This is a genomic window from Streptomyces sp. NBC_00316 (genome assembly GCF_036158715.1).
Classification (GTDB): domain Bacteria; phylum Actinomycetota; class Actinomycetes; order Streptomycetales; family Streptomycetaceae; genus Streptomyces.
In genome coordinates, this window is sequence record NZ_CP108023.1 from 5,618,636 (window position 1) to 5,676,031 (window position 57,396).

At 69.5% G+C, this 57,396-nt stretch carries 49 protein-coding genes and 1 tRNA gene (2 of these 50 only partly in view); 32 read left to right on the top strand and 18 right to left on the bottom strand.

Translation table 11 applies throughout. The features are described 5' to 3' along the window. Nucleotides 1–685 carry the 5' portion of a GDSL-type esterase/lipase family protein gene (locus tag OG878_RS25025; RefSeq protein WP_328888841.1) on the bottom strand. It extends 608 nt beyond the left edge of the window, so only the first 685 of its 1,293 coding nucleotides appear in the window; the start codon lies at nt 683–685; the stop codon falls past the left edge of the window. A 151-nt stretch (nt 686–836) separates the two neighbouring features. Here OG878_RS25025 and OG878_RS25030 point away from each other — a divergent pair, with 151 nt between their 5' ends. Further along, nucleotides 837–2,315 (top strand): DUF445 domain-containing protein, encoded by a 1,479-nt coding sequence (locus OG878_RS25030; RefSeq protein WP_328888842.1) that lies wholly within the window; start codon nt 837–839, stop codon nt 2,313–2,315. A 253-nt stretch (nt 2,316–2,568) separates the two neighbouring features. Continuing rightward, nucleotides 2,569–3,003 carry a hypothetical protein gene (locus tag OG878_RS25035; RefSeq protein WP_328888843.1) on the top strand — a complete coding sequence of 145 codons (435 nt, stop codon included), beginning with the start codon at nt 2,569–2,571 and terminating at the stop codon, nt 3,001–3,003. Between the two features lie 349 nt (nt 3,004–3,352). On the opposite strand, the gene OG878_RS25040 is transcribed toward OG878_RS25035, so the two are convergent. Then, nucleotides 3,353–3,655, bottom strand: a complete 303-nt coding sequence (locus tag OG878_RS25040) for a hypothetical protein (RefSeq protein WP_328888844.1) — start codon at nt 3,653–3,655, stop codon at nt 3,353–3,355. 184 nt (nt 3,656–3,839) lie between these two features. Here OG878_RS25040 and OG878_RS25045 point away from each other — a divergent pair, with 184 nt between their 5' ends. From OG878_RS25045 to OG878_RS25070, 6 genes are all read left to right on the top strand, one after another. Beyond that, entirely contained in the window at nt 3,840–5,342 is a 1,503-nt protein-coding gene (locus OG878_RS25045) for an MFS transporter (protein WP_328888845.1), read from the top strand. Next, nucleotides 5,339–5,917 carry a TetR/AcrR family transcriptional regulator gene (locus OG878_RS25050; protein WP_328888846.1) on the top strand — a complete coding sequence of 193 codons (579 nt, stop codon included), beginning with the start codon at nt 5,339–5,341 and terminating at the stop codon, nt 5,915–5,917. Before OG878_RS25045 ends, OG878_RS25050 begins: the two co-directional genes overlap by 4 nt. Before the next feature lie 282 nt (nt 5,918–6,199). After that, nucleotides 6,200–6,385 (top strand): hypothetical protein, encoded by a 186-nt coding sequence (locus tag OG878_RS25055; RefSeq protein WP_328888847.1) that lies wholly within the window; start codon nt 6,200–6,202, stop codon nt 6,383–6,385. A gap of 593 nt (nt 6,386–6,978) precedes the next feature. Further along, nucleotides 6,979–7,722 (top strand): ferric reductase-like transmembrane domain-containing protein, encoded by a 744-nt coding sequence (locus OG878_RS25060; RefSeq protein ID WP_328888848.1) that lies wholly within the window; start codon nt 6,979–6,981, stop codon nt 7,720–7,722. Beyond that, entirely contained in the window at nt 7,719–9,467 is a 1,749-nt protein-coding gene (locus OG878_RS25065; protein WP_328888849.1) for an FAD-dependent oxidoreductase, read from the top strand. Before OG878_RS25060 ends, OG878_RS25065 begins: the two co-directional genes overlap by 4 nt. Next, complete coding sequence (locus OG878_RS25070) at nt 9,464–9,709, top strand: hypothetical protein (protein WP_328888850.1); 246 nt, start codon at nt 9,464–9,466, stop codon at nt 9,707–9,709. The genes OG878_RS25065 and OG878_RS25070 overlap by 4 nt, the downstream gene beginning before the upstream one ends. A gap of 48 nt (nt 9,710–9,757) precedes the next feature. Here OG878_RS25070 and OG878_RS25075 read toward each other — a convergent pair whose 3' ends face one another. Further along, a complete protein-coding gene (locus OG878_RS25075; protein WP_328888851.1) occupies nt 9,758–10,489 on the bottom strand; it encodes an SDR family oxidoreductase in 732 nt (243 codons plus the stop codon). 156 nt (nt 10,490–10,645) lie between these two features. Next, a complete protein-coding gene (locus OG878_RS25080) occupies nt 10,646–11,083 on the bottom strand; it encodes a cupin domain-containing protein (RefSeq protein ID WP_328888852.1) in 438 nt (145 codons plus the stop codon). 1,306 nt (nt 11,084–12,389) lie between these two features. Here OG878_RS25080 and OG878_RS25085 point away from each other — a divergent pair. Both OG878_RS25085 and OG878_RS25090 read left to right on the top strand, forming a co-directional pair. Beyond that, nucleotides 12,390–12,857: a transglycosylase SLT domain-containing protein gene (locus OG878_RS25085; protein WP_443049164.1), complete on the top strand. Its 468-nt coding sequence runs from the start codon at nt 12,390–12,392 to the stop codon at nt 12,855–12,857. Nucleotides 12,858–13,754: 897 nt separating this feature from the next. Further along, a complete protein-coding gene (locus OG878_RS25090) occupies nt 13,755–14,246 on the top strand; it encodes a cupin domain-containing protein (protein WP_328888853.1) in 492 nt (163 codons plus the stop codon). A gap of 78 nt (nt 14,247–14,324) precedes the next feature. Here the strand turns inward: OG878_RS25090 and OG878_RS25095 are convergent, their stop codons facing one another. Further along, the gene (locus OG878_RS25095) at nt 14,325–15,722 is read right to left on the bottom strand and encodes an amidase (RefSeq protein ID WP_328888854.1); all 1,398 of its coding nucleotides are present in this window, start codon (nt 15,720–15,722) and stop codon (nt 14,325–14,327) included. A gap of 227 nt (nt 15,723–15,949) precedes the next feature. Here OG878_RS25095 and OG878_RS25100 point away from each other — a divergent pair, with 227 nt between their 5' ends. Next, complete coding sequence (locus tag OG878_RS25100; protein WP_328888855.1) at nt 15,950–16,240, top strand: hypothetical protein; 291 nt, start codon at nt 15,950–15,952, stop codon at nt 16,238–16,240. A 234-nt stretch (nt 16,241–16,474) separates the two neighbouring features. Here the strand turns inward: OG878_RS25100 and OG878_RS25105 are convergent, their stop codons facing one another. Beyond that, nucleotides 16,475–17,482 (bottom strand): helix-turn-helix domain-containing protein, encoded by a 1,008-nt coding sequence (locus OG878_RS25105; protein WP_328888856.1) that lies wholly within the window; start codon nt 17,480–17,482, stop codon nt 16,475–16,477. Between the two features lie 191 nt (nt 17,483–17,673). Here OG878_RS25105 and OG878_RS25110 point away from each other — a divergent pair, with 191 nt between their 5' ends. Continuing rightward, nucleotides 17,674–20,454: a M4 family metallopeptidase gene (locus tag OG878_RS25110; RefSeq protein ID WP_328888857.1), complete on the top strand. Its 2,781-nt coding sequence runs from the start codon at nt 17,674–17,676 to the stop codon at nt 20,452–20,454. Between the two features lie 34 nt (nt 20,455–20,488). On the opposite strand, the gene OG878_RS25115 is transcribed toward OG878_RS25110, so the two are convergent. Further along, nucleotides 20,489–21,823 carry a hypothetical protein gene (locus OG878_RS25115; protein WP_328888858.1) on the bottom strand — a complete coding sequence of 445 codons (1,335 nt, stop codon included), beginning with the start codon at nt 21,821–21,823 and terminating at the stop codon, nt 20,489–20,491. Between the two features lie 242 nt (nt 21,824–22,065). On the opposite strand from OG878_RS25115, the gene OG878_RS25120 reads away from it, so the two are divergent. Beyond that, nucleotides 22,066–23,736, top strand: a complete 1,671-nt coding sequence (locus tag OG878_RS25120; RefSeq protein ID WP_328888859.1) for a cellulase family glycosylhydrolase — start codon at nt 22,066–22,068, stop codon at nt 23,734–23,736. Between the two features lie 216 nt (nt 23,737–23,952). Further along, on the top strand, nt 23,953–24,450 hold the full coding sequence (locus tag OG878_RS25125; protein WP_328888860.1) for a hypothetical protein: 498 nt from the start codon (nt 23,953–23,955) through the stop codon (nt 24,448–24,450). Between the two features lie 78 nt (nt 24,451–24,528). On the opposite strand, the gene OG878_RS25130 is transcribed toward OG878_RS25125, so the two are convergent. Beyond that, nucleotides 24,529–24,720: a DUF397 domain-containing protein gene (locus OG878_RS25130; RefSeq protein ID WP_328888861.1), complete on the bottom strand. Its 192-nt coding sequence runs from the start codon at nt 24,718–24,720 to the stop codon at nt 24,529–24,531. Further along, on the bottom strand, nt 24,717–25,565 hold the full coding sequence (locus OG878_RS25135) for a helix-turn-helix domain-containing protein (protein ID WP_328888862.1): 849 nt from the start codon (nt 25,563–25,565) through the stop codon (nt 24,717–24,719). Before OG878_RS25135 ends, OG878_RS25130 begins: the two co-directional genes overlap by 4 nt. A gap of 200 nt (nt 25,566–25,765) precedes the next feature. On the opposite strand from OG878_RS25135, the gene OG878_RS25140 reads away from it, so the two are divergent. Further along, a complete protein-coding gene (locus OG878_RS25140; RefSeq protein WP_328888863.1) occupies nt 25,766–26,419 on the top strand; it encodes an ATP-binding protein in 654 nt (217 codons plus the stop codon). A gap of 100 nt (nt 26,420–26,519) precedes the next feature. Continuing rightward, nucleotides 26,520–27,503, top strand: coding sequence for a YDG/SRA domain-containing protein (locus OG878_RS42335; RefSeq protein ID WP_443049165.1), 984 nt, complete (start codon nt 26,520–26,522; stop codon nt 27,501–27,503). Here the strand turns inward: OG878_RS42335 and OG878_RS25150 are convergent. After that, nucleotides 27,500–30,640: a DUF3427 domain-containing protein gene (locus OG878_RS25150; RefSeq protein WP_328888865.1), complete on the bottom strand. Its 3,141-nt coding sequence runs from the start codon at nt 30,638–30,640 to the stop codon at nt 27,500–27,502. The two genes, OG878_RS42335 and OG878_RS25150, sit on opposite strands and share 4 nt — an antisense overlap. Between OG878_RS25150 and OG878_RS25155 the strand changes: the two genes are divergently transcribed. Continuing rightward, a complete protein-coding gene (locus OG878_RS25155; RefSeq protein WP_328888866.1) occupies nt 30,639–30,833 on the top strand; it encodes a hypothetical protein in 195 nt (64 codons plus the stop codon). The genes OG878_RS25150 and OG878_RS25155 overlap by 2 nt on opposite strands. 63 nt (nt 30,834–30,896) lie before the next feature. Here OG878_RS25155 and OG878_RS25160 read toward each other — a convergent pair whose 3' ends face one another. Both OG878_RS25160 and OG878_RS25170 read right to left on the bottom strand, forming a co-directional pair. Next, nucleotides 30,897–32,327, bottom strand: a complete 1,431-nt coding sequence (locus OG878_RS25160; protein ID WP_328888867.1) for a selenium-binding protein SBP56-related protein — start codon at nt 32,325–32,327, stop codon at nt 30,897–30,899. A gap of 917 nt (nt 32,328–33,244) precedes the next feature. After that, the gene (locus OG878_RS25170; protein WP_328888868.1) at nt 33,245–34,243 is read right to left on the bottom strand and encodes an SEC-C domain-containing protein; all 999 of its coding nucleotides are present in this window, start codon (nt 34,241–34,243) and stop codon (nt 33,245–33,247) included. Between the two features lie 108 nt (nt 34,244–34,351). Between OG878_RS25170 and OG878_RS25175 the strand changes: the two genes are divergently transcribed. From OG878_RS25175 to OG878_RS25200, 6 genes are all read left to right on the top strand, one after another. Next, nucleotides 34,352–35,116: a class E sortase gene (locus OG878_RS25175; protein WP_328891377.1), complete on the top strand. Its 765-nt coding sequence runs from the start codon at nt 34,352–34,354 to the stop codon at nt 35,114–35,116. A 55-nt stretch (nt 35,117–35,171) separates the two neighbouring features. Then, on the top strand, nt 35,172–35,330 hold the full coding sequence (locus OG878_RS25180) for a DUF3311 domain-containing protein (protein WP_078852680.1): 159 nt from the start codon (nt 35,172–35,174) through the stop codon (nt 35,328–35,330). After that, complete coding sequence (locus tag OG878_RS25185) at nt 35,327–36,907, top strand: sodium:solute symporter family protein (protein ID WP_328888869.1); 1,581 nt, start codon at nt 35,327–35,329, stop codon at nt 36,905–36,907. The genes OG878_RS25180 and OG878_RS25185 overlap by 4 nt, the downstream gene beginning before the upstream one ends. Nucleotides 36,908–37,383: 476 nt before the next feature. Beyond that, a complete protein-coding gene (locus OG878_RS25190) occupies nt 37,384–37,716 on the top strand; it encodes a DUF6412 domain-containing protein (RefSeq protein WP_328888870.1) in 333 nt (110 codons plus the stop codon). Between the two features lie 127 nt (nt 37,717–37,843). Beyond that, complete coding sequence (locus tag OG878_RS25195) at nt 37,844–38,614, top strand: YidC/Oxa1 family membrane protein insertase (protein WP_328888871.1); 771 nt, start codon at nt 37,844–37,846, stop codon at nt 38,612–38,614. A gap of 159 nt (nt 38,615–38,773) precedes the next feature. Beyond that, nucleotides 38,774–39,634 carry a fumarylacetoacetate hydrolase family protein gene (locus OG878_RS25200; protein ID WP_328888872.1) on the top strand — a complete coding sequence of 287 codons (861 nt, stop codon included), beginning with the start codon at nt 38,774–38,776 and terminating at the stop codon, nt 39,632–39,634. Nucleotides 39,635–39,712: 78 nt separating this feature from the next. Here OG878_RS25200 and OG878_RS25205 read toward each other — a convergent pair whose 3' ends face one another. Beyond that, complete coding sequence (locus tag OG878_RS25205) at nt 39,713–40,189, bottom strand: heme-degrading domain-containing protein (protein WP_328888873.1); 477 nt, start codon at nt 40,187–40,189, stop codon at nt 39,713–39,715. Beyond that, nucleotides 40,186–41,301 (bottom strand): Gfo/Idh/MocA family oxidoreductase, encoded by a 1,116-nt coding sequence (locus tag OG878_RS25210; protein ID WP_328888874.1) that lies wholly within the window; start codon nt 41,299–41,301, stop codon nt 40,186–40,188. The genes OG878_RS25205 and OG878_RS25210 overlap by 4 nt, the downstream gene beginning before the upstream one ends. A gap of 56 nt (nt 41,302–41,357) precedes the next feature. On the opposite strand from OG878_RS25210, the gene OG878_RS25215 reads away from it, so the two are divergent. The 6 genes from OG878_RS25215 (at nt 41,358) to OG878_RS25240 (ending at nt 47,798) form a co-directional block, all read left to right on the top strand. Then, entirely contained in the window at nt 41,358–42,473 is a 1,116-nt protein-coding gene (locus OG878_RS25215; RefSeq protein WP_328888875.1) for an ROK family transcriptional regulator, read from the top strand. Between the two features lie 273 nt (nt 42,474–42,746). Beyond that, the gene (locus OG878_RS25220; protein WP_328888876.1) at nt 42,747–43,910 is read left to right on the top strand and encodes an LPXTG cell wall anchor domain-containing protein; all 1,164 of its coding nucleotides are present in this window, start codon (nt 42,747–42,749) and stop codon (nt 43,908–43,910) included. A gap of 268 nt (nt 43,911–44,178) precedes the next feature. After that, complete coding sequence (locus OG878_RS25225) at nt 44,179–44,967, top strand: HAD-IIA family hydrolase (RefSeq protein WP_328888877.1); 789 nt, start codon at nt 44,179–44,181, stop codon at nt 44,965–44,967. 137 nt (nt 44,968–45,104) lie between these two features. Further along, complete coding sequence (locus tag OG878_RS25230) at nt 45,105–45,692, top strand: hypothetical protein (RefSeq protein WP_328888878.1); 588 nt, start codon at nt 45,105–45,107, stop codon at nt 45,690–45,692. A gap of 5 nt (nt 45,693–45,697) precedes the next feature. Further along, nucleotides 45,698–46,468: a class F sortase gene (locus OG878_RS25235; protein ID WP_328888879.1), complete on the top strand. Its 771-nt coding sequence runs from the start codon at nt 45,698–45,700 to the stop codon at nt 46,466–46,468. Between the two features lie 316 nt (nt 46,469–46,784). After that, entirely contained in the window at nt 46,785–47,798 is a 1,014-nt protein-coding gene (locus OG878_RS25240; protein ID WP_328888880.1) for a glycoside hydrolase family 6 protein, read from the top strand. Nucleotides 47,799–47,867: 69 nt separating this feature from the next. On the opposite strand, the gene OG878_RS25245 is transcribed toward OG878_RS25240, so the two are convergent. From OG878_RS25245 to OG878_RS25255, 3 genes are all read right to left on the bottom strand, one after another. Beyond that, the gene (locus OG878_RS25245) at nt 47,868–49,802 is read right to left on the bottom strand and encodes a kelch motif-containing protein (RefSeq protein ID WP_328888881.1); all 1,935 of its coding nucleotides are present in this window, start codon (nt 49,800–49,802) and stop codon (nt 47,868–47,870) included. Then, nucleotides 49,799–51,727, bottom strand: coding sequence for a glycosyltransferase family 2 protein (locus OG878_RS25250; RefSeq protein WP_328888882.1), 1,929 nt, complete (start codon nt 51,725–51,727; stop codon nt 49,799–49,801). Before OG878_RS25250 ends, OG878_RS25245 begins: the two co-directional genes overlap by 4 nt. A gap of 540 nt (nt 51,728–52,267) precedes the next feature. Continuing rightward, nucleotides 52,268–52,341 (bottom strand) — tRNA-Lys (locus OG878_RS25255). 184 nt (nt 52,342–52,525) lie between these two features. Here OG878_RS25255 and OG878_RS25260 point away from each other — a divergent pair. The 3 genes from OG878_RS25260 to OG878_RS25270 all read left to right on the top strand — a co-directional run bounded on the left by OG878_RS25260 (nt 52,526) and on the right by OG878_RS25270 (nt 56,381). After that, a complete protein-coding gene (locus OG878_RS25260) occupies nt 52,526–53,992 on the top strand; it encodes a peptidoglycan-binding protein (protein WP_328888883.1) in 1,467 nt (488 codons plus the stop codon). Then, nucleotides 53,901–55,631: an SPFH domain-containing protein gene (locus OG878_RS25265; protein WP_443049166.1), complete on the top strand. Its 1,731-nt coding sequence runs from the start codon at nt 53,901–53,903 to the stop codon at nt 55,629–55,631. The genes OG878_RS25260 and OG878_RS25265 overlap by 92 nt, the downstream gene beginning before the upstream one ends. Before the next feature lie 159 nt (nt 55,632–55,790). Continuing rightward, nucleotides 55,791–56,381 (top strand): lytic polysaccharide monooxygenase auxiliary activity family 9 protein, encoded by a 591-nt coding sequence (locus OG878_RS25270; RefSeq protein ID WP_328888885.1) that lies wholly within the window; start codon nt 55,791–55,793, stop codon nt 56,379–56,381. Between the two features lie 129 nt (nt 56,382–56,510). On the opposite strand, the gene OG878_RS25275 is transcribed toward OG878_RS25270, so the two are convergent. Further along, nucleotides 56,511–57,396: the 3' portion of an MFS transporter gene (locus OG878_RS25275; RefSeq protein WP_328888886.1), read on the bottom strand. It continues 626 nt past the right edge of the window; 886 of the gene's 1,512 nt are visible here — the last part of the coding sequence; the start codon falls outside the window, past its right edge; the stop codon is at nt 56,511–56,513.

Genomic DNA, 57,396 nt, shown 5'->3' on the forward strand with positions numbered 1-57,396 from the left:
TCAGTGAGTCGCCGATGACGGCGATCGCCCCGGCGGCGGTGTCGTTGCGGACGTCCACGGCGGTGAGATAGCGCCACAGGGTGCTGCGCCAGGTGCCGTGCTCGTCCTCCACGTACGACGTCTGGTGGGTGTTCGGGTGGATGGTGACGGGCCCGGACGTGGTGGGTGCGCGCAGGGTGACGACGAGGTCGGCGTCGGCCGCGACGGGAACGACGACGGGATCGCTGACGAACTGCCCGCCCGCCGGGATCGTGACGGTCGGCGCGCCGCGGAAGGTGACGGGCCGGGTGTTCACGGTGGCTTCGTCGATGAGCAGCGGGCGCGTACCGAAGAGGTTGGAGAGGGTGATGCGGGCGGCGTCACCGCCGATGCTGGTGTGCACGACGTTACGGATGGTGCGCCGCGTCGGGTCATGGCCGGCGGGCCAGTCCGTGCTCGTGCTGGCGTATGCGTTCGCGTGCGTGTCCACGTCCGTGTCCGCCACACCGAGGGCGGGTGCGCCGGCCCAGGTGCCGATCCAGACACCGCTGGAGTGGGCCGGCGCGACGGGCGAACGGGCGGCCGACGCCGTGCTGACCCCTTTCGGCGCGGAACCGTAGAACAGCACGGCCGTGGCGTATGCCACGAGCGCGGCGGTTCCCGCCACGAGGGCGACGAGCAGGGCGGTTCCCTGGCTCCTGGGCATGGGCGGCGTGTCTCCTCGTGCTGAAGGGGGCTGATCTCATGATGAGGCAGGGCGCGGGGAACTCAATATGCGGCCCGGGAGTAGGTCGGGTAAGGACAATGCGTACGGGCACCGGGGGCGATGCGTACGTGTACGCGGACGGGTGGAGCGGATGGAACGGATGGAACGGACCGGACCCGAGGAGCACGGCGACGGGGAGCCGTGGCCCGGGGCGGACATGTCGCATCCGGGTGCGGGCCCTGACCCGGCCCTGGAACCGGGCGCGGGCCCGCGCCCGGCCTCCGTCGCCGCACGCACCACCCCCGGCTCATCCACCACATCTGCCGGAACAGCCACTCCCGGCTCCCGGCGCCCCGCCCCCCTGGCGTCCTTCGCGTACACCGCCGCGGACGAGGAGAAGCGGCGCGGCGTGCGCCGTATGAAAACCACGGCCACGGGGCTCCTCCTGCTCGTCGCGCTCGTGTACGTCCTTGCCACCTGGGCGAAGAACGCGGGTGCGGTGGGCTGGCCGGGCTTCGTCGCCGCGGCCGCCGAGGCGGGGATGGTGGGTGCGCTGGCCGACTGGTTTGCCGTCACCGCACTGTTCAAGCGTCCGCTGGGCCTGCCGATCCCGCACACCGCGATCATCCCTACCAAGAAGGACCAGCTCGGAGCCTCATTGGGTTCCTTCGTCGGGGAGAACTTCCTCTCCGGCGATGTCGTACGCGGCCGGATCCACGCTCTGGCCGTCGGCGGCCGGCTCGGTGCCTGGCTGGCGGAGCCGGATCACGCGGACCGGGTCACTGCCGAGCTGGCGACCGCGCTGCGCGGTGCGCTGACCGTGCTGCGCGACTCCGACGTCCAGGCGGTGGTCGGCGAGGCGATCACCCGGCGGGCGAACGCGGCGGAGGTCGGCCCGGGTCTCGGCAAGATGCTGGAGAAGATCGTCGCGGACGGCGGCCACCGCAGGGTCGTGGACCTGCTCTGCGTACGGGCGCACGACTGGCTGGTGCTGCACGGCGACTCGGTGATGGACGCGGTGCAGGGCGGGGCGCCCGGGTGGACGCCGCGGTTCGTCGACCGGCGCGTGGGGGAGCGGGTCTACAAGGAGCTGCTGCGTTTCGTGACGGAGATGCGGGACATGCCGGGGCATCCGGCGCGCGGCGCGATCGACACGTTCCTGACCGACTTCGCGGCCGACCTGCAGACCGACTCGGACACCCGGGCGCGGGTGGAGCGGCTGAAGTCGGAGATCCTGGGGCGCCGCGAGGTCCAGGACGTCATCGCGTCGGCCTGGTCGTCCGTGCGCAGCATGATCATTGCGGCGGCGGAGGACGAGCAGAGCGAACTGCGGCTGCGGGCGCGCGCCTCGCTGATGTCGCTGGGGGCCCGGCTGGCGACGGACGGGCGGCTCCAGGCGAAGCTGGAGGGCTGGCTGGAGGACGCGGCGGTGTATGTCGTCACGACGTACCGCACGGAGATCACGTCGCTGATCAGCGACACGGTCGCGAGCTGGGACGCGGATCAGACGTCGAAGAAGATCGAGGCGCACATCGGCCGCGACCTGCAGTTCATCCGGATCAACGGCACGGTGGTGGGTGCGCTGGCCGGGCTGCTGATCTATACGGTGTCGCGGGCGTTCGGCGCGTAGTCACCGGGTGCGGCGCGCGGTTCCGTCCTGCGCGCGGCTGCTCGGACACGACAGCGAGCTGACCACCGCCGGAGTATTAAGGGCTGTCCCGTAACCCCCGGCGGGCGCGCGGCGTCAGCTACGGCACCTCGCCGCGTTGTCGGAACGCCCGTATACGCCCAGTATGCGGATGTCCCTCCGCCTTGCGATGCACCGCATCTGACGCCGCGCGCTGATCCACCAGGGATTACGGGACAGCCCTTAGGCTGCGGACATGAGTGACGTGTACGCCGTGGACTTCGCCCTTGACCTGCATGCCTCAGTACCCGGCTCCGTACTCGCCGATCTGCGATGGCACCTCGGCATCGAGGCCGGCGGCGAGAGGGAAGCGGAGGACCCCGTCGGCGAGACGGGCGATGTGTTCCCCCTGCTTGCGGCGCGCGGACCTGCGGCGCGAATCGGCGGGGTCCTGGTGGGCGAGTTCGCCCGGACGGACAGCGGGTGGTCGCTGACGGCGCGCCAGGAGGTGCACGCCGAATTCCTCCCCGAGCTGGATTCGCTCGCGGAGCGACTCGCGTGGAATTCCAGCACCGAGGGAGTGATCGGGCACATTCGCTTCTACGAGGATGACGTCCCCGATCTGTTGATCAACAGGTCGGGAAGGCTGGTGAAGACATCCCTCGCTCCCGCTGGAGCGGCTACCGCCTGAATCGGAGAGAGATTACTGATCCTCAAGGGGGCAGTCGTCTCCCAGGAGTGACTCACTCAGTGTGTCGTCGTCGATTTCCGGCGGCGCTTGTGCGCCTGCTCCGGTGAGGGTTCCGGGTGCGTACCCGTCCTGTCGTACGGGTACGCACCCGGCTTACGCGGGGGAGTGGTCTTGAATACGCGCCCCACCGCTCCCGCGTTCAGCCCCGCGAGAAAATCACTCCGCGCCGCCCTGCCGCACTCGCCCGCAGGGCCAGGGCGGCTGATCTCCCCTCGCCGGTGAAGCCGCAGTGACCGGACCCCGCTCGGTTCAGAGCCCGGGCGCCGGGCACGATTTCGGGCAATCGCGCTCAGGCAGCGCGGCGGGTGACCGCCCACGATGCGGCGGCGACCGTGCCCGCGACGGTGAAGACGGCCGGCCAGGCGCCGAGCTTCTTGGCCAGCGGGTGCGAACCGGCGAACGCGACGACGTACGCCGTGGTCAGAGCGGTGGCCGCGCGGGGCCCGGCCTGCCGGTTCCACTCGTACGCGGCGACGGACCCGGCGGCGGCGAGTGCGACTCCGCCCAGCGGCCGCTTCTTGGTCCACCGCGCGATCGCGTATCCGCCGACCAGTCCGCTCGCCGCCACCGCAGCCGCGGGAACCTTCGCCATTGTCGCCACCTTCGCCTTCTCACTGTCCGGTTCTTCGTGTCTTGCCGGACTTCCGAGGCTAACGCGGTGGGCGGACGCCGGATTGCGGGAGGGGGTGCACATGCGTTTACCCTGGGGTGAACGCATGTGCACCTCCTCATGGTTCCGCCACCCGCACCACTACCGAGCACCGTACGGAGCATGCATGTCCGCGGACATATCCGCCCTCGACGGGGCTGCCGGGCAGACCCGGACCCCGCACCACCCCCGGTTCGCCGTGGGCGTCCTGGCCTTCTGCGGCGTCGTCGTCGCGGTCATGCAGACGATCGTCGTCCCGCTCCTCCCGCACATCCCGGCCCTCACCGGCGCGACCCCCACCGCCGCGAGCTGGCTGGTCACCGTCACGCTCCTCACCGGGGCCGTCTTCACGCCCGTCCTGGGCCGGGTCGGCGACATGTACGGCAAGCGGCGGGTGCTCGTCGCCTCGCTCGCCGTACTGGTGGCGGGCTCGGTGCTGTGCGCGGTCAGCTCCCACATCGGCGTACTGATCACCGGCCGGGCCCTCCAGGGCGCCGCGCTCGCCGTCGTACCGCTGGGCATCAGCATTCTGCGCGACGAACTCCCGCCCGAGCGGGTGCTCTCCGCGGTCGCCCTGATGAGTTCGACGCTCGGCATCGGCGCTGCCGTCGGCCTGCCGGTCGCGGCACTTGTCGTGGAGAACTTCGACTGGCACACCATGTTCTGGGTGTCGGGAGCGATCGGCCTCATCGACATCGTGCTGGTCCTCTGCTGCGTACCGGAGTCGCCGCTGCGCACCCGCGGCCGCTTCGACGCCGTCGGCGCACTGGGGCTGTCCGCGGCCCTGGTCTGCCTGCTGCTCGCGGTGACGCAGGGCGCCGACTGGGGCTGGACGTCGACGCGTACGGTCGGTCTGCTCGTCGCGGCCGTGGTGGTGGCGCTGCTCTGGGGTGCGTACGAGCTCCGCGTCACGACGCCCATGGTCGACCTGCGGGTCTCGGCCCGCCCGGCCGTCCTGCTCACCAATATCGCTGCCCTGCTGATCGGCTTCGCCTTCTACGCGAACTCGCTGGTCACCGCCCAGATGGTGCAGGAGCCGAAGGCGACGGGCTACGGGCTCGGCGCCTCGCTCGTCGTCAGCGGGCTCTGCCTGCTGCCGGGCGGTGTGGCGATGGTGGCGCTCTCGCCGGTGTCGGCGCGGATCTCGGCGGCCTACGGGCCGAAGGTCAGCCTGTCGCTGGCGGCGGGGATCATCGCCACCGGCTATGTGGTGCGGTACTTCACCAGCCACAGCCTGTGGCTGATCATCGCAGGTGCGACGGTCGTCGCCTCGGGCACGGCCATCGCGTACTCGGCGCTGCCCGCGCTCGTGATGCGCGGGGTTCCGGTCGGCGAGACGGGTGCGGCCAACGGACTCAACACGCTGATGAGGTCGATCGGCCAGGCGTTCTGCAGCGCGACGGTGGCGGCGGTCCTCGCCGACATCACGTTCCGGGTGGGCGGCCGGACGGCCCCGACGCTCCATGCCTACCAGGTCGTCTTCCTGATCGCGGCGGGTGCGGCACTGCTGGCGCTGGCGGTCACGCTGTTCCTGCCGGGCACGCGTACGCCCCCTGAGGGTACGGTCGAGGAGAGCCGTGGCGACCGCAGAGGCGGTGCGCGGGCGGTCACGATCGAGGAGGGCGCATGACCGGCAGCCAGGCCACCGTTCCGGCTCCGGCACCCGCCGACCCCGGGACCGGCCGGGACGCGATCCTGCGGGCGGCCCGGCGGGCGTTCACCCTGCGCCCGTACGCCGAGGTGACCATCCGGGGGATCGCCGCGGACGCGGGAGTCAGCCCTTCCCTGGTCGTGAAGCACTTCGGCCGCAAGGAAGAACTGTTCAACATCGTCGCCGACTTCGGACCGGCAGCCGGGGAACTCTTCGACGCACCCCTGGAGATGCTGGGCCGCCACATGGTGGTGACCCTCGTGCGCCGCCGCCGCGAACAGCAGCTGGACCCGCTCCTGCGCGTCGTGTACTCCCTGGGCAACCAGGACGAACGCTCACTGCTGCGCGACCGCTTCCACGAACAGGTCACCGAGGCGCTGACCGCCCGCCTCCCCGGCAGCGACCGCACCCTGCGCGCCGAGCTGATCGCCGGGCATCTGCTGGGCCTGGGCGCCACGTTGAGCCTGCACCGCGAGGGCGCGGCATCGCTGGAGACCCCCGAACGCCTCGCCGATCTGTACGCGCCCGCGCTCCAGACGCTGATCACCGGATGAAGGGCGGGAGCGATACAGGCAGGGATGGTTGGGTGCGAACGGGCGGAGCGTGAGTCGGGATCGCTTCCTGAGGTCCGCCGGTGGCCAGTTCACCCTGGTCGGTTTCGGCGTCCCGCATGTTCTCGGGGCCTTTTCGGGAGTGATCGGCGCAGGCCCGCGCAGATCCGCGACGCGTTCGCCACTCTCCAGGCAACCCTGGACGACACCTGCACCCTGGGTGCGGGCGACTGCGCCTCCTTCCTGAGCCGGGTCCACGACGAACTGACGGCCCTGGAAGCGTCGATGAAGGCATATCCGAACGGCGGAACGGACCACTTCGGGGAGCCCGTTGTCCGGATCGCCACCCGGCGCAGGACGCTGAATGGCGACACCTCCGGAGTCAACGTGGAGAAGCACCCCTCCAAACCGTTCGGCACCCGCGACCGCATCAACACGTGGATGCAGGGCCACCTCGAGGACTACCGCTGACGCCGTGGCGTCACACCTACGTGCTCCCCAGCTCCTTAGCTCCTTGAAAACGAGGAGGCAGATGGGGCCGTGTGCGGAGGCAGGTGTCACCGGGAGGGACGGTCCGCCCACCTCCGGAGTTGAGAGGCTGTGCTCGATCGGCGACGGGAAAGAGGACGGTGCCGTGACCTCCCCATGGCACCCGCTTCAGGTGATCGACGAACCCTGCTTCCTTGGGAACGGGAATTGGCGGCCCGAAATTCGACGCGGATAAGGCAGCTGAAATCAAGCGCTTAGAAGGAACTCAGAGGGTACTCAGAGACGGCGAGTCCAGGCGGGAGGAATTTTGCTGATACTTCAATCTTTATCCCATTCGCCCACTTCCACCTGGCTCGTCTGGTGCGGATCGACCCACCTCAAATCTTGGTGTAGCGTCTGCGCCCGAAGTAACGTGCTCCACTGGGGAAAAGGTTTTTGTGTGAAGGTTACCCGGGAGTTGGTGCCGGTAATCATGGGGCGAATTTTCGGCTACGAAAACCTGCTTTCGCAGGAAAGCTGGTCCTGACCTTTGCCGTACCGCACCCATGGGCGCGTCGATGCAGGGAGTCCAGGAGATGACAACGACTGCGGTTGTGCGCCGCCGACGGATTGCTCCCGCGCTGGCGGGTCTGTTCGGCGTTCTGTTCGCGCTTCTTGCCGCTTCTGTGCTGTTTGCGTTCCCCGCGACCGCTGCCGCGCCCCCGGTACCGGGATCTCCATTGGACGCGTACGGCAAGAACATCCCATATGACACGGGTGTACACCAGATCGCCAGGCTGGCGGCAATCATCGCCTATGTGCTCATGGTCGCCACCGTTGTCCTCGGAGTCGTTCTGCGACTCCGCTTCATGCAGCGCACTGTCAACCGGGCTACTTTCTACGGGACCCACATGACGCTGGCGCTCTCTGCCCTGATTTTCGGTTCGGTCCACGGCCTCACCTTCCTCTATCAGCCGATCTGGCAGATGGGTGTGCATGAGTTGACCCTTCCGTTCGTCGGTGGGGTCCAGCGCATTCCGGTGGGATTCGGCATACTTGGAACCGAACTCGCCATTGCCGTGGCCTGCTCCGTCTGGCTGCAACGCCGCCTGGGCTACCACCGTTGGCTGAGGTTCCACCAGCTCGCCTATGTGGCCTTCGCCCTGATCTGGCTGCATATCTTTCTGGTGCACCCGGAGCCGCGGCACGAGAACCTCGTGGCGATCGGCATCGCCGTCGGAGCCGGCACCTGCCTGCTCACGTTCCTGATCCGCATTTTTCCGTCACGCTCCAGGTTGCGGCAACGTGCTTTCCCCGGTGAATCAGGAGCCTCCAGATGACGGAACCTCACACCGGCCCCTGGTACCCCATGCCCGTCAACGCCGCACCGGTACCGCTGGCGGAACCGCCGGGCCATCAGCTTCAGCCGCACACCCAGCCCGGCCACCCCTACCCGCAGCGGTACATGCAGCCGTCTCCCCTCGCGCGACCGGTGCAACGGCCGGAACCCGCTCATCGGGAGCCCGTGCAATCGGACTCTTTCGAACTCGTACATCCCGTGCTGGTTCCGGAGGGCGAGCCAGTGCGGGTCGGCGTGGACAACAATCGCTGCCACATCTACGGCATCTGCCAACAGGAGGCCCCCGAAGTCTTCCGGGTTTCCGAAGGCGGGTCCCTGCACTACACCCGGAGCGTGCCGGCCGAGTTCGCGGCACAGGCGCGGCAGGCCGTGCGCTGCTGCCCCATGCAGGCCATCACGATCCGCGGCGGCCAGAGTACGGCCGGCGGTTCCGCCGGTGATCGACGACCCGCGCGCCCGCTGCGCAGCGGCTCCGCGGCACGCGCGAGCCGAAAGCGCATCGTCGTCGCCGGCGGCGGGCTGGCGGGCGTGAGCGCAGCGACCAGGATCAGGGAGCGCGGCTTCGACGGCGAACTCGTCATGGTGGGCGAGGAGGCCCGCCGTCCGTACAGCCGCCCGCCGCTGTCCAAGCAGTACCTGTCCGGCGATCTGAGCGGCGAGGATCTCACCTTTCGCGCGGATGAGGCGCTGGACGCCCACTGGCTGCTGGACACCCGGATGGTCGGCCTGGACATTGAGAAGCGCTCGGTGGAACTGCGCGGCGGCGAGCTTCTGCCCTTCGACGGGCTGGTCATCGCCACCGGAGTGGATGCCAAGCGCCTCCCCGAGGCGCCGGTCTTCAGCGAGCGGGTCCGCACCATCCGTACCCTTGAGGACGCCGACGCGGTGCGCCGCGCGATGCTTGCTGCGCGAGCCCACCACGTGGTGATCCTGGGCGGTGGATTCGTCGGCTGCGAACTGGCCTGCACTGCCAGGGAGCACGGGATGGACGTCACCCTGGTGGTGCACAGCGCACCGCTGCTGCGCCGAGTGCTGGGCTCCGAGATCGGCGAGGTCGTCGGCGACATCCAGCGCCGGGCGGGTGTCGACGTCCGGCTCGGCGTGGAGATCAGGGACTGGCAGGACCACGGGGACGGGCTCCGACTGCGGCTGAGCGACGGCGAGGTGCTCGACTGCGACTTCGTGGTGCTGGGCCTGGGCAGCGTGCCGCGGACCGAGTGGCTGCGGGGCAGCGGTCTCGATGTCTCCGACGGTGTGCTCTGCGGTCCTACCTGCCATGTGGTCGACCAGTGGGGTCGGACTGTTCGGCGCGTGGTTGCGGCGGGCGATGTGGCTCGCTGGCCGAACCCCCGCTTCGACGCCGAGCCACGTCGCGTCGAGCACCTCATCCACGCCGTCGAGATGGGGCAGCACGCCGCCGACGCGCTGCTGCGCGGGCCTGAGCGCGCCGCGCGCTTCACGCCCGTGCCGCGCTTCTGGTCGGAGCAGCACGGTACCCGCATCCAGGCCGTCGGTATCCCGGCGCTGGGCACGGAAGTGGAGGTGGTCGAGGGATCACTGCGTTCCGAGCGTTTCGTCGCCCGTTACAGCCGCTCGACCTCCTACGGTCCGCAGACAGTGGCCGCAGTCGCCTTCGACATGCCCCTCGAACTCCTCGCCTATCGGGACGAGATCGGACGTGCGCGTCCGGACTCGCGGACCGCGAACAGAAGGAGACGCCGTTGAGTCGCCGTGCCAACCGCAAACGACGTTCCGGGCGGCCACCCTACGGCGGTCCGTTGCCGTGGGCGCTGAGCCTGCCGGCCCGTCTGCGCATACGGTGGTTGCTGATCCTGGCCGTGATGGTGGTGGCCATGGGCGCCTACGGGCGGGTGCTGGTCACTGCCCAGCCGATGCCGCCGAGCAAGGTTCCCGCCATGGAGAGGGACACCGTGGACGCCCCCAGCTCTTCGCCCACGGTCCGCTGACGAAAGTGCAGGGCCCCGGGAGGACTACACCTGACGGAGCCGCGTCGCTCAGGCCAGATAGTCGGTGTAGTGCGTGGGGGCGATGCGAGCGTCGCCCTTGGCCGTGAGGACGTCGCCCTGGACGGCGGCGAACATGCCCGCGGTGTCGTCGGTGACGACAGTGCGGCCGTCGGGACGGGCGTTCAGGGTGATCCGGCCGAGTTCGTCGAGAGGGAAGACGTCGGGCCCGGCAACGTCGAGCGTGCCGTTCAGAGGGGTGCCGGCAGCGACTTCGGCGACAGTGTCGGAGACGTCCTGGGCGGCGATCGGCTGGATCGGGGTGGTGGGCAGGTGGACGGTGTCACCCTCAGTGGTCCAGGCCAGGACCGAGTCCATGAAATCCATGAACTGGGTTGCGCGGACGATCGAGTAGGGGATCGGCCCGGCTTTGAGGATGTCTTCCTGGAGGACCTTGGCCCGGTAGTAGTCGAGGTCGGGCACCTTGTCCACGCCGACGATCGACAGGATGACGATGTGGCCCACCCCGCCCTTCCGGGCGGCGGCCAAGAGATTGTCCATCGAGGTCCGGAAGAACGCCGGGGACGAGTCGTCGAACGTCGGGGAGTTCGTCAGATTGACGACGACATCGACGCCGGCCACCGCCTCCTCCAGACCCTGACCGGTGATGACATCGACACCTGTGGACAGCGAGTGCGGCACGGCCTCGTGCCCCGCCGCCTTCAGCTTCTTCACGACCTGCGACCCGATCCGGCCGGTGCCGCCGAGAACTGCGATCTTCATGGGTCACCTTTTCTTCGCTAGATTCTCCGGCAATGGGTCGGCGATTGGTTCATCGCCGGGCGATTACTCGGTTCCCATGGTTCATTTCCGCGTGCCGGACAGCTCGTCCGTATGCGGGAACCGGCTTCCGGAAACGTGTGGACTGCACCGCCGCGGTCACGCGGGCCGCGGCGCCCTCCGGTCCTTGCGCTGTGCCAGCTCCTCGTCATCGACCAGCGTAAGCATGGGTTGGCCCGGCGCGCACATCATCGTCACGAGGAAACGGCTCCGGGAATCCGTGCGGTTGTTGCCGTCCTGATAGTGGATGACATCGCCGCCCGGCTCCCAAAAGGTTTCCCCGGCCTTGATCACACGTTCCGGATCGCCTTCGAGCTCGAACAGCATCTCGCCCTCCAGCATGTAGCCGAATGCCGGGCCGGAATGCCGGTGCGGAGGGGTTCCCGGATCGCCCGGGGGGAATTCGACGATGATGGTCATCACCTCGGCACCCTCCGGGACGTGCGGCGGATTCGCTGTCTGCAGCACGGTCAGCGCGTTCTTCCACGCTTCGGAGCGTGGTGCCTGCTCTGTCTTCGCCGGCTCGTTGGTCGACATGGTGAAGCCTCCAGTGGTGCATCGCGGTCTGCAACGCGAGCCGTTCCCGGGACCGAATCGCCGGACCCCCACGAAGGTGCCGGGGGTCATGCCTGTGACGGTCTCCAGTGTCGAGTGGGCTCGGACGAAGTGCATCTTCTCGGCGCCACGGCCTCGCGGGGCGAATCACGGTTTCCTCGGAGGAGCCGCGGCGCGGACTGCCGGACAGCAGGCGGATCCCATGGGGCATCAGCATGTCTCGTCCCACCACACTGCTCGATCCCGCGGCCCGGGATCGCCGAACTGCCGTTTGTACGAGGGAAGATGAGCGCCCTGCGCCGCATCGGCGAGGCGCGCCGGACCTCAGGTTGCCCGACGTCGACTGCCCCCGCGCGCAACGCAGCCCCGGTATGAGCGCGAGGCGGCTCGTGCCGGGCGGCCACCGGTGACGCAGGAATAGGTGAAGGCGACCGGCCGGAGCTTCAGCCGCTCGGGGGCGTGGCTGCCGAAGGGGAGGAGAGAGGAAGGAGTCGCCTTCGCGGCCGACGCCGGGAAGACATGGCGGTCCGGAGACGCATGAAGGGCACTCCCTGAGTGGTGCGGAGGAGTTGGGTCCGCCTCAATATCCGTGCTGACCTGCGGGTATTACGGAAAGCGCTGGTCCGTCACTGGAAGTGAATCGCCGAATCGGCTCTGTCGGCGGCCGCGAGGGTCACGCCCCGCGGATCGCGTGGTGTGCCGGGCGCCCGGCACACCCCTCTATAGGGGGGTGCTGTCGGCTTCGGGGGTCGAGGGCCGACCCCACCCCCACTCGTACGACGTGCGTCGCCCGGCCGGCGCAGACGGCTTCCTTCGTCTCGCGCAGGCGTGCGGCCACTCGGTGCCGAATCAACGCCGATCCGCCGGTGGTGGCATGCGCCGTGTGGCGTCGACGCAGGCCGCCATCGGACCGCCGCGCACCTGTCAGGGGGCCCTGTCCGGGATTCCGATGGATTCCCCCTGCGATCCGCACCATTCGCCAATACGGAATGCATTCTCTTTATTACGGTGAGCGAATTCAGTGCCCTCGATATGGCGCAGGTCACATGATCTGCGTCACTCTTGTGCCGTTTTGAGGCATTTGCCGTGTGGGGTGAGCCATATGGCCCGTGTCACTATGAAGCCGAATAGTAGACCTGGCGACGCGCGTTCCCCGCCGTCTTGGGCATCTCCAGATCATTTCAGGAACCCGATACTAATCATCGTAGTAAGAGGGGGTCATTGACCCGGGATTCGTTCCTGATTAACAATTCTTGGCATCACCCCCCGACAGAACAGGAATTTCCGCATGCAGTTCGCCGCGATGTCCACGAAGTTCGCCCGCATGACCAAGACCAAGAAGATCTCGCTGGGCATGGTCGCGGCCGGCGCCGCCGTGATGGCCGGCACCGTCGTCAGCGCCCCGGCCGCCTCGGCCGCCACTCCCGCCCCGTCCGGCGGCAACGTCGACACCTGGATCAAGGAGTCGCTGAAGGTCATGCACGCCAAGGGCATCCCGGGCACCTACGAGGGCATCCGCAAGAACCTGATGCGCGAGTCCTCCGGCAACCCCCAGGCCATCAACAACTGGGACTCCAACGCCATGAAGGGCATCCCGTCCAAGGGCCTGATGCAGGTCATCGACCCCACCTTCAACGCGTACCACGTCGCCGGCACCTCGCAGAACATCTACGACCCGGTCGCCAACATCACCGCCTCCGCGAACTACGCCGCGCACCGCTACGGCTCGATCGACAACGTCAACTCGGCCTACTGATCAAGCCCGACGCACCACCCCGGTCACCCAACCGATAGCGGGCCCCAGGCCCCCGAATCGGGCCGACCGGACGAGAATCACCGCAGGCCGCGTCCCCCGCGACCGGCCTGCCCACGACAGCCGATCCCGCAGCTGCCCACGGCGCGCCCAACCCGGGCGCACCCGCACCAAGGCTGCGGTCGAGACGGCACGCCTGAGGGCCACCGGGCGGTGGCCACGAGGGACGACAGGCTCGCCATCCACGGCGAGCCACTGTCATGTCCGCCGTCATCAACGAGCGGCCATGACCGGCACGTTCACCACGCGTGCTTCAACCGTCTCGACCCTGTCAGGTCGTCACGCCGGCATCGTTGCCCTCGTTGTCGGCACGTACCTCGCTGCCGGCGCGCTTGTCGCCACTTGGGCTCCCCGGTCCGGCGACCCGACCGGCACTGACGTTCTGATCGTGCCCAGCAGATGGCGCCATCTCGGCCCGCCCATCGCTCCCGAGGCTCCGGCCCCACTCGGCGTCTGCTCCATGACGGCATCCTCGCAGCCGCTACCGTCGGCTCCGGTGCCAGTCGGGCATGTGCAAGCGGCCCCAGGACTTGTCCGGCCGACAGCGGCGGACTGAACCATCTGCACACGCTTCGTGCCTCCGGCCTGTCCCCCGGCCGCGCCCCCGTTGCCTCCCCGGCCGAATACCCGTGCCCCACACAGGGGCGGAGTGCTTCAATGGCCCGCGGCAGGACGGCATTCGTTCAGCAGGGGGCGAACGAGAATGCGGAAGGCGTACCGCGACGTCGTCAACGCCACCACCTGCAGCGACCACTTCGCGACGGTCGTCATCGTGCCTGCCGGCCCAGTTCCGCTGTCCCCGCCCGAAAACCGATCACCTCAATACCGGGGAGTCATGAGATGTCGCTCATCGTGCCGGACTTCGACGAGTCCGTGATCGTCCGCTCCGCGGAGGCCGAAGTGGTCGGCCGGGCCCCGACTTCCATCCGGCTGCTGGCCGACAGCAGCGCGACCGGCGGTGCGCTGTCCACCCAACGGGTCACCCTCACCGACGGTGCCGATGGCGCCAGGCCGCACCACCACGCGGGCTCCGTCGAGATGTTCTACCTGCTCGACGGCACCGCCCAACTCCTGTCCGGCGAGCAGGTGGTCACCGCTGAGCGCGGTGATCTCGTCATCGTGCCGCCCAATCTCCCGCATGCCTTCGCGGCCGCCCCCGGGAGCGACGCCGACATCCTCATCGTCATCACACCCGGAGTCGAACGGTTCGAGTACTTCCGCCACCTGGAGCGCATCGCCTACGGCAAGGTGCCGCCGGAGAGCCTGCTCGAGGTCCAGGAGCTGTACGACACCTATTTCCTGCAGAGCAAGGCCTGGGACGAACGGCGCTAAGGGCTGTCCCCGGTCTGCGACAGCGCCGGCCACCTGCCCGCGGGTGGGCAGGCCGTGGCTGTCGGCGTGCCGCCTTGGTCAGTCCTCCGCGGCGCCCGCCGTCTCTCTGTTGCCGTCGCTGCGTGCGTATCGGGGGGCGTGCCGCGGCCAGGGCTTGGCCGCCTCGATCTGCGCGGCCAGTTCCAGCAGCAGCTTCTCGCCGCCGGGTTTGGCCACGAGCTGCACCGCTACGGGCATTGCGTCGGCGTCCACACCCACGGGAACGGCCAGTGCCGGCCAGCCCGCGATGTTCCAGGAGCCGAAGAGCGAGGCCGTGCGGGTGCTGATCGCGGAGGTGCGCAGCCCACCGCGGTCGCCCCAGCGCCTGGCCTGCGGCGCGGGCTGACTGAGCGCGGGGAGCAGCAGCACGTCGGTCTGCCCGAAAAAGCGTTCCGCGGCGTCGCTGCGCCAGCGGTCCCTCCCATGGGCCCCGTCCAGGTGCACGGCCGCCAATGCCCCGCCGATCGCGGTCAGCCGGCGCGTGCTCCGGTCGAGTCCGGCACGGTCGAGTCCCACGGCGCTGGCCCGCGCCGACGCGTACCAGGAGCTCAGCGACGCGGGTCCCAGCCATGCCGGGTAGCGCCGCATGTGCCGGGTCACCGTGTGCCCGAGCCCTTGGAGCAGCGTCCCGGCCTCCAGCGCGGCGCGGCGGTACCGGGCCGCGATCGGAAAGCCGGGCGAGACCGGCCGTACCGACACGCCGATGCGCAGCGCCCCCACCTCGCCGAGCTGCGCGAAGCTCGCTTCGTCGGCCATCACGGCCAGTCCGAGGGCCGCGTCCCGCACCGTGGTCGCGATGGGGCCGTTCTCGACCAGGCCGAACCAGGTCGGGTCGTCCGGTGCATGCGGCACGACCCCCCGCCCCGGCTTGATCCCGATCGTTCCGCAGCAGGCGCAGGGGATCCGGATCGACCCGAACCCGTCGTTGCCGTGCGCCAGCGGTACCAGGCCGGCAGCCACCGCCGCCGCACTGCCGCCCGAGGAGCCACCGGGTGTGCGCTGCTCGTTCCAGGGATTGCGGGCGATCCCGTAGACACTGTCGGCCATCGGGACCAGACAGAGCTCGGGCACGTTGGTCAGACCTACCACCACGGCGCCCGCTGCCCGCAGCCGTTCGACGATCACGTGATCGCTGGAGCTGCGGTCCGGCGATGTGGCCGCGGATCCGCTACGGGCCTGTTCGCCGGCGACCGCGATGTTGTCCTTGACCGCGACCGGGACCCCCGCGAGCGGCAGGGAAGCACGGGCGGCCCGCCGGTCCACCGCTTCCGCCTCGGCCATCGCCCGTTCCGCCCGCACGTGCCGGAACGCGGACAGGTCCGGATCGAGCCGGGCGATGCGGTCGAGGTGCTGGCGGGTGACGTCGGCCGCGGTGGCCCGTCCTTCACGTACGGCGGAAGCGATCTCGACGGCGGTGCGGCCGGTCCACTCAGTCATGGTGGAGATTCCATCCCTCGCCGCCTGCGCCGCCAAGCCCCGCGCACCCGTGTTACCGAACAGTAATCCTCGGTGGGTGCCGGGCGAGCCCGATCGTCGGGTCGAGTCGCGCACGCAGTGCGGATGGAGCCGGCGGCACAGGGCCCGGATGACAAGGGGCAGGGCGGCGAGGTCTGAGCATCCCTTCCCGCGCGTTTCTCCGGTCCGCGCCCCTCTCCTATCCACACATGCAGCCGGTCGGCCTCGCGTGCGTCAGCTCCACCCAGCGCGCCAGTTCGGCATCGTGGGACCCGACCTGCGTCGCGCGGCTGACGACAGCCGCCGCCGTCTCGTCGGCACGTCCGTCGCGGGTCAGGAGCGTCAAGGGCCACCGAGGACCGGACGGGTCGCCGCACGCCGCCGAACCCGGGGCATGGATCGGCCGCTTCGACGAATTCACCGACCTGCTGGCGGACTGGGGACGCGTCCTCACCGAGGCCGACCGTCGGGGCTGGGGTGTCGTGGGGCTGAGCGAGTAGGGCGGGACCGGGCGTCTCGGGTGACGGTGGTTGTGCCGGCCGCGTGCAGCGGGCTCGAGCGAAGGTGTGTGTGGTGCGTCGTCTCACAGCGCCCCCGCACCGGAGCCTGATCGCATCCCGTGGCGTGAACGGTTCGCGGAGATCGAAGCGAATCGGTCACGTCCCGGCGGATGGTCGAGAACGAGGGGGCCGGAACCGAAGGCGGTGCGGAGACGGTCCACCCCTGCGCAGAGCTCAGGCGTCGAGCCAGCCCCGCAGTATCGCCTGTGCGCCGGCCTGGAAGCGGGTCTCTGCGTTCAGGGAGTCCAGGAGATGTGTGATGCGGCGGCGCGCCGTGTGGACGTGTACGCCCATGCGGCGGGCTATCGCCTCGTCCTTGAGTCCTGAGGCGAGCAGGCCGAGGAGTTCTTTCTGGGTCTCGGAAAGGGGGGCGTCGGCGTCGCCCAGAGGGGTTGCCTGGTCCCAGACCGTTTCGAAGAGAGGGACCAGAGCGTTGCGGAGCAAGGCGTCGCCGACCACCAGGGCCGTGGCTGTGGGGTCCGTGGTCTCGGTCGGGGGGAGGAGGGTGATGCGGCGGTCGATGATGATGAGTTTGGTAGGGACGCCTGTGGTGACGCGGACACGGAGGCCGTGGGAGATCAGGTTGTTGAGGGAGCGCATTCTGCCGGGGTAGGAGAGGCCTTCGCGGTCTATCACCGAACGGACCTCTATGCCCCTGCCGAGGAGGGCCTTGATATCCAGGCCCGGAGAGCGTGAACTGTCCAGGTCTTCGGGGCCTTTGACGTACGGGGGGCGATCGAGCACCATCACCTCCTGTTCCGCCGAGGCCAGCAGCGACTCGGCTCGTTCGCCCACGGCGTGCGTGCCGGTCACCACCTCTATTCCGCCCTCCGATGCGCTGGGGGAACCCTCCATCAGGCGGCCCGCGATCCGGTCCGCTGACATCATCAGCCGTTCCAATTCCGCCGAACGCAGGTGTAGTTCGGCCTGGCGGCGGTGGATGAGGGTGCGGATCGCGGCTGCCGGGGCCGCCGGTCGGGGGAGCGCGGAGGCGGAGTCGGCGGGGGTGGCCAAGCCATGGTCCGAGAGCCGGGTCAGGACGGCGTTCAGCCGCTCGCGCGGAAGGCCGAGTATGCGCGCCAACTCCTCGGGGCGCGCGGCGCGTTGTCTGAGCAAGGCTTCGTAGACTCTCTCCTCGTCCTCCTCCAGGCCGAGGTCCTGCAGTTCCGCCCCCTGGATCATGACCGGATTCTTTCCTGGTCACTGCACCCACACAAGTGTGTGTGTCCACTTGTCAACACGCGTGACGCATTGATGGGTTCAGGTCACTCCAGGTTGCATGGGCGCGCCCGGACAGCCAGCGTGGGAGGGGAACCTTGCGTACATCCAGAGCGCGTGCAGGCAGATCGAACGGCATAGGCGGGGTGAGCGGCGTGGCGGCCCTGCTGGGAGCCGCCGCTCTGCTCGTCGGCGTCGTACCCGCGGCCCAGGCGGCGACCCCGCCGGCCGTGACGCCTGCAGAAGTCATCCCGGGGACGGAGACCGCGACCCCGGCACTGGTGGACGGAATCAAGGAACCGGCGGATGCGAAGGTGAGCGCGCCCACCGCCGCCACCGGGTATCTCGCCGACAGGAAGAGCCGGTACCGCATCAGTGACCCCAAGGGTGATCTGAAGGCCGTGCAAACCCTGAAGGACGGATCCGAGGAGACCGTACGGCTCAGACAGACGTACCACGGTCTCGAGGTACTCGGCGGCCAGTACATCGTGCGGATGAGGAACGAGGGCGGGAAGCGGACCGTCACCGGGACCTCCGGGCAGTACTTCACGCAGCTCGACACCGGAACCACCGCCAAGGTCTCCGACAAGGTCGCCGTGCAGCGCGCGGTCGCCGCCGTCGCCCAGCAGCTGAGCGGGGGAAGCGCCAAGCTCACCAAGGGGAGTGCGGCCGCCAAGAACCGCGAGCCGCTCACCGGAACCGCCGGCAAGCTGGTCGTCCTGCCGCAGGGCAAGGGCGTACTGACGCGCCAGGTCACCGTCTCGGGGACGAACCCGGCGACCAGCGAACCGGTGCTGCAGCAGGTCTACATCGACGCGGGCGCCGGATTCCCCCTCCTTCAGTACAGCTCGATCAAGACCTTCGGTGCGCCCGGCCAGGGCAGCCGGAGCAACGCGGCCGCGGCGACCGCCGCCACCGCGACGGCCGACGAACCTGCGGCCCCGGGGCAGGAGTTCCCCGGCACCACCGGCACCGGCGTCAAGCTCGACGGCACCACGGTCGACCTGGATCTGTACTACTACGCCTGGCGCGGCCAGTACACGATGAACGACTACGCCCATATGTGGGAGACCACCTCCGGCGCGATCAACACCCTCGACGCCCGAGGCCACGACGTCGGCGAGGTGTCCGGAGGCTGGCCCAGCGGAGTCAGGGAGTTCGGCTCCGACACCCAGACGTTCGGGCAGGACGCCACCGACGCGGGCGCGGTCGACGCGCACTGGGCAGCCGGCAAGGTCTACGACTACTACAAGCAGGTCCACGGCCGCGACAGCCTCGACGGGCGCGGCATGGACATCAACTCCATGGTCGGTGTCACCTCCTACGGGCAGCCGTATGTCAACGCCTTCTGGGACGGGGCCAAGATGGTGTACGGGACCGGCGACGCCGAGTACAAGCCGCTCTCCGCCGACCTGGACGTGGTCGGCCACGAGATGACGCACGGCGTCGTCGAGAACACCGCCAATCTGGTGTACGCGGGCCAGTCCGGCGCCATGAACGAGGCGATCGCCGACTACTTCGGCAACGCCATCGACGTCACCGAATCCGGTACGTCCATGAGCGACCCCGACTCCGGGCTGCTCGGAGAGGACCTCTGCCGCAGCGCGACCCCGCGTGAGTGCGCCTTCCGCGACCTCAACGACGGTGCGACCACCTCCAAGAACTTCCTCGGGGTCACCTACGGCAGCGACAACGGCGGCGTCCACCTCAACTCCACGATCTATTCGGGTGCCCTCTGGGACATCCGCCAGGACCTGGGCGCCGACCTCGCGGACAAGATCGCGTACAAGGCGCTCGCCGAGTACATGACGCCGCTGGACGGTTTCACCCAGGGACGTAACGCCACGATCGCGGCGGCCAAGGCACTCGGTGTGACCTCCAAGCAGCTCGCCGTCGTCACACGGTCGTTCAACGCCCACGGCATTGTGTCCGGTTGGGAGAAGGCGCTCGGCGTCGACTCCGACAAGCTCCTGGGCAGGCTCAACACCTACTCCACCGGGACCGGCGCGGGTGGTGGCTGGTGGGCCGCCTCCCGGTCCAACGACGACGGATCGGAACCGTTCTCGGTCTGGGCGGGAAGGACCACCGGCGGCGGGCTGCGGATGATCAGCTCCAACGACGGGAACTACAACGTCTACCCGGCGACCGACGGCAAGACCGTCGTCTGGGCCTCGTTCGGCACATCGAGCATCGGTGTCTACACACGGCCGATCTCGGGCGGGCTCCCGAAGAAGATCTGGTCCTCCTACACCTCGATCAGCGGGCTGAAGATCGATGGCGACATCGTGGTCTTCGAGGAGTTCGACCCCTACGGCCGCCGACATGCCGGTTACGTCAACATCAGGACCGGACAGCAGGCGTACGTCGACGGAGGCTCGTACTCCAAGAGCTCGGCGCTGCCCTCGGTCAAGGGCACGACCGTCGCGTACGGAAAGAGCTGGCCGGACGCGTCCGGCTACCACTTGGGCATCGAGACCCTCGACCTGGCCACCGGCAAGACCACGCTGATGCCGGGCGTCGACCAGGCGCAGGCAATCGGCGGTACCGGCCTCGACGGCACCCATGTCCTGTGGCTGGCGGACGACGACGCCGACGGCACGATGGCGGTCCGCCGGGCCGGCTACGACGGCTCCAAGCCGCTCGACCTGACCCCCGAGTCGGGCGACGGCGCGCTCTACGCCTTCGACCTGACGGTCAGCGACACCTCGGCGACGGTCACCGCCCAGGTACCGGACACGGTCTTGCGCAATGAGTCGCTCGCGAAGCTCTGGCAGGTCCCGACGGACGGCACGGGCCCGGCGGTGCGCGTCTCCTGCAACCGCGGGGAGCAGCTCTATGCGGCAGCCGACGGCGGGCAGCGGGTGGTGTGGATCGACGGGACCACGGGCTACACGGACCTGGTGACGCGCGAGCGTCCGGCGGGCCAGTGTGCGTGAGCGGGTAACGGTCGGCATGTAGCAGTGGCCGGTATTACGGGGACGGGGGAGCCCCCGACGCGAGGACGCGTCGGGGGCTCCCCCGTGGAAGGCCCAGGCTTCCGGCGCGGCCCACGTCGGCCTGGGGTTGCTGATGAAGAGAACGCCAGGGCGCGTCGAGCGTCAGACGGACGACGGCCGGCTGCGTCATGCTGTTGTGGCCGACAAGATCGGCTGCCGCGAGGATGGTGTGCGTCCCGGGGATGACGTCTGCCTCCTCCATCGTGAGCCATCGATGCTGCAGGGGCGGAATGTCGGTCTCCTGCCAGCCCTCTGTTTTCGGCGGTGCGTCGATGCGGAAGTACGTGCCCTCTGCGGTGCGGTACGTCCAGGCGCCGAGCAGCATGCCCCCGGTGCCGTCGGGGACGGCCTTGCCGTAGGTCTTGTCCCTGAAGGAACGCGGCGGTTCGGGCACCGGCTGCCAGCGGGTGCCGCTCCAGTGCAGCAGGATGTGCTCGTCCACATCCCGGGGCTCCTCGCGGTCCTCATCGCGCCCGTCAACGACCGAGTGCACGCCGAGGGCCCAGGCATCGCTCGCGGATTCCGCGCGGATACCCCAGAGGATCGACCCGTTGTCGACCACCTTGGCGTCGTACGGGGCCTCGTAACGGCGCAGGCGGGTCAGCTGCCAGCCTCTGCCGTCCCAGTGGACTGCCGCGGGCTGCTTCGGGCGGTCGTCGAATGCCTCGTCCCCGGCGACCCACACGTCGTCCGCAGCTCGCGCCTCGATGTCGATGCCGCGGGCCGGCAGCGGCATGGTCCGCCACCGGGTGCCGTCCCAGTGCCGAGCGGCGCCCGACGCGTCGAGGGCCCAGGCGTCGTCCGGTGAGACCACATCGAGGTCCACCGGGGGGAAGTCCAGCGGGACCTGGTGCCAGCGGGTGCCGTCCCAGCGCAACGCCGGGCTGCGCTTCCATGGGCCGCTCGGTGCATCGCCGGTTTTCTGCGGCGGCACACCGCCCCACGCGTCCGGGTAGAGCCACACACTGCGTGGACCCGCGGCGGCAAGCCGCAACCACGGTTGTCCCCGCAGCTGGGCGGGGATCTGTATGGCCGACCACCGGCCGTCGCGCAGCCGCAGCAGGCCCGGCTTCCCACTGTCCGCCGCCCCGCGTTCCTCGGTGACCGCCCACGCCTCGGTGGCCGAGACCGCCGCGAGATCCGCCATCTGCACCTGGCCGGGCGGGCCCACGTAGTCGATGCTCCACGCCCCGGCCCGGGGCGGCGGCGGGGGAACGTCGTCCGACATGCCGATCCTGCAGCCGCAGAGCAGCAGCAACAGGGCCGCCACAGGAAGCCACACCGGCACGCCGGATCTTCTCCGCCCCATCCGTCCCTCCCCTTGCAGAGCCCGGGACCCTACAGGTGCTCCACATACGCGTCGAGTGCCTGCAGCACATCCGCCTCCCCCACCACGGCTTCGCCAGGTCGGGCTCGCACCCGTACCCCGGCCGTTCAGGGGCCGGAGCGTGCGCGATGACTTGACGCGCCCCTGACATGATGGCTTCATGGGAGCGCTCCCACGTTTCTTCTGATGCTCAGGTTCATTGGCGCTCACCCTCTGGAGTCACAGTGAGAACAACAAGAAGTACGACACGAAGAAACCCCGTCACCGCCCTCCTGGCCGGACTGGCCACCCTCCTCGGGATCGTCGTTCTCGGCACGCTCGGCCCGACCGCCGCCCACGCCCAGTCGCCCAGCGACGTTGCCACCGGCCTCCACATCAGTGACGGCCGCTTACTCGAAGGCAATGGCAACGACTTCATCATGCGTGGCGTCAACCACGCCCACACCTGGTACCCGGGCGAGACCCAGTCGCTGGCCGACATCAAGGCGCTGGGCGCCAACACCGTCCGCGTCGTCCTCTCCGACGGCTACCGCTGGACCAAGAACAGCCCCGCGGAAGTGGCAGGCATCGTCGCCCAGTGCAAGGCCAACCGGCTCATCTGCGTACTGGAGGTGCACGACACCACCGGCTACGGCGAGGACTCCGCGGCCGGCACCCTCGACCAGGCCGCCGACTACTGGATCGGCCTGAAGGACGTACTCGCCGGCGAAGAGAACTACGTCATCATCAACATCGGCAACGAGCCCCGGGGCAACACCAACCCCGAAGGCTGGACCGCGCCCACGATCGCCGCCGTCCAGAAACTGCGCAACGCCGGGTTCCAGCACACGATCATGGTGGATGCGCCCAACTGGGGCCAGGACTGGCAAGGGGTCATGCGTGCCAACGCCCAGTCCGTCTATGACGCCGACTCCACCGGCAACCTGATCTTCTCGATCCACATGTACAGCGTCTACAACACCGCCCAGAAGGTCACCGACTACCTGCATGCCTTCGTCGACGCCGGACTGCCCATCCTCATCGGCGAGTTCGGGGGTCCCGCCGACCAGTACGGCGACCCGGACGAGGACACCATGATGGCCACCGCCGAGCAGCTCCGGCTCGGCTACCTGGCATGGTCCTGGAGCGGCAACACCGACCCGATCCTCGACCTGGCGATCGACTTCGATCCCAGCCGGCTCAGCTCCTGGGGCCGGCGCATCTTCAACGGCGTCAACGGCATCGCCCAGACCTCCCGGGAAGCCACCGTCTACGCAGGCGGCAACCCCGGTGACACTCAGGCCCCGTCCACTGCCGGTACCCCGACCGCCACCGCCGTGGCCGCCACCTCCGTCACCCTCACCTGGACCGCCGCCACCGACAACGTCGGCGTCACCGGCTACGACATCGTCCGTGTGAGCGGCGGCTCCGAGACCACGGTCGCCGCCTCCGCGACCAACACCGCCACCGTGACCGGCCTCACCGCCGACACGGCGTACACCTTCGCCGTCTACGCCCGCGACGCGGCCGGGAACCGTTCCGCCCGCTCGGCCACGGCGAGCGTCACCACCGACGAGGGCGGCAGCACCCCCGGCGTGGGCTGCTCCGTCGGCTACCGGGCTGTCGGCGAGTGGCCCGACGGCTTCCAGGGCGAGATCACCATCCGCAACACCGGCGCCACCACCATCAACGGCTGGACGCTCGGCTTCGTCTTCGCCAACGGCCAGACCATCACCAACATGTGGGGAGGGGTCCCGACCCAGGACGGCGGCACGGTGAGTGTCGCTCCCGCCTCCTACACCACCACCATCCCCGCCAACGGCACGGTCACCGTCGGCTTCACCGCCGCCAAGGGCGCCACCAACGCCGCCCCGACCGCGTTCACCCTCAGCGGCACCAGCTGCGCTACGGCCTGACCCGGCCGTATCCGCTGACCGGCGGGGGTACTCGCCTCCGTCGGTCAGCACGCCGTCAAAGCCGGTCAGCGCCACCGCGGGCGTGGCACAGCTTCAGCACCCGTCCGCGCAGGCTCACTGGCGTGCAGTCAACGTGCCCCACCTGGTTACCCTGGTCCGGGCCGGTGCCCGCTTCGAGCGCGGCCAGTTCGTTGAGCGGCCGGAAGGGATCGCGGCATGACCGGCCCACACGCCGACGAGGAGCCCGCCGAGCACCGGCGCTTCGCCCGCTACCTGCAGGTCCTGGAGGCCGTTGCCGAGGCGGACGAGACCGACCTGGTGTCTGCCGTACTGCGGGACCAGGACGTGACGATGGGGGACAGCGCGGTGGCCCGCCATCTGGACCGCCGGGCCGCCGATCTGCTGACCGATCCCCATTTCACGGCTTGGGCCCAGACCCTGGCCGAGGCGATCGCGGATCGCGACTTCCTCACTCGCCGCCTCCGCGAGTGGACCCTGCTCAGAAGCATCGCCCTGGGCAAGCCGTGGGCCGCCGAAGAGCTCACCAGCGCATCCGACTGGTTCCAGCGCATGGCCGCAACCACCCAGATCGTGACCTCACCGAGGGCCCTCAGACTGCTGGCCGAACGCGGACGGACCCGCCGCGTCCGAAACGCAGCAAGCCGGCAGCTGAGGCATCGGGACCAGCCCAACTGGCTGACCCACAGACCTTGACGATTCCTCCGCAGAGCATGGCACGGCTTGAAGCACCGGGCACCTCGTGAAGGGTGGCGAGGTGGATCGGACCTAGACCTACTGGGTGCGCAGGAATGCGACGAAGCCTGCCCACGCGCTGTGGCGTACGGCTATGCAGGGCCCACAGGGCTGCTTGGAATCCCGTACACCAACCGCCGAATACAGGTCCGCGACCTCCACGCATTCGCCACCCGTTCCGTTGCTGTAGCTGCTCTTTCGCCACCGGGTGGGGGCGGGGGGCAGGTTCATCGGGAATGCTCCTCGAGGGTTTCGCGGATCAACGAGCTCGATCGTTCAGGGCTGAGAGCCAGCGCCCTGAGATGGTCGAACGCCTTTGTGTACAGGCTGACATCCGCAGCGCTTTCGAGGTAGACCGAGTCGGTCAGTCCTTCCCGGTAGACCACGTCAGGGTCCTCCTGCTCCGGGAAGCCGAGAACGGTGAACGGACCTGTGACCGGGTACGCCCCGGCGTCGTACGGCAGCACCTGAACGGTCACATTTCTGAGCCTCGCGATGTCGAGAGCACGTTCCAGCTGCCCGGCCATGACCGCTCGGCTGCCGACTACGTGCTTGAGAGTGCTCTCGTGAATCACCGTCCAGAGGTCCGGCGGATTCTCGGCCGTCAGGAGCTGCTGCCGGCGCATGCGTACGTCGACCAGCCGCTGGATCTCGTCATCAGACAGGTCGGCCGAGGCCCGGCTCAGCTCGGCTGCGTACTCCGCCGTCTGAAGCAGGCCAGGAATGAACTCCCCCTGATAGCTGCGGAGATCGGAGGCGGCTTGCTCCAGTCCTACGTAGACCGAGAACCACGAAGGAACCGCGTCGCCGTGGGCGTGCCACCAGCCCTTGGTCTTGGATTCCTTCGCGAGGGACTTCAGGAGGTCGCGCAGTTCGTCGGACGTTCCGTAGAAACGGCACAACGCGTCCACGTCCGATGGCTGAACCCGACCCTGGCCGGTCTCCAATCGATTGACCTTGGAGCCGCTCCAGTCGAGCTCCTTGCCGACCTGGTTGCAGGTCAGGCCACTCTCGTCGCGGAGCTTCTTGAGCTCGATCGCCAGTCGGCGGCGGCGCGCTGTCGGTGAACCGGCCACATCAACTCCCTCTCACACAACGGAGATTCCATCCCATCGGAACTGGCCGACTTAGCCAATCACTCTAAGGAGCGAATCTCGCCGTGCACATTGCACAGAGGGATCGGTAGTTGGCATTCTCTGGTCCAGGACAACTGTGAGTCACCGATCTTCACGATGGGTGAAGAGCGGGTTCTCGCACCGGCGAAAGGCGTGCGCTCGTGGTGAAAGGGATCGACGGTTGCATGACGCGGAAGCCTTGGGAACTGCCCTTTCTGGCGGAGCCCGAAGAAGTCGCCGGGTTGAGACGCGTCATGCGGCTGCATCTGCGGTTGTGGGGGCTGTCGGATGTGACCGAGGCCGCCGAGCTCTGCGTGAGCGAGCTTGCGGCGAATACGATTCGGCACGTCGGTGAGGGGACGCCGTGCACGCTCGTGGTCGAGATGCGGGATACGTATCTCCGGATCGGCCTACGCGACCCGGACCCCCGAGCCCTGCCGACACTGCTCTCGGCCGGCCCGGACGCTGAATCTGGGCGTGGGCTGGCGCTGGTGGATGCGGTGTCGGAACGCTGGGGCGTGATTCTGGGCGCAGATTCCAAGGTCGTATGGTGCGAGTTGTCCACGCAGCTCGTCACGCCGGGTGGTCACGTCGACGACCCCAGGGTCGCTAAGGGCGAGGCATTCCTGACGCTCTACGCGGGGGGTTCGGGTGCCGAGATGGTCGGAGCAGGGCGATCTCGTGCTGTGCTCCAGGGGAAGGTGGCGATTGTCCTGATCGCCGACCTTCTCCACTGGCTAAGGGCCCACGGCTGCGACCCGGACGAGGCGCTGGATCAGGCGCAGGCGCACTTCGAGAGGCGTGGGCAACACTGACCGATCGCCTTCAGGTCAAGTGTAGTATAAATTAGGCCATTTGAGATCAGGGGACGACGTACGTGATCGAAAGCGAGCAGGCGGCCGGAAGTATGTTCGCATGGCTGCGTACAGGGCTGTCTTCGGGCATGTAGGTGAGTATCTTCCAGGCGTCCATTTTGAATCCCGACAAGCTGTCAAGGATGCCAAGCTTCACAAAGAGCGTGAGGCAGGTATCTCATGGGGGCTTGATGCCGACGGGGAGCGAGTCGCCGATGCGATCGTGCTGAATCAGGGCTATGAAGACGATCTCGACAAGTGGGATGAGGTCATTTATACAGGTGCTGGAGGCCGAGATCGCAACACTGGCCGGCAGGTAGAGGACCAGACCTGGGAGAACCGTGGGAACGCGGGTCTCAGGCGGAGTCGGCTTATGGCCAACCCCGTACGCGTCATCCGCGGCAGCGAGGGCGAGCACGAGTATTCGCCTGTCAGCGGCTACCGGTATGACGGTCTCTACCAGGTAGTCGATGAATGGACCGAAGTTGGTAAGGCCGGATTTCGGATCTGCCGGTTTAAGCTGCTCCGCCTCCCAGCCGAGAGGCAGGAGCTCACGCCCATTGAACAACAGGTCCGAGACATTCTCGATCGGCAAGGTCAAGGTGCGGTCGATGGGGGCGATCGTGATCTGCCTGACGCGGCTACGCAACGACGCACGTCCACGGTCGAACGCATCGTCCGCGACACTGCTGTTGTCCGCCGGGTTAAGCGGTGGCACGAGTACACATGCCAGTTCTGCGGCCTGGCGCTGATGGTTGGGGCGGAGGGTAAGAGCTACGCCGAGGGAGCGCACATACAGGCGCTCGGTGGCGCAGTAGGCGGTCCCGATGTCGAAGGGAATGTGCTGTGCCTATGCCCAAACTGCCATGTGCGACTTGATCGTGGCGCTCTCTACCTGACCGATGATCTTCATGTTGTGGATCGCTATACGGGAGATCCGTCCTTGCGGCGAATTCCGTTGAGGACTGTGGCGCGACATCGCATTGGGAAGCGATTCCTGCGAGCTCATCGTCGATTCTGGCGTATAAGCGATCCGGGTCGCTAACCCGCGGCGATTGCCGAGTACGTCCACACGTCCGCTGGCATCTCATGCCGAAGCTTCCAGACGATTCCCATGGGCTTGCTGCCCTTGTGCTCGACGTACTCGGCTGGTCCTAGGAGCATCCACGGCTGGGGTCCGCCGATATCCGTCTTCTTGTAGCGGCGCACGAAGAGGAGGATGTGCGTGTCCTTGTCCTTGTGGGCCCGGTAGCGAACGCCGGTGGGCGATGTCTCCGAGGTCTGGTTCTGGGACTCCCAGTGGAACAGGGACTCGTTCAGGGCGTAGTCCTTGTATCGAGTCTCTGGGGAGAAGTCCTTCTCGTCCTTTTCGAGAGTGATCAGTAGAGCATCGGTCTGGATGTCCTCGCACCACTTCACACCCTCGCGGAAGTGCCCCGGCATGAAGCCGCCCACGTACGACTGCCCCAAGGCGGGGAGGATCTCCTCGCGACTGTATGAGGCGTGGACGGTCAGCGGCAGGCCTGCGTGACCGCCGAGCAGCGCGACGGGTACGTGATCGGCGAGATCCAGCACGTGGGCGAGGACTTGGCTGAGTTCGTCACGGAAGGCATGGTGGGGGCGAAGGGTGTCGAAGCCCTCCTGGTAGCTGTTGAAGTCACCGCCCAACGGCCACAGCGAGAAGAAGAACATGCGGGCGTATGCCTGCTCCTGTTCGCTGAGCTCGTCGTAGGTGGGGGCGTCGTCAGTGAGGAGCTTGCTGTACGCGGCGACTCGGAGCGGGTCATCGACGTGAAGGAAGGCCGATACCCGCTTGAGTAGCGCTGCCTCTCCCTCCGGCCCGGTCTCGCCGAGGAGCTTGGCGCGGCGGAGCAGACCCGTCCATGAGTTCCCGTTGCCACGGTAGAGCTCCTTGAGTTCTCGACCGCTTCCCTTGAGGTAATCCGCGAGCCGTGGCTCGGCGTACGAGGCGACCTCACGCGCGAGCTGGGTGACATTGACGCTGATCTGGCTGCGAATGTTGTCAATGATCAGCTCCTTGGCCTTGCTCTCCAGGATGATCTGGCAGCCAGAGGGCAACTGCGGAAAGTCGTGCTCGATGTTGGCGAGCAGGCGATTGCGGGTCAGGTTGGTCAGCGCGCGGAACTGCTCCTCGAAGCGGAACTCCTTGCGGTGCTGACCGATGAAGTCCAGGACAGTGAGGACGGCCTTGTCCTCGGTCCGGCGCAAGCCCCGTCCCAGTTGCTGGAGGAACACGGTGGCGCTGGACGTGGGGCGCAACAGGAGCAGGGTGTCGACATCGGGGATGTCGAGACCCTCGTTGAACAGGTCGACAGAGAAGATGACGTGGAGTGCTCCGGCCTTCAGTCGCGCAAGGGCGTCTTGGCGCTCATGGCGTGGCGTCTCGCCGGACAACGCGACGGCGTTGAGGCCGGCTCGCCGGAAGAAGTCGGCCATGAACGCTGCGTGGGCCACCGACACGCAGAAGCCCAGGGCGCGCATCGCGCCCGGATCGGCGACCTTGTCCCTCACGGCCTGCACGATGAGTCTGGCCCGTGCGTCGTTGCCGGTGAAGAGGTTGCTCAGGGCCGTGGCGTCGTACGATCCCCGCTTCCAGGTGATGGCACTCATGTCGGTGTTGTCGGTGACGCCGAAGTAGTGGAACGGACTGAGCAGGTCGTTCTCGAGAGCTTCCCAGAGGCGCATCTCTGCTGCGATCCGGCCCTCGAAGAACTCGTCCTGGATGTTGAGCCCATCCATGCGTTCCGGAGTGGCGGTGAGCCCCAGGAGCTCCTGCGGTTCGAAGTGATCCAGTAGGCGGCGGTAGGTGGGAGACGTACCGTGATGGAACTCGTCGATCACGATGACGTCAAAATGGTCCGGAGAAAAGCGTTCCAGCGCACGAGAGTTGAGCGACTGAACGCTGGCGAAGACATGTGTCCATGTGTCAGGGATCTCTCCACCGACGAAGAGCTTGCCGAAGTTCGCGTCAATCAGCACGTTCTGGTAGACGCGCAGAGACTGCTCCAGGATCTCCTGGCGGTGAGCCACGAAGAGCAAGCGTGGATCGCGGCCCCATGTCTGCCGCAGGCGCTTGTAGTCCAGCGCTGCCATCACGGTCTTGCCGGTGCCCGTCGCCGCTACCAGGAGATTATGGTTCCGGCCGTGGACGGTGCGTTCCACCTGGAGGCGTTCGAGCATGTCGCGCTGGTGCGGATAAGGACGGACCTCAAGTCCCGAGAGCGAGAGTGGTGCAGCACCGTTCCGGTTGGATCCGCCAGCGTGTGACAGGGCATCGTCGAGTCGCTGTGCGTCGTTGTCGGGGTCGTACGACTCGAAGGAGCGCTCGCTCCAGTACGCGTCGAAGGTTGCCTCGAACTTGCGGAGGACGGACGGCGTGGCGACCGACGACAGTCTCACGTTCCACTCGAGCCCATCGAGCAGGGCAGCCTTGGAAAGGTTTGAGCTGCCTACATATGCCGTGTCGAAGCCACTGGCGCGGCGGAACAGCCATGCCTTGGCGTGGAGACGGGTTGAACGGAGTTCGTAATTCACCTTCACCTCGGCGCCGAACTCGCGGACCAGGCGGTCCAGCGCGCGACGTTCCGTGGCGCCGATGTAGGTCGTCGTCAGTACGCGGATGGGGACGCCGCGATCGCGTGCAGAGGCGAGCGACTGCTCAAGGACTCGGAGTCCGTGCCACTTCACGAAAGCGCAGAGCAGATCGACACGGTCCGCTGTGGCCAATTCGGCCCGCAGCTCAAAGCCCAGGCTCGGGTCGTCAGGTGAGTTGGTGATGAGCGCCGTCTCGGAGAGCGGCGTAGCGGGGCGAATCGCGTAGACGCCGGGAGCCTCGTGCTCCGCGACGGCAAGCAACTGCCGGGGGCCCTCAATCACGAGATCGACCCACTCGGTTGCACCTTCGATGGTGTTGAGAGACTCCAGGATGTGGTTGGCGGCGATCACCTGCTCCGCAGGTGAGAGACCCTGGAGAACCTGCCGCACGACGTTCCCGATGTGTCGCGACAGCACGTGAGGTGCAGATTCCGGGCCGACTGTTTCATCGATGGAGCGCCGGCCCGAGGTATCGAGCTGTTTCATACGCTCCTCGAGGCGACGGGTGATCAGCGTCTCGTAGAGCCCAGCGACCGGAGCTGTGTCGCCTGCAAGGTCGTTGGGCATGGCCGAGTCCCCCTCGATTCGTCTGCTGTGCATGCAGTTGTATCAAGCAGCAGTGACCGGCCAGGACTTCGTTGACCACTTCAGTGAGGTGCGTGGCGTCCGGCCCGGCCTTTCGCGAATTCGGCTGGGCTCGTTCGATGTGCTGCACCTGCCAGGTGCGCGGTGCTCTGGCGTCGGGCGGCCGGTTCTTTGATGACGCTCTTCGGGGCGGCAGCCGCCTCGGGCGCCGGCGCCCGAGGCGGCGGGGCATGAGCGGTCAGCGGCGGTAGCAGTACGAATCCGAGGAGGCGTCGCCGCCTTGCAAGCGCGTCTGGTGCACGCGCAAGCCGAGGAAGTCCGGGCCGTGCGGGAAGAAGCTGCTGTCGACGGAGAGCCCGCCGTGCGCGGGGTCGGCGTCGAGTTTGACCATCCAGGGGTCGATACCCGCGGGATAGAGCTGCGCGTCCCAGGCGGAGTACAGGGAGTTCGTCAGGTACACGCGCCGCCCGTCACGGCTGAGTTCGACCATCTGGGTTCCGCCGGTCAGCGGAATGTCCGGCTCGGCGGGGAACGGCTGTCGGCCGACGACGCCGCCAAGACGCACGGACGAGGTCTGCCTCGGATGGAACGGGTCGCTCACGTCGTACTGGAACAGCTCGCCGGTTCCCCATGCGGATACGTACAGCCACTGGTCGTCCACCGACAGGTCGATGTCGGTGATGAGCGGGGGCACGGCGCCGAACGGCTGCAGCGCTGGGGGCAGGTCCTCCGTTCGCGCGGGCTCGGCAGGGACGGTGATCACCTTGCGGACCACGAAGTGATCGCCCTCTCGATTCCACAGCCACACGGACGCCGACAGGTCCTCCACGTCGACCACGGTGTTCGTGAATCCCCATGTTGCCTCGGGGTCGTGCGCGGGACGCAGCTCCAGCACCATCTGGTTCTCATCCCCCAGATCGACGCGTTGCAGGTGCCGGCCGGAGTCCAGCTCCCAGAAATGCAGTGAGTGGCCGTACTGGCGGCCCAGTAGCAGTTCGGGGACAAGGCCGTCCTCGACCATCGAGGGGCTCCCCCACTCGCTGGTCACGGCGATGTTCTGGCGCAGATGCCACCAGACGTCGTAGGCGAGCCGCTGCGGTCCGCGGTCGCTCTCCCAGGCGCGCAGCACTTCGAAGCTTTCGTGGTCCAGCAGGGCGACGCCGCCAGGCCCGTCCGCACCGTTCGCGCCGCCCAGGCAGGACAGGAACATGCCGTCGGGGCCGCAGTGGAGTGTGTGCGGACGCGAGTATCCGGCCTTGGCGGCCAACTCCTCGGCCTCGACCGTTTTGACGAGGCGGGGGCGGGCGGGATCGGGGTCGGTGTCGAAGACGTGCAGCCGGGAGGAGCGCAGTCCCGGAACGATCAGGTAGCGCCGCGCAGCGTGATGATGACCGGCATGCGCCAGCGCGCTCGAGCAGGCGTTCCAGCCGAAGTGGTGCAGTTCGTTGCCCAGGCCGGGCAGCTCGACGTGGGAGGTCACGCGGCCGTACACGGGGGATTCGGGGTCGGTGCCGACCGTGAACAGGGCATCCGCGCGCTGTGCGGCCGGGTCGAACCCGACGACATAGGCGAGCTTCTCCCGGGGTGCGGCGACCGCGTCCGCCGGAGTGCGGTACAAGGTGGGGTCCCTGTGGTCGTCGCGGTCGTGAGCGCGGTCGGTCGTCGTCATGGCGTTTCCGTTCTCCCGAACGGGAGCCTGGATCCGTGGGACTCTCCCGACAGGCAGCCGGGCTCAGTCGTTCGAGATCGATGTACAGACGCCGGACATTGATGCCATGGATTCAGCGTTTCACAGCCCCCGGACCACTGCCAGGGCGGCAGCGCGGAGGTGCGGACAGGCCGCAGCGCGCGGCTCGTCTCCGGCACGCCCGGAAGCCGCGGCGCAGAACGCAGCCGGACTTTCCGGCCGCGGCATCCGACCGTGTCGGACGCCGCTCGCTGATCCGGCCTGAGCGACCGGACGGCGACCGCAGCAGCCGACGGGAGACACAGACCGTGTGTGACCGACGCCGCTCGGCGACGGCCCCGGGAACTTCCGCAGCCGCGGCTCGATGGTGCGGATTCAACGGCGGGACCTCACACCTCAGCAGGCTCGACGCCTCCGGCAACGGCATGACCTTGCCGGCCACGAGGCCGGCGAAGGACGTGTTGTGCTCGCCGTCCCGGCCCCGCCGGGACGGATCCGGTCCCCCACCGGGGTGGGGAAGCGCAGTCCGCAGGCGATCCGGAGCAGGTGGTCCTCGCGCAACCTGCCCACAAGCAGAAACTCCCGCTCTGAACGGACATGAGGGTCCGTCAGGCGGCTGACGAACCCTCATGCAGGATCGAGGCTGGAGAGATTCGGTGGCATTTCGGCCTGTGTGTGCCTCGACGACGAGTCGCACGGCGTTCTCGGGCTGCTCGTGCTCCCAGAAGCGCAGAACGGTCCAACCGGCCGCTGTCAGATGCTGGTTCGTCCCCAGATCGCGTGCCTTGTTGTGGTCGGCTGTGTCGAGCGCCGGCTGCGAGAAGACGCAGGAGAAGGGCCCCGATCCGGGTGGAGGATCCGGAGGGGCCCTTCAACGATGCGGTGGCCTTCCCAGGTTGCTACGCCACCCCGTGACACTCCCGATAGGCCCGCCCCGACCCGCACCAGCAAGCCGCGTTCCGGGCCGGCGGCCACGGCACCGCCCGGCCGCGGGCGGCGAGCGTGGTGGCGTACTGGGGGAGGAGGTTCGGGTCGGAAGGGGAGGCGGCTTCCGAGGCGGCGAAGGCCTCGTACGAGGGGACCGTGCCTGTGACGATGCCCAGGTTCGGGGTGCCCGCGGAGTGGAGGTCGCGGAGGGCGGCTTCCAGGTCGGCGAGGTGGTCGGTGTGGGAGGGGTACTCCGCGTGCAGGGTGGGGTACGCGGCGATGAGCTCGTTCAGTTCCGGTTCCGTCCAGTGCAGGACCGCCACCGGGAACGGACGGGAGAGCGCGGTGCGGTAGGTGCCCAGTTCGGCGCGGAGGCGGGTGATCTCGGCCTGGAGCTCGCCCGGGTCGGAGGAGCCCAGTGACCACAGCCGTTTCGGGTCGTGGAGCTCGTCCAGCGGGACCGTGGCGGTGTGGAGCGTGTCGGTCAGTTCGTCCCAGACGTCGTGCTCGACACCCAGCAGGCGTCGTACCCGGTGGCGGCCGGTCAGCAGGGACTGGGTGGCGTACGGGACTTCCTCGCCGGGTGTCAGGAGCAGGGTCAGCGCGGTCGTGAAGTAGTCGTGGGCCGACTCCAGCTCGTCGTGCGATTCCAGGGTCTCGGCCGCGATCTGCCAGGGGCCCGCTTCGAGGGGGCCCGCCGTGCGGATGCCTTCGATGATGGCGCGGGCCTCGGCGTCGTGGCCGTACTCCCAGAGGTTCGAGGCCTTGAGGGCCTTGATCAGGTGCGGGTCGGCGGTGTTCGTGGCGAGGAGTTCGTCGTAGAGGGTGGCGGCGCGGGCGCGTTCGCCGGCGAGTTCCAGGTGGGCTGCGGCCCTCAGGTGCAGCGGTTCCCGGTCGTCGGGGTACTGCGCCGCCGTGCGCAGCAGGCGCTCGGCTTCGGCGATGTGGTCAGCAGGCGTGTCGGGGCGCATGAACCACACCGTACTGCTGTACGGCGGCTGCACGGAGGGTTGTTCCGACCCTGGAGAGTTACGGGTCATGCCCTTATCGTGCGGGCCGTGAGGGAGCGGATACCGGTCATGGTGCAACGGCGCCGGCGCGGGCGGCGCGTAGCCGCGCGCGGGCTCTGGGCGGGCGCCGAGGCGGTGGTCACGCTCGGTGCGGTGTTGCTGCTCCTCGTGGTCCATCAGCTGTGGTGGACCAACCGGCAGGCCAGGGCCGATGCCCGGCACACCGTGCAGTCCCTGGAGCAGGAGTGGGGGCAGGAGTGGGGCGGGGACCCGGTTGTTCCGTCCGCCCCGGCGCAGGGGGATGCGGATACGGACGAAGGCAAGGGGGGCGGGCGCCCGCGGGCGGGTGGTGCACCCGCGACGGCAGCTTCCGCACCCCGCTGGGACCAGGCCTACGCGGTCCTCCGCATCCCGCGTCTCGGGCTCACCGCCCCCGTCGCCCAGGGCATCAGCAAGAGCGGTGTCCTCGACAAGGGGTACGTCGGGCACTACCCGCGCACCGCGCAGCCCGGCGCCACCGGGAACTTCGCGCTCGCCGGGCATCGCAACACCCACGGCGAACCGTTCCGCTACATCAACCGGCTGCGGCGCGGTGACCGGATCACCGTCGAGACCCGGGAGCACGTCTACACGTACGTCGTCGACAAGACGCTGGCGCAGACCGCCGCCCGGGACAGCGGGGTCATCGCCGCCGTGCCGCGCAGCAATCTGAAGCCCGCCGTCGGGTACAGCGAGCCCGGTTCCTATGTGACGCTGACCACGTGCACGCCCGAATTCACCTCCCGGTACCGCCTGGTCGTCTGGGGGAGGCTGGCGGGGGTGCGAGGTCGCTAGTGCCGCGTCGCTAAGCTCTTCCGACGTGCTCAGTCGACGTCCGCAGTTGTTGTGGTTGCTGGTTCCCTACGTGCTGTACCTGGGGGCGCTGCCGTTCGTGAACCGGGTCCGTCCCGTCGTGCTCGGACTGCCGTTCCTCTTCGTGTGGCTGCTCGGGGCGACCCTGCTGACACCCGTCGCGGTGTGGCTGACCCGGCGGGGGGACCGCCGGTGAACGCCGCGGTCGCGACCTCCGTCTTCGGGGCCTTCATGGTAATCACCGTCGCTCTCGGGCTCCTCGCCGTGCGAGGCCGCGGGAACAGGGGCCGTGACGGGCTTGCCGAGTGGTCCGTCGGCGGGCGCAGTCTCGGGACCGTCTTCATCTGGGTGCTGATGGCCGGTGAGGGCTACACCAGCTTCAGCTATCTCGGCGCCGCGGGATGGGGCTACAACTACGGGGCCCCCGTGCTCTATGTGGTGGCGTACATGTCCTGCGGCTACGCCGTCGGGTACGTCGTCGGGCCGATGCTCTGGGCGTACGCGCGCCGGCACGGGCTCGTCGGGATCACCGACATGGTCGCGCACCGCTTCGGGCGGCCCTGGCTCGGCGCCCTCGTCGCGGTCCTCGCGACCGTGTTCCTGCTGCCGTACATCCAGCTCCAGATCACCGGCATGGGCGTCGTCGTCTCCACCATCTCGTACGGTGCCATCAGCCTGAACTGGGCCTACTTCGTCGCCTTCGCCGTCACCACCGGATTCGTCGTGGTCAGCGGGCTGCGCGGCAGCGCCTGGGTGTCCGTGCTCAAGGACGTACTGGTGATCGCCACGCTCGGGTTCCTCGCCTTCTACGTACCCCTGCACTACTTCGGCGGGTACGAGGCCTTCCTCGACCGGCTCGTCACCGAGAAGAGCGAGTGGCTGACCTTCCCCGGGCACGGCGACAGCGGGCTCGGGCAGGCCTGGTTCATCACCACCTCGTTCCTCAACTCCCTCACCGTGGTGATCTTCCCGACCACCGTCGCCGGCTACCTCGGTGCGAAGAACGCCGACGTGCTGCGCCGCAACGCGATGTGGCTGCCGGCGTACAACGTGCTGCTCTTCGTCCCGATGCTGCTCGGCATGGCCGCCCTCTTCGTCGTGCCGGGGCTCGTCGGCGCCGAGTCCAACCTCGCGCTCTTCAAGCTCGTCGTGGATTCGCTGCCCGCCTGGGCCGTCGGCGTCATCGGGGTGGCGGCCGCGCTGTCGTCGATCGTGCCCATGGCCGTCTTCATGCTCGTCATCGGCACCATGTGGGGACGGAGCGTGCTCTCGCTCGTGCCGCGCTGGCAGCAGCGGCAGAAGGGCGCCGCGCAGACCGTCGTCGTGGCCGCGGGTGCGATCGCGCTCGTGCTGACGTACACCGCGCCGAACACACTGGTGCGGCTCTCCCTCATCTCGTACGAGGGGATGGCGCAGCTGCTTCCCATGGTGCTACTGGGACTGATGTGGCGACGGCTGACGCTGCTCGGCGCGATGGCCGGGCTGGTCGTGGGCGTGGGGGTGGTCTGCGGGTTCGTGTTTACCGAGCACGATCCGGTGTGGGGCGTGAACGCGGGCATCGTCGCGCTCGGAGCCAACCTCGCCGTCGCGCTCGCGGTGACGTACGCCGGTCCGCGCGCGCACGACGACCGCCCGGACAGCGATGTGCTCGCGCGCGACGAAGCGGACGCAGCGTACGAATCGGGGAGGACCGGAGGCACGGAAGCGGCCGGGGATCCGGAGCTTGTCGGGGCGGGCGCCGGCGAGGCGGGCGGCGGTCCCGCAGGAGAGTGACGCCCACCGTCGCCACCGGGGCCGTCATGACCGGGAGCGGTACCGTTTCGCCGCGTCCGGGCCCGGCGTCGCTACCAGCAGTCCCCGCCGTGTGACGAACGCCTCCTCACCGGCAGCGGCAAAACCGTCCGGCCGGTCGTCCGCACCCTCGGCGTGTGGGGCGGCGAGCATCCCCGGCACGCACCCGCTGCGGCTCGTCGCCCCACGCCGCGTACGGAACGGAGCCGGGGATACGGCAACGGCCCGGCCCGCGCCCGGGCCGTACCGCCCGAGGACATCGGGTTGCGGCCGGGCGGCGGGCCCGCCCCGGACCCCGGTCATCCGGTCGGCCGCGCCCTGTTCGCACCACGCGCCGGCGGAGGCAGCGCCCGTCCGACGCCGGGCCCCCTCTCGGCGGCATCGTGTATAACGGCTGAAGGGCCGCGTACACGCGCGCCGGAAGACCGAGTGACCGAGATGTGAGCGGGGGAGGGCCGATGAGCAGCAGCATGAACCGTCTGCGCAAGGGCATCACCCGGCTGCCCCGGCCCGTCGGACTCCTGCTCTTCCTCCTCGTCGAAGTGCTCCTCGCCGAGGGCGGCAGCCTCTCCGCCGCAGTCGCGCTCGCCGCCACTGCGGCCGCCGGCTCCGCACTCGTCGCCTGCTCGGTCATCAGCGCCCGCTGCGCCGCCCCGGTGCCCCGCACCCAGGTCCGTACCGCCATGCGCGACCGCGAGAAACGCACCGCGTTCCTGCCGCAGCGCGACCCCGACGCCAAGGGACGCAGGCGGCCCCGAGCCCCCGGCCGTGCCCTCCTGACGGCCGCGTAGGGACTTCGCCCACCTTCTTTTGCCTGGGTACACGCGCATTCGCGTACCCGGCGGACCCCCACGCGGGCCGTCATGCCGAGCCAGAACTCTCTTCCCCGGCACGACGAGACCCCCGGAGGGCTCATCCATGTCCGTCTTCATGTCCGCTTTCGCCAGTCTGGTCGGCGCCTTCGCCGATCTGCTCCACCCGCTCTTCCAGGGCGCCGCCACCGCTGCCGCGATCGTCCTCTTCACGGCGCTGGTGCGGCTCGCCGTGCACCCGCTGTCGCGGGCCGCGGCGCGCGGGCAGAAGGCCCGCACCAGACTCCAGCCGCAGATCGCCGAGTTGCGCAAGAAGCACGGCAAGAACCCCGAGCGCATGCAGAAGGCGCTCATGGAACTGCACAAGGAGGAGAAGGTCTCGCCGCTGTCGGGCTGTCTGCCCAGCCTTCTCCAGATGCCCGCCTTCTTCCTGCTCTACCACCTCTTCTCCAGCCAGAAGATCGGCGGCGACCCCAACGCGCTGCTCAGCCACGAGCTCTTCGGCGCCCCGCTCGGCGAGCGCTGGCACAACGCGCTCGCGCACGGCGGGCCGCTCGGTGCACAGGGCGTCGTCTATCTCGGTCTCTTCGTGATCGTCGCTGCCGTCGCCACCTTCAACTACCGGCGTACGAAGCGCCAGCTCGCCGCCGCCCCCACCGCTTCCGCCACGGGGCCCGACGGGCAGCCGATGCCGGGCATGGGTGCGATGACGAAACTGATGCCGCTGATGTCCTTCTTCACGCTCGTCTCGATCGCGTACGTGCCGCTCGCCGCCGCGCTCTACATCGTCACGAGCACCACCTGGACCGCGGTCGAGCGGACCGTGCTCTACCGCGACATGCCGGTCGCGGGCGCCGCCATGGCCACCGTGGCGTAAGGGGCGGGGCCAACGCGGCGCAACCGTCACCGCGGGCAGGCCGGTCCAGTGTGTGAACAGGGTCTTGCGGAGTGATCCGATGTCTTGGAGGATCGGCCAAGCCTGCGATGGCCGCCACCCATCCGACGGGCCCGATCTCGACCAAGGGGAGACAGACCGTTGAAGCTGCTTCGCGTGGGTACGGCAGGTGCGGAACGACCGGCGCTGCTGGACCAGGACGGAACGCTGCGTGACCTGTCGGGCATCGTCACCGACATCGACGGCGGCCTGCTCGCCGACGAGCCCGCGCTGGCCCGGGTTCGGGCCGCCGCGGCCGCGCCCGGCGAGCTGCCCGTACTCGACGCCGACGGGCTCCGGGTCGGGCCGCCGCTCGCCCGGATCGGCAAGATCGTGTGCATCGGGCTGAACTACCACGACCACGCCACCGAGACCGGCGCGGCGATTCCGGACGAGCCGATCCTCTTCTTCAAGGCCCCGGACACCGTCGTCGGACCCGAGGACACCGTGCTGGTGCCGCGCGGCAGCCGTAAGACCGACTGGGAGGTCGAGCTCGCCGTCGTCATCGGCCGCACCGCCCGCTACCTGGACTCCGCCGAGGAGGCCCTCGGTCATGTCGCCGGGTACGCGGTCGCGCACGACGTCTCCGAGCGCGAGTTCCAGATCGAGCGCGGCGGCACCTGGGACAAGGGCAAGAACTGCGAGACGTTCAACCCGCTGGGGCCCTGGCTGGTGACGGCCGACGAGGTGCCCGACCCGCAGGCGCTGCCGCTGAAGCTCTGGGTCAACGGCGAGCTGAAGCAGGACGGCACGACCGCCGACCAGATCTTCCCGGTGGGCGAGGTCGTGCGCTACCTCAGCCACTTCATGACGCTGTACCCGGGCGATGTCATCAACACCGGCACGCCGGCCGGGGTGGCCCTGGGGCAGCCGGAGCCCAAGCCGTATCTGAAGGCGGGCGACGTCGTCGAGCTGGAGATCGAGGGGCTGGGGCGGCAGCGGCAGGAGCTCAAGGGCGCGTAACCGCTCTGCTGCTCTTCTGTTCAAAGATCGGAGGGGTGGGGTGCTGCGCCGGCAGTGCCCCACCCCTCCTGCATGCCATCAGACGATCGAGGTGGCGAACCGCTCCAGCGCCTCGACGACCAGTGCGTGGTCGTCCGCCTGCGGCAGACCCGAGACCGTGACCGAGCCGATCACGCCCGCGCCCTCGACGGCGATCGGGAACGAACCGCCGTGCGCGGCATACGTGTCCGGGTCCAGCCGCGAGGAGTCCTCGAACGTCGTCCCCTTCGCCCGGAACCGCGTCCCGACCAGGTACGAGCTCTCGCCGTACCGCTCGACCACCTTGCGCTTGCGGTCGATCCACGCGTCGTTGTCGGCGCTGGAACCGGGCAGCGCGGCATGGAACAGCTGCTGGGCACCGCGCCGGATGTCGATCGCGACCGGCGCGTGCCGCTCCCGGGCCATGGAGACGAGCAGGCCGCCGAGCGCGTACGCGTCGTCGTAGCTGAAATGCGGCAGCGTCAGCCGGCGCTCCTGGGCGATGAGCTCGGAGATGGTCGGAGCGGTGGGGTTCATGCGGTCTGCTCCTCGGAAACGGTGGGCAGGGTTACGGTGACGCCTTCGCGGGCCGAGCGGCGGGCGGCCTCCAGGACGTCGAGGGCGGCGGCGGCCTGCAGGGCCGTCACCGGATTGTCACCCTTGCCGCGCACCGCGTCAGCGACCGCCGCGTAGTACGCGGGGTAGTCACCCGGCAGGGTACGGACCGGGGCGCCGCCACCCGTCAGCGGCGACTCGCCCGAACCGATGCGGCCCCACAGCTCCTCCGGCTCCTCGCCCCAGCCGCCGTCGGCGGACGGGCGGTGGCCGTCGCGCAGGGCGGCCTCCTGCGGGTCCAGCCCGTGCTTCACATAACCGGCCTTCGAGCCGAGCACCCGGAAACGCGGGCCGAGCTGGGCGGTCGTGGCGCTGACGTACAGATGCGAGCGGACCCCGTTCGCATGGGTGATCGCGAGGAAGGTGTCGTCGTCGGTGGCGGAGCCGGGGCGGCGCGCGTCGGTCTCCGCGTACACCCGCACGGCCGGGCCGAAGAGCATGAGCGCCTGGTCGACGACGTGGCTGCCCAGGTCGTACAGCAGCCCGCCGATCTCCTGCGGGTCGCCCGACTCGCGCCAGCCGCCCTTCAGCTGCGGGCGCCACCGCTCGAAACGGGACTCGAAGCGCTGTACGTCACCGAGCTCGCCGTCCGCGATCAGCCGGGCGAGGGTCAGGAAGTCGTTGTCCCAGCGGCGGTTCTGGAACACCGAGAGCAGCAGGCCGCGCTCCTCGGCCAGCGCGGCGAGCTCGCGCGCCTCGGCGGCCGTGCCGGCGATCGGCTTGTCCACGACGACCGGCAGACCGGCCTTGAGCGCGGCCGTCGCGATCGGGACGTGGGTCCTGTTGGGGGAGGCGATCACGATCAGGTCGAGCGCGTCGGGGCCGTCCGCACGGGCCCACAGCTCGTCGGGCGATGCGGCGAAGGTGACGTCGGGGAACTCGGCGCGGGCCTGTGTCCGCCGCTCCTCGTTCGACGTGACGACCGTGTCGAGGACGAGCCCCTCGGTCGTGGCGATCAGCGGGGCGTGGAAGACGGAGCCCGCCAGGCCGTAGCCGACGAGTCCGACGCGGAGGGGAGTCGTGATGCCAGTCATGCAATCCACTTAAGCAACGCTGTTGCCAAAGTGCAAGCGAGAGGGACAATGGGGCCGTGAACAGGAGTAATGCCGGGGCAAATCTGCCGACACTGCGCAGCCACAACGCGGCGCTCGTGCTGGACCTGCTGCGTGTCGCGGGCGAGCGGGGCATCAGCCGGCTGGAGCTGGCGGAACGGACGGGGCTCACGCCGCAGGCCGTCAGCAAGATCACCGCCCGGCTGCGGGCGGAGGGCCTGGCGGCGGAGGCCGGCCATCGCGCGTCCACGGGCGGCAAGCCGCGCACGGTGCTGCGCCTGGTCCCGGACGCGGGGCACGCGGTGGGGCTGCACCTGGACCGCGACGAGCTGACGGCGGTCCTGGTCGACCTGTCGGGGACGGTCGTCGCGAGCCGCAGGGCGCCGCTGGACTTCGGTGCGCCGGCCGGGGACGTGGTCGCGGTGACGGCCGGCGAGATCGTGGCCCTGCTGGGGGACGCGGACGGTGCCGGGCCCACGCGCACCGTGCTCGGGACCGGCGTCGCCGTGCCGGGACCGCTGGATCACCGCGGGGGCGTGCTGCACCGTGTCACCGGGTTTCCGCAGTGGGACGGCTTCCCGCTCCGGGACGCCCTCGCCGCCCGCACCGGCCTGCCCGTCGTCGTCGACAAGGACACCAACGCCGCCGCCCTCGGGCTCGCCCTGCGGGCCGACGGCCCGGGCGACTTCGCGTATCTGCATCTCGGGACCGGGCTGGGTGCCGGGCTGTTCCTCGGCGGGGCGTTGCACCGCGGGCCCCGCACGGGTGCCGGTGAGTTCGGGCATCAGACCGTGGCACTGGACGGCCCGCCGTGCACCTGCGGCGGGCGCGGCTGCATCGAGGCGCTCTGCCTCGCCGCCGTCGCCGACGGCGATGTCGCGGAGGCCGCGCGGGTGCTCGGAACCGGCGCCGCCAACCTGGTCGGGCTGCTCGACATCGACCGGGTCGTGCTGGGCGGCCGTACCGTCGGCGCCGATCCGGACACGTACGTACGAGGGGTCCGCTCCGTGATCGAGGAACGCGTCCGGCGCGACGGCACCGGCGCGAGCGTGCCGCTCGTCACCACGGCCGGTGGCGGCAGGCCGGTCGCCGAGGGGGCCGCGCAGCTGGTCCTCGCCCCGCTGTTCGGGCGGGTCGGCAGCGGCGGCGCCTAGTGCTGTGACCGACGGATCACGGCCAGGGCCGTTGGAGCGATACGGACGTGGGCCGATCGAGGGGCCGGAGTCGGCCGACCGGGCGGCACCCCGGCATGTCGGTGCCCTGCGGGTCGCGCGCGCGTGACAGCGTCGCCGCCGACAGCCGGTGACCTCCGGGCACGGGGCGATCCGACCGTTCGCGAGCAGCGAAGGGTGCCCCCTATGTCCCCCCAGCCGTCCCCGGACCTACCGTCCGCACCGCCACCGTCGTCGCCTCCGCCGTCCCCGCCCGTGGCTTCCGCCTCACCGGCCCCCGCGCGGCCGCGTCACGGAATCGCCCTCGGGCTGGCCGTCGCCAGCGTGGTCCCCGCTGTCCTCGGCGGCCCGACCGCCGCCGCTGCCGCCACGGTCCCCGCGCTCTCCGTCACCGCCGACCAGCAGCCCGCCTGCGGTTCACCGGATTCGGACGACTTCCCGATCGCGACGCGGATCCACGGCGGCCCGCAGGAGTACACCCCGGGCGGCGGCTACGGCACCTGGCTGCTGGATCTGACCAACACGACCTCCGAGTCCTGCCGGTCCATCCATCCGGTCCTGGTCCTCGTCGACGAGGACCGGAGGCTGACTTCCGACCAGATCCAGCTGGAGTTCTCCGAGCAGGCCCAGCCCGACGTCCAGCACCGTGTCAGCTGGGAGACGACCGACCGCGACGAGCACATCGGAGTCTTCGGCGGCGGTGAGGGGGACGACGCCTTCGAGGGCTTCACCGTCCCCGCGGGCCGCACGGTCACCGTCCGGGTCCGGATGGCGTTCACCTCCGACACCGGGCCCGGCCGGATCACCGCCACGGCCGCGATCGTCCAGCGGCATCGCGCCGTGAGCGCCGACGGCAGGACGAAGCCCAAGGACGACGGGGACTGGGTCGGCGAGTCCGACGACTACGCCTTCAACGTCATCGAGGACGACGGCGACACCGGGGATATCGGCGATACCGGTGACACGGGTGAGGTCGGTGACACCGGAGACACCTCCGGCACCGGCGAGAGCACCGATGTGGGCGGGACCGGCGATGTGGCGGGGAGCGGCGACCGGGGGCGGGACACCGCTCCCGACGGAACCGGGGACAGCGCGACCGGAGCAGTCGGCGGCATCGACGGCACCGGTGCCACCGACGGCACCGGTGCCACCGACGGCACCGGAGCCATCGGTGGCACCGGCGACACCGATGCCGTCGGCGGCGTGGACGGTCTCGGGAACGTCGGTGGCACGCAGAACCCCCCTGCCTCCGGACGGGTCCCGGGCGCCGACCGGGCCCCGCAGGACCTTCCCGAGCTCGCCAAGACCGGCCGGACCTCCACCAACCCCTGGCCCGCGCTGGCCACGGCCGCGGCCCTGCTGCTCGGCGGCGCCGCCCTCCTGGCGTGGTCCAGGCGGCTGCGCCGTGCCCGTCGCTGACCCGCGGCGCCGGACGCTCTGCGCCCCGCGCCCGGCCGCGCTCCGAAAGATCCGTTGAACTGGACTGTCTGCACCGGGAGTTGACCGACGCCACGTTGCTGCGCGTCAGCCATGACCGGGGCGAGGCGCCGGCCCTCGCCGGCCGGATCCCGCAAACCGGTACGGGCCCCTTGGCCCACCAGCGCCTCGGCCTAAAATCGGGGATGTCGGCGCTGCACAACGCGGTGCCGCCGGCGTCCCCGCACACGGCGTACGGCAGGAGTCCCACATGGCAGAGCGCAAGCCGATCACATCCTGGCTCACCGACATGGACGGAGTCCTCATCCACGAAGGCACGCCGATCCCCGGTGCAGACGCCTTCATCAAGCGGTTGCGGGAGTCCGGGCTGCCGTTCCTGGTGCTCACCAACAACTCGATCTACACGGCGCGCGACCTGCACGCGCGGCTGGCACGCATGGGCCTGGACGTGCCGGTGGAGAACATCTGGACCTCCGCCCTGGCCACCGCGAAGTTCCTCGACGACCAGCGGCCCGGCGGCACCGCGTACGTCATCGGCGAGGCCGGACTCACCACCGCGCTGCACGACATCGGGTACGTCCTCACCGACCACGACCCCGACTACGTGGTTCTCGGTGAGACCCGGACCTACTCCTTCGAGGCGCTCACCAAGGCGATCCGGCTGATCAACGGTGGCGCCCGCTTCATCTGCACCAACCCGGACGAGACCGGCCCGTCCGCCGAGGGCCCGCTGCCCGCCACCGGTGCCGTCGCCGCGCTGATCACCAAGGCCACCGGCAAGGACCCGTACTTCGCGGGCAAGCCCAACCCGCTGATGATGCGCACCGGGCTGAACGCGATCGGTGCCCACTCCGAGACCAGCGCCATGATCGGTGACCGGATGGACACCGACGTGCTGGCCGGCCTGGAGGCGGGTATGCACACCTTCCTGGTGCTGACCGGTCTGACGACCCCCGCCGACATAGACCGTTACCCCTTCCGGCCGTCCACGGTCGTCGACTCCATCGCCGATCTGGTCGACCTCGTCGACGTGGGCTGATCCCGGCGGGCATCCGGCGGAAGGGGTACGGGGAAACGTTCCCGGACCCTTCCGCGGCACCCCCGCTGACCAGCGCCGCCGCCCCTGCGGATGCGAAAACCCGCCGGAAGCGTGAACCTTCCCTAAGGAGGTTCACGATGCGTTCCATACCCCTCACGTTCTGTGGAGCAGCGGTGGTCGCGGCGACCCTGCTGTCCGCCCCGGTCGCACTGGCCGACTCCGACTCCGGATCGGACTCCGGCCGCGACAAGGACTCCGTGTCCCGCGCGACCCTCTCGGTCGATCCCTCCTCCGTCGCCCCCGGGGGTGAAGTGGACCTGCAGTTCGACGGCTGCAAGACCGACAAGGCCAAAGGGGTCTCCGACGCCTTCGAATCCGACGCGAGCTTCTCGCCCGAAGGCAGTGACGGGCTCTTCGCCGAGGCCAAGGTCCGTCCCGACGCCCCGGCCGGCGACTACGACATCTGGGTGACCTGCGACGACGACAAGAACACCCAGGCGTCCGGCACCGTCACCGTCGTCGACCGCGGCAGCACCGCCCCCCTCACGCCGATCGCCCCGGTCGCCGCCGGAGGCGGTGGCACCGCAACCGTCCTTGCCGGCGAAACCGCCGAGCAGTCCGGCCCCGGCACCGTGCACACCGTGATCGGGCTGGTCCTGGCAGCCGTCGCGGCCGTCGCCGTCGCCCTGCGCAGCGCCCGCCGTCGCCGCCCGGTCACGGACTGAGTGAGATGCCCGCCTCGAACCGCCCGGCAGGCAACGGCCGGCTGCTCACCGGTGTGGCCTGGGCCATCCTGCTACTGGGTCTGTGGCTCTGGGGCCGTGGCCTCGCCGACGGATCCGGCTCCGGCCCGACCACCGGTGACGTCGCCGCGGTCGGGCGGCCCTTCGGCGTACCTCTGCCCGCCGCGCACGCCCCGATCAAGGGTGCGGCGCCGGAGCGGGTGGAGATCCCCTCCATCGGCATCAAGGCGCCCGTCGTCGCCCGCGGCCTGAACGCGGCGGGAGCGATCGACCCGCCGTCCTTCGCCTCGCCGAAGGCGGTCGGCTGGTACGACGGCGGCACCCGGCCCGGCGCGGCCGGCACCGCCCTCTTCGTCGGCCACGTCGACACCCAGACCAAACCGGCCGTCTTCTACGGGCTGAGCGCGGCCCGCCCCGGTGCGAAGGTCCGGGTGGTCCGTGCGGACGGGACGGTCGCCGAATTCACCATCGACGACGTCCAGGTAATCACCCGGAAACGCTTCAACGCCCAGAAGGCGTACGGGCCCCGCAAGGACGGACGGGCCGAGCTGCGGCTGATCACCTGCGGCGGCGCGTTCGACCGCGCGTTGCGGGAGTACACCGCCAATGTGGTCGTCTCGGCCTATCTGACCGGGGAGAAGGCGGCGGACAAGTCCGCCGCGGCCGCAGTCGAGCCGGCCGAGGCCGTGCACAAGCCGGCCGAGTCCGCCGACAAGGGCCGCGCTCATGTCCATCAGGCCCGCGCAGGGGCGTCCTGAGCGGAGCGGAGACGGATACCTGGCCCGGCCGGCCGCCCTTTTCCCCCTGGGGCGCCAGCCGGGCCGGTCCTCGACCGCGGTGCGCGGGCTGCGGGAGAAGCCCGGCGCCGACACGGGAGGGCAAGGGGGCGTATGGGCCACCGGTGAACACTCTAGGACGGTGAACGGTCTTGGCCCAGTCGTTTTTTGACGGTACGTCCAGAACCGGTCACGAGTCTGTCGTCCGCGAACGTCCTCGTACATACGGGCAAGTCGGACACCCGGGGTGTGCCACGATGGACGCGCCCGGACCTGTCCGGCACCCAAGGGGGAGTGGATGTACGGCAATTGCACCGCCCGGTTGCGTGCGGGAGCAGTGGCCGCGATCGGCGCGATGGTGCTGCTCGCGGGGTGTTCCCCGGCCGGCGGCGACGGGGACGGGAATTCCGCCGAGGCCGGTCGCCGGCCCGGTGGTGGCGACCCGTACTGGGTCAACCCCGACGGGAACGCGGCCCGCCAGGTCGCCGCGTACCTCAAGGACGGCGACGACAGGAACGCCGAACTGATCAGGAAGATCGCCCGGCAGCCGGTCGGCGAGTGGATCGGCCCGGACAACCCCGAGGCCGAGGCCGAGGGCTTCACCGAGGCGGCCGCGAAGGCCGGCCGGGAGGCGCTGCTCGTCCTCTACAACATCCCGCACCGCGACTGCGGCCAGTTCTCGAAGGGCGGCGCCGCCGACGGCAGCGCCTACCGTGCCTGGCTGGAGAAGGTCGCCCAGGGCATCGGCGACCGCCGCGCCACGGTGGTCCTGGAGCCGGACGCGTTGCTGCACCTCGTCGACGGCTGCACTCCGCAGGAGTTCCACGAGGAGCGGTACGACCTCCTGCGGGGCGCCGTCCGGAGATTGAGGCAACTGCCCCACACCCGCGTTTACATGGACGCGGGCAACGCCGGCTGGCACACCCCCGACGCGCTCTTCCGGCCGCTTCGGCGGGCGGGCATCGCCGACGCGGACGGATTCGCCGTCAACGTCTCCAACTTCCAGACCACGGAGTCCAGTACGGACTTCGGCAAGCAGTTGTCGGCGAAGGTCGGCAACAAGCCGTTCGTGATCGACACCAGCCGCAACGGCAACGGCCCCTATGGTGGCGGCGATCCGAAGGAGAACTGGTGCAACCCCCCGGGCCGTGCGCTCGGCGAACCGCCGACCACCCGCACCGGTGAGGACCTGGTCGACGCCTATCTCTGGGTCAAGCGGCCGGGAGAGTCGGACGGCGCCTGCAAGGGCGGTCCGAAGGCGGGGGCGTGGTGGCCGGAGTACGCGCTGGAACTGGCTCACAACACGAAGTAGGGGGCGTGCCGCGACGGAGCCCGCCCGGCGAAGGAGGCTGAACGGTCGCCGAGCGGGCCGGATGCGGCTTCAGGGGACCTTCACCCACGTGCCCTCCGACGGCGTCCCCCTCGCGTCCGTCACGAACAGCATGTACCAGCCCGACGGCACCAGCGCCCGGTTCCTCGGCACCGTCACCGAGATGCCCCCCGCCGTCTTCTTCAGCCCCAACTCCACCGAACGCTGGTCGGTGTCCGTCACATGCGTCACCGCGCTCGGCCGCATCAGCCTCGCCGACGTGATCGCCGCCCCCTGCGCGGTCGCGAACATCCCCGTCCCACCGCGCGCCAGGCTCTTCGGCCCCGCAGTCAGCACCGGGCGCGCGTCGCGGTACAGGTACGGCGGTGTGTAGAGCTCGATGCGCTGCTCGAAGACGGCGGGGCGGGTGTTCGCCCTGTCGGCGAAGAGAGAGTCCGAGCCGAAGATCATGACGCGTCCGTCGGGGAGCAGTACGGACCCCGAGTGGTAGTTGCGGCCGACCGCGGGGTCGGCGACCCGCTCGTAGGTGTCCGTCCTCGCGTCATAGAGCCGTGCCTGCAGGATGTTCGAGCCGCCGCGCCCCCGGTAGTCGTCGGAGCCGCCGGTGACCAGCACCGAGTCGTCGGGCAGCAGCGAGGCGCTCGGGTAGCGGGTGCCCTCGGCGAGCGGGGCGCCGTCCCTGAACCTCGGATCGGGCGCCGACAGGTCGACCAGCCGGGACTTCTCGCTGGACCTCGCCGACTCGCCGACCCCGCCCCCGCCGATGACCATGAATTTCTCGTCCTGGGCGGGAGGCAGCCGTACCGTCGCCGACGTCTCCATCTCGTCGGCGTCGCTCAGTCCGGGGATCTTCTTGAACCGGTTGGTCGCCAGGTCCCAGATGCCGGGGTCGCGGCCGACGTCGGCGGGGCCGTATCCGGCGTTCGAGCCGGAGTAGAAGAGCCTGCCGTCGGGGAGGAGAAAGACCGCTGGGTAGGTGGGAAACCTCCGGACGATGCCGGTGTACCGCCACTTCTTGGTTCTCGGGTCGTAGATCTCGTCCTTGCCGGGCACGATCTGCCCGATCTCGTCGAGCCCGGACAGGGCGAGGACCCTGCCGTCGGCGAGCGTGGTGAGTGTCGGGTACCAGCGTGCCTCGTTCATCGGGTCGACGGAGACGTACTTCTCCGCGACCGGGTCGAACTCGTATGCCTCGCGGATGCCCTGGAAGTCCTTCTTGTCGAGGGCGAGCTTCTGGGCGATCCCGTAGACGTTGCGGGTGTCGGAGCCGGAGAGGCCGGTGATCCGGTAGTTGTCCTGGGCGCCCGTCTCGAACGCCGTGCCGGACTTCTCGGCCTCGACGTAGATCCGGCCGAGCCCGGGGTCGTTGCGCAGGAACGCGCCGGTGCGCTTGTCGAAGACCTTGGTGGCCCGTTGCACCAGCACCGGATCCTTGGAGACGAACGTCTTCCCGTTCTCCCTGCCGGTGAACCGGGTGCCTGCGGGCAGGGTGACCGGCTTGTCCGGGTTCTCGTTGTGGACGATCATCAGGCCGCCGGCCCTGGTGACATCGCCCTCGAGCTTCTCGTACCGCTTCGTGCCGCCGGCTATCAGCAGCCTGCCGTCGGGCAGCTGGGTGTGGCCGGAGCAGAACATGTCCCTGGGCGTGGGGATGTTCGTGAACGTGTCGGTCTTCGGGTCCCAGAGCACGGACCGGAAGCTCTTGGCGTCGAAGTTCTTCTGGTTGTTGCCGGAGCCCGCGACGAGCAGCACCTTGCCGGTGTGCAGCAGCGCGGCATGGATCGTGTTGATCCTGAACGCGGACGGGACGTCCAGGAGATCCCAGTGGCCGTTGGCGGCCTTGTACTCCGGTTTGTCGATCGTGTACGCGTGGTAGCGCTCGCTGCCGAACCGGTACAGCCACGGCCCGTTCGTTGCCGCGAGCGCCAGAACCACCGCCGTACTGATCGCCATGCGGCGGGTACGGCGGCTCGGACGGTACGTCATCGCTTACGTCCCCCCAGGGCGCTCTGCATCGTGTGTTCGTCCAGGACCCGGTCGGGTCTCTCCTGCGGGGCGTGCGCCGGGCGCGGGGCGGGTGCGGCGCCCTGCGGCGGCGGTGGCCCGACGCGCCGCTTCCTCTTCTCCGTGTGGACGGTGTACCGCCAGCCGAGGATCGGCGCCGCAGTGATCAGCAGGGCCAGCGTGGCCCAGGTGAGCATCGCCGGGTGGCTGTGGCCGAGGACGAAGGAGGCGATCAGGGAACCGCCGAAGACCAGCATGAAGAAGAGATGGATGCGGAAGGTGCCGAACAGCGTGTCCGGGCTGGACGAGTCGCCCTTGGGCGTCACCACGAACGAGCTCCTGCGGCGCAGCACGGCATCCATCAGGGAACGTGCGTAGACCGGGGCGGAGAGCGCGGACATCATCATGCCCGCCAGTCCGCCGGAGCCCTCGGGCTCGTGCGGCGAGACGTTGTGCCGCCGGTTCCAGATGTACAGGCCGATCTGGAGTGCCGATGCGTTGCCGTACAGCATCATCCAGACGACGGGGTCGATCTGCACACCCGAGGCGCCCATGCCCAGGAACAGCGCGCAACTGAGCGCCGCCAGAATCCAGTTCAGAGCGGACATCGGGTAGAAGATGATCATCATCGTGTAGTTGAAGAGCTTGCCGAAGGGGAGTGTCCCGATCCCTCGCCAGTACTGCTTGAGGATCGTCTCGTACGTCCCGCGCGACCAGCGCAACTGCTGGGTGAAGAAGTCCGTCCACGCGGTCGGACCCTCGCCGACGGCCAGGACGTCCGGGGTGTACACGGAGCGCCAGGTGCGGCCGGTGCGCGGATTGCGGGCGCGGTGCATCTCGAAGCCGGTCGCCATGTCCTCGGTGATCGAGTCGTACAGGCCGCCGATCTGGCGGAGGGCCGATATTCGTACGGCGTTGCTGGTGCCGACGAACATCGGGGCGCCGTAGCGGTTGCCCGCGCGCTGGATCAGCGCGTGGAAGAGGAACTGCTGGGATTCGGCGGCCTTCGTGACGAACGTGTCGTAGTTGCCGTAGACCTGCGGGCCGATGACGAAGCCGACGTCCGGGTCACGGAAGTAGCCGAGCATCCGCTCCAGGTAGTTGGGCAGCGGTACGTGATCGGTGTCGACCGAGGCGAAGAATTCGTACGCGCTGCCGTGCGCGTCGAGCCAGGCGTTGTAATTGCCGTGCTTGGTCCTCGCGCGGTGCGCGCCCTTGGCCTGGTTCCAGTGCGGGACACCCTTGCGGGAGAAGTGGTGCACCCCGAGCCGGGCGCAGACCTCCTTCACCGCCGGGTCGTCGCCCTCGTCGAGCAGCCAGACGTCCATCGGCCCGCGGTGCCGGATGCGAACCGAGGCTTCGAGGGTCTTCGTCACCATCGCCAAGGGCTCCTTGCCCGGGACGAAGGAGGTGAGGAAGGCGACTCGGGTACCGGACTCCGGCACGACCGGGACCGGGTCGCGCGCGACCAGCGTCGCGTGCGCGTTCGACAGGACGTTCATCGTGCGGAAGAGCTCGATCAGGCCGATCGAGACGAGCATGACGATGTCGAGGACCAGCAGCGTGCCGTTCTTGAGGTTCGGGTCGCGCTGCGTCCAGTGCTCGGGCTGCATCAGCCACACGAACAGGCCGAGCGAGACGAGCGGTGCGGCGCCGAGCAGGAGCGCCGCGCGGATTCTGTGCGGCTCCTGCGAGAGCAGCGAGCGGAACCGGACGGTGTAGGGCTTGTCGGGATCGGGCTGGGTCAGTGGCCCGGCGAGGCGGCTGTAGTGCTCGTAGTCGTAACGCGGCAGCGCCTTCTTCGGGTGCCGCCGCCGGGTCCCGGTCCGGACCCGGTGCGGTGACCGCAGCTGTGCGGTCCGGGAAGAGGCATTGTCCTGCCCGGCGCCTGTCGGCGTCGACGTCATGGGTCATCCCCCTGCACGCATGGTCAGTGCGTGATCGGTCGGTCGTCCCGCCCGCGGCCGATCCCCCCTCGGTCGGCCACGGGCGGCATCGTGGCGGGCCACCGTCCCCTGAGGCACGGGACGGGGCCCTTCCGGTTGCAGGATGCCGTCGTGGCATCCGCCCGTGAGCGGGCCCCCACCCCGCGGTCCGACAACCGGAACTTCCCCCGTACTGCCCTCCAACTGCGGGCGCCATCGGGTTGGTTGAAGCCGATGACCCCATGACAGGTTGTATGGCCCAGGTCGTTGCCGCAAGGGTGAAACAGGGTGTTTACCGGTTAGATGTACGATTTGGTGGCTCTTGTGAAGGGGGGCGCACGGAGGTGCGCGAGGGAGCCTTCGGGCTGCTGGGCGAGGGTGTGGAGGCGGTCGGGCGGGGTAGATGCCGGCCGGTGGCGGCCCGTCGATCATGGCCGGCCGATGCGGCTCGCCGGCTGTGGAGTGGCTGAGCGCATACGAACAAGGCCCCCTCACGCTCGGTGAGAGGGCCTTGACTTTGCGTGCGCCGCCAGGGACTCGAACCCCGGACCCGCTGATTAAGAGTCAGCTGCTCTAACCAACTGAGCTAGCGGCGCCTGCTGACCTGGAGAACTCTACCGGACTGCCAGGTGTGCTCCTGACCATTTCCCGTCCGTCGCGGCCTGTCGGATGGTCGTTTTTTCACTTCTGTCCGTCAAAATGCATTATGTCACGAGAGTTGAGACAGGAACGCCCGTCCAGATGCGCCCAAAGATCTCGACGAGTACGGAGGGGATTCGCATGACTGCGCCGGTCTTCGAGGAGTACGTACCTGCCGTCGACTGCGGTTGTGCAGGGTGCGCCGCACAGCGGCGCGCCGCTGCCCAGGCCCTGTCGACGCGGCACGGAGGACATCCCGCCGCCCATGGCGCACGCCGCGCGCTGGTGATGGTGACGGCGGCCGGAGTGGTCCTCGGCACGGGCGCCGGCGCCGGCGAAGCGGCGAGCGCGGCGACCGGGCACACCGCCGGCTCCGCCGGGTCCGCCTGGGCGGCCCGGGCGGACGAGACGCCGCCGGCCGATGCGGATCCCGGCGATGCGGATCCCGGCGATCCGGACGCCGCCGCCGGTCCGGACGCCGGAGACCCGGGCTCCAGCGACTCGGACCCCGGCAGCCCACAGGGTGCCCCCGGCCCGCTGGAGGGGAGCGGATCCGCGGGTCCGCCGTCGTCCACGAGCGGGACGCCGGAGACGCCCAAGACCACGCGGACGGACATCATCAACCGGGCCAAGAAGTGGGTCAGCGAGCAGGTGCCGTACAGCATGACGAAGTACTGGTCCGACGGCTACCGGCAGGACTGCTCCGGATATGTGTCGATGGCCTGGAGTCTGAAGGGCAACGAGTGGACCGGCAGTCTCGCCCAGTTCGGGAACAAGATCGCCCGGGAGGAACTGCAGCCCGGCGACATCCTGCTCTTTCATAACGCGGCCAACCCCACGAACGGCTCGCACGTCACGATCTTCGGCGGCTGGACGGACTACACCCACACCCATTACACGGCGTACGAGCAGACGCCGGCGCACGCACGCAAGCAGACGACGCCCATGGCGTACTGGACCAATTCGGGCAGTTACGTTCCGTACAGCTACAAGGGCCTGTCCGCCACGACCGGCGGCAAGGGCCCCGAGGCGACGCCGGCGGCGTTCCCGGGCGCCGCGAAGTTCGGTCCCGGTGCCAGCAATGCGTACGTCACCCAGCTCGGCCGGATGCTCGTGGACCGGGGCGGCAAGCGGTTCTACAAGGTCGGCCCAGGGCCGGACTGGGGCGACGCGGACCGGCGCGCGACCCAGGCGTTCCAGAAGGCTCAGGGCTGGTCCGGCAAGGAGGCGGACGGCATCCCCGGCCCTGACACCTGGAGTCTGCTGGTGAACGGAAAGGGACACGACATCCCTGCAGACGGAACCGCGAGCGGAAACGGAAGCGGGGGCGGTGAGCCGGGAGGAGGCGAGTCGGGAGGCGCCGACACTGCTCCGGTCTTCCCGGGGCGGAGCTATTTCCGGCCGGGTCAGTCCAACAGTCATGTCCTCGAGCTCGGCAGACAGTTGGTGAAGAAGGGATACGGCAAGTACTACGTGTCGGGCCCCGGCCCCCGGTGGACCGAGGCGGACCGGCGCAATGTCGAGGCCTTCCAGCGGGCCCAGGGCTGGCGGGGTGCCGAGGCCGACGGCTACCCCGGCCCGGAGACCTGGCGGCGACTCTTCGCGTGACGGAACAGACATGACGGAGGCGGGAATGCGATCCACGGTGTCGGGCAGCTCCGGAGGCCCGGAGAGCGGGACGGAAGGAGAGCCGGTGAACGACGGTGAGGGTTCGGGGTGCGGCGTGGGCCCCGGTGCGGGGGCGGGCCTGGTGCCGGGCCCGGGGCAGGAGCCGGGCGGCGGTGCGGGAGGGGACTCCCGGACCGGCACCGAGCCGGGTGCCGCCGGCTCGGAATCCGTCGTCGACCTGGTGCTCGACCTGGTCCCGGGTGAGACGGAGGACTCCGCGCTCGGCGCGGCCTCGGCCTCGGTGTCCGTCCCGTCGGTCCCGGCTTCGTCCTCCGTCCCGGAGGCCGAGGCGTTGTCTTCCGCTACGGAGGTCGAGGGTTCGGGCTCTGCCGCATCGGTGCCGGCTTCGTCCTCCGCTCCGGCGGTCGAGGCCGGTGCCGCGCGGCCTTCGGGCCCGCTCCCGGCCGAACGGCCGGGCCCCGACTCCGCACCCCCCACCACGGCCTCCGTCGAGGCCGGGCCCGGACGGCGGAAGGGCGTCATTGCCAACGAGCGCACGACCGCCATCCCCGTGCACCTCCTCTTCCGTGACGACCCCGAGGGTGCCGACGCCGCCGAACTGCCCGCCGGTCTGGCGCAGCGGCCCGGGGGCGAGGAGCAGGTGCCGGGGGTGCGGCGGCCGCCCGTGGCACGCGGCGGGCAGGTGCAGGCGCCCACCCGGCCCGCACCTGCCGGGGATCCCTGTCTGGCCGAGCGGCCGGCGCCCGTGCTGCCCGGGTGGCTTGCGTTGCTCGCCGGGCTGGCCGGGAGCGCCGCCGCCGGGGCCGTGCTGTGGTGGGCCGGCGCGCTGCCCCGCGGGGTGCTCGCGCGGGCCGGGATCGCTGCGCGGCCGTACGACGGGATCGGCCTCGGGACGTGGGCGGTGCTCGTGCTGCTGGCGGCCCTGGTGCTCTTCGCTCTCGGTGGGCTGGGCCGTGGCCGGGTCGGGTGCGCCTGGGTGCTGACGCTCTTCGGCGACTACCGGGGGAGCGTGCGCCGGACCGGGCTCGTCTGGCTCAGCCCGCTGCTTCTGCGCCGCCGCGTCGACGTACGGCTGCGGCACTGGCGGAGCGAACCGCTGCCCGCGGTGGACGCGAACGGTACGGCGTTGCGCGTCGTCGTCCTCGTCGTGTGGCGGATCAGGGACACCGTGCGGGCGACGCTCGGGGTCGCCAACCACGAGGAGTATCTGCGCGAGCAGGTCGAGTCGGCGATGGCGCGCGTCCTCTCGCAGCTGCCCGCCGACGCCTTCCACGAGGACGCGCACACCCTGCGCAACGCGGAAGCGGTCGGCGACGCGCTGACCCGGATGCTGAAGGCGGACTGCGAGCCGGTGGGCATCGAGGTGTACTCCGCGCAGCCGACCGGTATCGAGTACGCGCCGGAGGTCGCCGCCGCCATGCAGCGCCGCCGGATCGCCGCCATTGACGCCAAACACCGCGACAGCGTGCTGACATCCGTGGTCGACGCGGTGGACGACACGGTCAACCGGCTGACCGCGCGTGGCCTCGTCGAGCTCGACGACTACGAACGGAAGGCACTGGTCAAGGACTTGACGGTGGCCTTCTACACCGGACGCAGCGGCGGCGATGGCTCCTGACCGCACCGCCGCGCCGCCTTCGTGGGGGCCGGACTCCCCTTCCCATTGGTCTGGACATGTTCATGGCGTGTCAATAATCTGAGACTTGGTCTAGACCGCACCATTGCGCACGCAGCACAGCTCATGGAACTTCCCCCACGTCCCTGAGGAGCCACAGCAATGCGTAAACGGGCAAGCGCGGGCTTAGTGGGCCTGGCGATAGCCGGCGTCTCGATGTTCGCGACGAGCAGTGCCGGCAGTCACGGCTACACCGACAACCCCATCAGCCGCCAGAAGCTCTGCGCCAACGGCACCGTCACCGACTGCGGAGCCATCCAGTGGGAGCCCCAGAGCGTCGAGGCTCCCAAGGGCTTCCCCGCGGCGGGTCCGGCCGACGGCAAGATCTGTTCCGGCGCCCACGACAACTTCGCCGCGCTCGACGACCCGCGCGGCGGAACCTGGCCCGCCACCAAGGTCACCGCGGGCCAGGGCTTCAGCTTCCGCTGGCAGTTCACCGCCCGGCATGCCACGACCGACTTCCGTTACTACATCACCAAGAACGGCTGGGACCCCACCAAGCCGCTCACCAGGGCGGCCCTTGAGTCTCAGCCCTTCATGACCGTGCCGTACGGCGGTCAGCAGCCCCCGGGCACCCTGACCCAGCAGGGCACCATCCCCACTCAGAAGACGGGGCGGCACATCATCCTGAGCGTCTGGAACATCGCGGACACCGGGAACGCGTTCTACGCGTGCTCCGACGTCCAGTTCTGACGCCTGACAAGTGGATCGCCGGACAGGCCCGATGCCCGGGCCTGTCCGGCGATCGCGGGCAGGAGGGCGAGGCCGGCAAGCCTGCCCGAGGGCTGTCCCGTCATCCCTGGCGGGCGCACGGGAGAGCCCTCAGTGCGTCGGAACCGGTTCGTTCCGGACCTGGCCACCGCGTCGCAGAAGCATGACCGCCAGTACCGCCCCTGCCAGCAGAATCAGCGACCCCGCCACCGACGCGTACTGCATGCTGTGCACGAACGCCTCCCGGCCCGCCGAGATCAGCGACGCGTCGCCGGTGGCCAGCGCCCCCGGCAGCGTCTTGCGGGCGGCCTCCGGTGCGGAGTCCGGCAGGTCCGCTCCGTACACCGCGGTGGCGACCGCCCCCAGCAGCGCCATGCCCATCGCGCCGCCGAACTCCTGGCCGGTCTCCAGCAGTGACGCGGCCGAACCCGCCTTCTCCGGCGGGGCGGTGGCCAGCGCCAGGTCCGAGACGAGCGCCATCACGGTGACGATGCCCGAGCTCATCACGGCCGAGCCGATGAGCAGCAGCCAGAGCGAGTCCGTGCCCGACAGGGCCAGCACGGCGAACCCGGCGGCGGCGATGACGAAGCCGGCGGAGATCACATGCGTGCGGTCGGTCCGCTGGGCGATCGCCGTGGCCGTCGGCGCCGCGGCCCCCACTGCCAGCGACGGGGCGAGGCTCCACAGCGCGGCCTCCATCGTCGACATGCCGAGCACCGACTGCAGGTACTGCGTGGTGAAGAAGGCGGAGCCCATCATCGCGAAGGCGGCGAGGGAGTTCAGGCCGATCCCGGCGGCGAAGCCCGGTCCGCGGAACAGCTCCCGGCTGATCATCGCGTCGCCACGGCTGCGCTGCCGGCGGACGAAGGCCCAGCCGATGCCCAGCCCGGCGGCGATCAGCAGGGCGTTGCGCATGTCGAGACCGTGCGCGGCACTCTCCTTGACGCCGTAGACGACCGGCAGCACGGAGCCCATCGACAGCGGCACGCTCAGCAGG

Bases quoted from the DNA above. Each gene is read 5' to 3' on its own strand.
- OG878_RS25230 (WP_328888878.1), top strand. From the start codon at position 45,105: ATGCGTTCCATACCCCTCACGTTCTGTGGAGCAGCGGTGGTCGCGGCG.
- OG878_RS25095 (WP_328888854.1), bottom strand. From the start codon at position 15,722: ATGACTGAGTGGACCGGCCGCACCGCCGTCGAGATCGCTTCCGCCGTA.
- OG878_RS25125 (WP_328888860.1), top strand. From the start codon at position 23,953: ATGACCGGCCCACACGCCGACGAGGAGCCCGCCGAGCACCGGCGCTTC.
- OG878_RS25090 (WP_328888853.1), top strand. From the start codon at position 13,755: ATGTCGCTCATCGTGCCGGACTTCGACGAGTCCGTGATCGTCCGCTCC.
- OG878_RS25155 (WP_328888866.1), top strand. From the start codon at position 30,639: ATGGCCGAGTCCCCCTCGATTCGTCTGCTGTGCATGCAGTTGTATCAA.
- OG878_RS25225 (WP_328888877.1), top strand. From the start codon at position 44,179: ATGGCAGAGCGCAAGCCGATCACATCCTGGCTCACCGACATGGACGGA.
- OG878_RS25130 (WP_328888861.1), bottom strand. From the start codon at position 24,720: ATGAACCTGCCCCCCGCCCCCACCCGGTGGCGAAAGAGCAGCTACAGC.
- OG878_RS25030 (WP_328888842.1), top strand. From the start codon at position 837: ATGGAACGGATGGAACGGACCGGACCCGAGGAGCACGGCGACGGGGAG.
- OG878_RS25085 (WP_443049164.1), top strand. From the start codon at position 12,390: ATGCAGTTCGCCGCGATGTCCACGAAGTTCGCCCGCATGACCAAGACC.
- OG878_RS25035 (WP_328888843.1), top strand. From the start codon at position 2,569: ATGAGTGACGTGTACGCCGTGGACTTCGCCCTTGACCTGCATGCCTCA.
- OG878_RS25205 (WP_328888873.1), bottom strand. From the start codon at position 40,189: ATGAACCCCACCGCTCCGACCATCTCCGAGCTCATCGCCCAGGAGCGC.
- OG878_RS25190 (WP_328888870.1), top strand. From the start codon at position 37,384: ATGAGCAGCAGCATGAACCGTCTGCGCAAGGGCATCACCCGGCTGCCC.
- OG878_RS25105 (WP_328888856.1), bottom strand. From the start codon at position 17,482: ATGATCCAGGGGGCGGAACTGCAGGACCTCGGCCTGGAGGAGGACGAG.
- OG878_RS42335 (WP_443049165.1), top strand. From the start codon at position 26,520: ATGGCTGCGTACAGGGCTGTCTTCGGGCATGTAGGTGAGTATCTTCCA.
- OG878_RS25055 (WP_328888847.1), top strand. From the start codon at position 6,200: ATGAAGGCATATCCGAACGGCGGAACGGACCACTTCGGGGAGCCCGTT.
- OG878_RS25150 (WP_328888865.1), bottom strand. From the start codon at position 30,640: ATGCCCAACGACCTTGCAGGCGACACAGCTCCGGTCGCTGGGCTCTAC.
- OG878_RS25100 (WP_328888855.1), top strand. From the start codon at position 15,950: ATGCAGCCGGTCGGCCTCGCGTGCGTCAGCTCCACCCAGCGCGCCAGT.
- OG878_RS25160 (WP_328888867.1), bottom strand. From the start codon at position 32,327: ATGACGACGACCGACCGCGCTCACGACCGCGACGACCACAGGGACCCC.
- OG878_RS25260 (WP_328888883.1), top strand. From the start codon at position 52,526: ATGACTGCGCCGGTCTTCGAGGAGTACGTACCTGCCGTCGACTGCGGT.
- OG878_RS25045 (WP_328888845.1), top strand. From the start codon at position 3,840: ATGTCCGCGGACATATCCGCCCTCGACGGGGCTGCCGGGCAGACCCGG.
- OG878_RS25170 (WP_328888868.1), bottom strand. From the start codon at position 34,243: ATGCGCCCCGACACGCCTGCTGACCACATCGCCGAAGCCGAGCGCCTG.
- OG878_RS25270 (WP_328888885.1), top strand. From the start codon at position 55,791: ATGCGTAAACGGGCAAGCGCGGGCTTAGTGGGCCTGGCGATAGCCGGC.
- OG878_RS25250 (WP_328888882.1), bottom strand. From the start codon at position 51,727: ATGACGTCGACGCCGACAGGCGCCGGGCAGGACAATGCCTCTTCCCGG.
- OG878_RS25080 (WP_328888852.1), bottom strand. From the start codon at position 11,083: ATGTCGACCAACGAGCCGGCGAAGACAGAGCAGGCACCACGCTCCGAA.
- OG878_RS25175 (WP_328891377.1), top strand. From the start codon at position 34,352: ATGGTGCAACGGCGCCGGCGCGGGCGGCGCGTAGCCGCGCGCGGGCTC.
- OG878_RS25210 (WP_328888874.1), bottom strand. From the start codon at position 41,301: ATGACTGGCATCACGACTCCCCTCCGCGTCGGACTCGTCGGCTACGGC.
- OG878_RS25075 (WP_328888851.1), bottom strand. From the start codon at position 10,489: ATGAAGATCGCAGTTCTCGGCGGCACCGGCCGGATCGGGTCGCAGGTC.
- OG878_RS25265 (WP_443049166.1), top strand. From the start codon at position 53,901: ATGTCGAGGCCTTCCAGCGGGCCCAGGGCTGGCGGGGTGCCGAGGCCG.
- OG878_RS25060 (WP_328888848.1), top strand. From the start codon at position 6,979: ATGACAACGACTGCGGTTGTGCGCCGCCGACGGATTGCTCCCGCGCTG.
- OG878_RS25040 (WP_328888844.1), bottom strand. From the start codon at position 3,655: ATGGCGAAGGTTCCCGCGGCTGCGGTGGCGGCGAGCGGACTGGTCGGC.
- OG878_RS25050 (WP_328888846.1), top strand. From the start codon at position 5,339: ATGACCGGCAGCCAGGCCACCGTTCCGGCTCCGGCACCCGCCGACCCC.
- OG878_RS25235 (WP_328888879.1), top strand. From the start codon at position 45,698: ATGCCCGCCTCGAACCGCCCGGCAGGCAACGGCCGGCTGCTCACCGGT.
- OG878_RS25115 (WP_328888858.1), bottom strand. From the start codon at position 21,823: ATGGGGCGGAGAAGATCCGGCGTGCCGGTGTGGCTTCCTGTGGCGGCC.
- OG878_RS25240 (WP_328888880.1), top strand. From the start codon at position 46,785: ATGTACGGCAATTGCACCGCCCGGTTGCGTGCGGGAGCAGTGGCCGCG.
- OG878_RS25245 (WP_328888881.1), bottom strand. From the start codon at position 49,802: ATGACGTACCGTCCGAGCCGCCGTACCCGCCGCATGGCGATCAGTACG.
- OG878_RS25195 (WP_328888871.1), top strand. From the start codon at position 37,844: ATGTCCGTCTTCATGTCCGCTTTCGCCAGTCTGGTCGGCGCCTTCGCC.
- OG878_RS25065 (WP_328888849.1), top strand. From the start codon at position 7,719: ATGACGGAACCTCACACCGGCCCCTGGTACCCCATGCCCGTCAACGCC.